Source organism: Anaerocolumna sp. AGMB13025 (assembly GCF_029689925.1).
Classification (GTDB): domain Bacteria; phylum Bacillota; class Clostridia; order Lachnospirales; family Lachnospiraceae; genus Anaerocolumna.
This window is the reverse complement of sequence record NZ_CP121445.1, coordinates 6,166,200-6,223,870: the sequence shown is the minus strand read 5'-3', so window position 1 is coordinate 6,223,870 and position 57,671 is coordinate 6,166,200. Positions and strand designations below refer to the sequence as shown.

General features: G+C 34.7%; 64 protein-coding genes, 1 pseudogene and 1 riboswitch (2 of these 66 cut by a window edge). Of the genes and pseudogenes, 51 read left to right on the top strand and 14 right to left on the bottom strand.

Going from position 1 to position 57,671, the window contains the following annotated elements; translation table 11 throughout:
• The 11 genes from QA584_RS26045 to QA584_RS25995 form a co-directional block, all read left to right on the top strand.
• Window positions 1–1,001, top strand: the 3' portion of a protein-coding gene (locus tag QA584_RS26045) for an acyl-CoA thioesterase/bile acid-CoA:amino acid N-acyltransferase family protein (protein ID WP_278272016.1). It extends 253 nt beyond the left edge of the window; 1,001 of the gene's 1,254 nt are visible here — the last part of the coding sequence; its start codon lies off the left edge, out of view; the stop codon is at window positions 999–1,001.
• Window positions 1,002–1,730: 729 nt separating this feature from the next.
• Window positions 1,731–3,233 (top strand): hypothetical protein, encoded by a 1,503-nt coding sequence (locus QA584_RS26040; RefSeq protein ID WP_278272015.1) that lies wholly within the window; start codon window positions 1,731–1,733, stop codon window positions 3,231–3,233.
• A 13-nt stretch (window positions 3,234–3,246) separates the two neighbouring features.
• Window positions 3,247–3,597, top strand: coding sequence for a hypothetical protein (locus QA584_RS26035; RefSeq protein WP_278272014.1), 351 nt, complete (start codon window positions 3,247–3,249; stop codon window positions 3,595–3,597).
• A gap of 12 nt (window positions 3,598–3,609) precedes the next feature.
• On the top strand, window positions 3,610–4,170 hold the full coding sequence (locus QA584_RS26030; protein WP_278272013.1) for an RNA 2'-phosphotransferase: 561 nt from the start codon (window positions 3,610–3,612) through the stop codon (window positions 4,168–4,170).
• Between the two features lie 305 nt (window positions 4,171–4,475).
• On the top strand, window positions 4,476–5,081 hold the full coding sequence (locus QA584_RS26025) for an abortive phage infection protein (RefSeq protein WP_278272012.1): 606 nt from the start codon (window positions 4,476–4,478) through the stop codon (window positions 5,079–5,081).
• Window positions 5,082–5,116: 35 nt separating this feature from the next.
• Window positions 5,117–5,572 carry a hypothetical protein gene (locus QA584_RS26020; protein WP_278272011.1) on the top strand — a complete coding sequence of 152 codons (456 nt, stop codon included), beginning with the start codon at window positions 5,117–5,119 and terminating at the stop codon, window positions 5,570–5,572.
• Window positions 5,573–5,901: 329 nt separating this feature from the next.
• Window positions 5,902–6,138, top strand: coding sequence for a hypothetical protein (locus QA584_RS26015; protein ID WP_278272010.1), 237 nt, complete (start codon window positions 5,902–5,904; stop codon window positions 6,136–6,138).
• A 330-nt stretch (window positions 6,139–6,468) separates the two neighbouring features.
• Window positions 6,469–7,257, top strand: a complete 789-nt coding sequence (locus QA584_RS26010; protein WP_278272009.1) for a hypothetical protein — start codon at window positions 6,469–6,471, stop codon at window positions 7,255–7,257.
• A gap of 199 nt (window positions 7,258–7,456) precedes the next feature.
• Window positions 7,457–7,843: a hypothetical protein gene (locus tag QA584_RS26005; RefSeq protein WP_278272008.1), complete on the top strand. Its 387-nt coding sequence runs from the start codon at window positions 7,457–7,459 to the stop codon at window positions 7,841–7,843.
• A 438-nt stretch (window positions 7,844–8,281) separates the two neighbouring features.
• Complete coding sequence (locus QA584_RS26000; RefSeq protein WP_278272007.1) at window positions 8,282–9,796, top strand: hypothetical protein; 1,515 nt, start codon at window positions 8,282–8,284, stop codon at window positions 9,794–9,796.
• Entirely contained in the window at window positions 9,793–10,431 is a 639-nt protein-coding gene (locus QA584_RS25995; protein ID WP_278272006.1) for a hypothetical protein, read from the top strand. Before QA584_RS26000 ends, QA584_RS25995 begins: the two co-directional genes overlap by 4 nt.
• A gap of 964 nt (window positions 10,432–11,395) precedes the next feature.
• Here QA584_RS25995 and QA584_RS25990 read toward each other — a convergent pair.
• Both QA584_RS25990 and QA584_RS25985 read right to left on the bottom strand, forming a co-directional pair.
• Complete coding sequence (locus QA584_RS25990) at window positions 11,396–11,710, bottom strand: helix-turn-helix domain-containing protein (protein WP_278272005.1); 315 nt, start codon at window positions 11,708–11,710, stop codon at window positions 11,396–11,398.
• Complete coding sequence (locus tag QA584_RS25985; protein ID WP_278272004.1) at window positions 11,707–12,072, bottom strand: type II toxin-antitoxin system RelE/ParE family toxin; 366 nt, start codon at window positions 12,070–12,072, stop codon at window positions 11,707–11,709. Before QA584_RS25985 ends, QA584_RS25990 begins: the two co-directional genes overlap by 4 nt.
• Before the next feature lie 665 nt (window positions 12,073–12,737).
• On the opposite strand from QA584_RS25985, the gene QA584_RS25980 reads away from it, so the two are divergent.
• From QA584_RS25980 to QA584_RS25930, 11 genes are all read left to right on the top strand, one after another.
• Window positions 12,738–14,297, top strand: a complete 1,560-nt coding sequence (locus QA584_RS25980; protein WP_278272003.1) for an EndoU domain-containing protein — start codon at window positions 12,738–12,740, stop codon at window positions 14,295–14,297.
• 14 nt (window positions 14,298–14,311) lie between these two features.
• Window positions 14,312–14,614 carry a hypothetical protein gene (locus tag QA584_RS25975; RefSeq protein ID WP_278272002.1) on the top strand — a complete coding sequence of 101 codons (303 nt, stop codon included), beginning with the start codon at window positions 14,312–14,314 and terminating at the stop codon, window positions 14,612–14,614.
• A 13-nt stretch (window positions 14,615–14,627) separates the two neighbouring features.
• The gene (locus QA584_RS25970) at window positions 14,628–14,840 is read left to right on the top strand and encodes a hypothetical protein (protein ID WP_278272001.1); all 213 of its coding nucleotides are present in this window, start codon (window positions 14,628–14,630) and stop codon (window positions 14,838–14,840) included.
• A gap of 339 nt (window positions 14,841–15,179) precedes the next feature.
• The gene (locus QA584_RS25965) at window positions 15,180–15,329 is read left to right on the top strand and encodes a hypothetical protein (protein ID WP_278272000.1); all 150 of its coding nucleotides are present in this window, start codon (window positions 15,180–15,182) and stop codon (window positions 15,327–15,329) included.
• A gap of 1 nt (window position 15,330) precedes the next feature.
• Window positions 15,331–15,870 carry an RNA 2'-phosphotransferase gene (locus tag QA584_RS25960; protein WP_278271999.1) on the top strand — a complete coding sequence of 180 codons (540 nt, stop codon included), beginning with the start codon at window positions 15,331–15,333 and terminating at the stop codon, window positions 15,868–15,870.
• 367 nt (window positions 15,871–16,237) lie between these two features.
• On the top strand, window positions 16,238–16,459 hold the full coding sequence (locus QA584_RS25955) for a hypothetical protein (RefSeq protein ID WP_278271998.1): 222 nt from the start codon (window positions 16,238–16,240) through the stop codon (window positions 16,457–16,459).
• A gap of 859 nt (window positions 16,460–17,318) precedes the next feature.
• On the top strand, window positions 17,319–17,555 hold the full coding sequence (locus QA584_RS25950) for a hypothetical protein (protein WP_278271997.1): 237 nt from the start codon (window positions 17,319–17,321) through the stop codon (window positions 17,553–17,555).
• Between the two features lie 14 nt (window positions 17,556–17,569).
• A complete protein-coding gene (locus tag QA584_RS25945; protein WP_278271996.1) occupies window positions 17,570–17,749 on the top strand; it encodes a hypothetical protein in 180 nt (59 codons plus the stop codon).
• 167 nt (window positions 17,750–17,916) lie between these two features.
• Window positions 17,917–19,302, top strand: coding sequence for a radical SAM/SPASM domain-containing protein (locus QA584_RS25940; RefSeq protein WP_278271995.1), 1,386 nt, complete (start codon window positions 17,917–17,919; stop codon window positions 19,300–19,302).
• A complete protein-coding gene (locus QA584_RS25935) occupies window positions 19,283–21,079 on the top strand; it encodes an ABC transporter ATP-binding protein (protein WP_278271994.1) in 1,797 nt (598 codons plus the stop codon). Before QA584_RS25940 ends, QA584_RS25935 begins: the two co-directional genes overlap by 20 nt.
• Before the next feature lie 67 nt (window positions 21,080–21,146).
• The gene (locus tag QA584_RS25930) at window positions 21,147–21,539 is read left to right on the top strand and encodes a DUF3796 domain-containing protein (RefSeq protein ID WP_278271993.1); all 393 of its coding nucleotides are present in this window, start codon (window positions 21,147–21,149) and stop codon (window positions 21,537–21,539) included.
• Between the two features lie 128 nt (window positions 21,540–21,667).
• On the opposite strand, the gene QA584_RS25925 is transcribed toward QA584_RS25930, so the two are convergent.
• The 5 genes from QA584_RS25925 to QA584_RS25905 all read right to left on the bottom strand — a co-directional run bounded on the left by QA584_RS25925 (window position 21,668) and on the right by QA584_RS25905 (window position 25,874).
• Complete coding sequence (locus tag QA584_RS25925; protein ID WP_278271992.1) at window positions 21,668–21,832, bottom strand: hypothetical protein; 165 nt, start codon at window positions 21,830–21,832, stop codon at window positions 21,668–21,670.
• A gap of 42 nt (window positions 21,833–21,874) precedes the next feature.
• Window positions 21,875–22,615, bottom strand: a complete 741-nt coding sequence (locus tag QA584_RS25920) for a helix-turn-helix transcriptional regulator (protein ID WP_278271991.1) — start codon at window positions 22,613–22,615, stop codon at window positions 21,875–21,877.
• A 177-nt stretch (window positions 22,616–22,792) separates the two neighbouring features.
• On the bottom strand, window positions 22,793–23,740 hold the full coding sequence (locus QA584_RS25915; RefSeq protein WP_278271990.1) for a helix-turn-helix domain-containing protein: 948 nt from the start codon (window positions 23,738–23,740) through the stop codon (window positions 22,793–22,795).
• Window positions 23,741–23,804: 64 nt separating this feature from the next.
• On the bottom strand, window positions 23,805–24,743 hold the full coding sequence (locus QA584_RS25910; RefSeq protein WP_278271989.1) for a helix-turn-helix transcriptional regulator: 939 nt from the start codon (window positions 24,741–24,743) through the stop codon (window positions 23,805–23,807).
• A 180-nt stretch (window positions 24,744–24,923) separates the two neighbouring features.
• Window positions 24,924–25,874: a helix-turn-helix domain-containing protein gene (locus QA584_RS25905; RefSeq protein WP_278271988.1), complete on the bottom strand. Its 951-nt coding sequence runs from the start codon at window positions 25,872–25,874 to the stop codon at window positions 24,924–24,926.
• A gap of 109 nt (window positions 25,875–25,983) precedes the next feature.
• Here QA584_RS25905 and QA584_RS25900 point away from each other — a divergent pair, with 109 nt between their 5' ends.
• The 6 genes and pseudogenes from QA584_RS25900 (at window position 25,984) to QA584_RS25875 (ending at window position 30,150) form a co-directional block, all read left to right on the top strand.
• Window positions 25,984–26,127 carry a hypothetical protein gene (locus tag QA584_RS25900; protein ID WP_278271987.1) on the top strand — a complete coding sequence of 48 codons (144 nt, stop codon included), beginning with the start codon at window positions 25,984–25,986 and terminating at the stop codon, window positions 26,125–26,127.
• A 281-nt stretch (window positions 26,128–26,408) separates the two neighbouring features.
• Window positions 26,409–26,490: riboswitch (cyclic di-GMP riboswitch) on the top strand.
• A 77-nt stretch (window positions 26,491–26,567) separates the two neighbouring features.
• Window positions 26,568–28,283, top strand: coding sequence for a putative bifunctional diguanylate cyclase/phosphodiesterase (locus QA584_RS25895; RefSeq protein WP_278271986.1), 1,716 nt, complete (start codon window positions 26,568–26,570; stop codon window positions 28,281–28,283).
• 124 nt (window positions 28,284–28,407) lie between these two features.
• On the top strand, window positions 28,408–28,734 hold the full coding sequence (locus QA584_RS25890) for a spore coat associated protein CotJA (RefSeq protein ID WP_278271985.1): 327 nt from the start codon (window positions 28,408–28,410) through the stop codon (window positions 28,732–28,734).
• A complete protein-coding gene (locus QA584_RS25885; RefSeq protein WP_278271984.1) occupies window positions 28,731–28,991 on the top strand; it encodes a spore coat protein CotJB in 261 nt (86 codons plus the stop codon). The genes QA584_RS25890 and QA584_RS25885 overlap by 4 nt, the downstream gene beginning before the upstream one ends.
• Before the next feature lie 3 nt (window positions 28,992–28,994).
• Window positions 28,995–29,180 (top strand): annotated as a pseudogene (locus tag QA584_RS25880) (manganese catalase family protein); the annotation flags it as partial.
• Window positions 29,181–29,286: 106 nt separating this feature from the next.
• A complete protein-coding gene (locus QA584_RS25875; protein ID WP_278271983.1) occupies window positions 29,287–30,150 on the top strand; it encodes a YitT family protein in 864 nt (287 codons plus the stop codon).
• A gap of 150 nt (window positions 30,151–30,300) precedes the next feature.
• Here QA584_RS25875 and QA584_RS25870 read toward each other — a convergent pair whose 3' ends face one another.
• Window positions 30,301–31,059 carry a sulfite exporter TauE/SafE family protein gene (locus tag QA584_RS25870; protein WP_278271982.1) on the bottom strand — a complete coding sequence of 253 codons (759 nt, stop codon included), beginning with the start codon at window positions 31,057–31,059 and terminating at the stop codon, window positions 30,301–30,303.
• Between the two features lie 658 nt (window positions 31,060–31,717).
• Here QA584_RS25870 and QA584_RS25865 point away from each other — a divergent pair.
• The 9 genes from QA584_RS25865 to QA584_RS25825 all read left to right on the top strand — a co-directional run bounded on the left by QA584_RS25865 (window position 31,718) and on the right by QA584_RS25825 (window position 40,157).
• Window positions 31,718–33,211 carry an FAD-dependent oxidoreductase gene (locus QA584_RS25865; RefSeq protein WP_331487760.1) on the top strand — a complete coding sequence of 498 codons (1,494 nt, stop codon included), beginning with the start codon at window positions 31,718–31,720 and terminating at the stop codon, window positions 33,209–33,211.
• Window positions 33,192–34,463, top strand: a complete 1,272-nt coding sequence (locus QA584_RS25860) for a tocopherol cyclase family protein (RefSeq protein WP_278271981.1) — start codon at window positions 33,192–33,194, stop codon at window positions 34,461–34,463. Before QA584_RS25865 ends, QA584_RS25860 begins: the two co-directional genes overlap by 20 nt.
• A gap of 58 nt (window positions 34,464–34,521) precedes the next feature.
• The gene (locus QA584_RS25855; RefSeq protein WP_278271980.1) at window positions 34,522–34,722 is read left to right on the top strand and encodes a hypothetical protein; all 201 of its coding nucleotides are present in this window, start codon (window positions 34,522–34,524) and stop codon (window positions 34,720–34,722) included.
• On the top strand, window positions 34,715–36,469 hold the full coding sequence (locus QA584_RS25850) for a recombinase family protein (RefSeq protein WP_278271979.1): 1,755 nt from the start codon (window positions 34,715–34,717) through the stop codon (window positions 36,467–36,469). Before QA584_RS25855 ends, QA584_RS25850 begins: the two co-directional genes overlap by 8 nt.
• A 126-nt stretch (window positions 36,470–36,595) precedes the next feature.
• Window positions 36,596–37,057, top strand: coding sequence for a manganese catalase family protein (locus tag QA584_RS25845; protein WP_331487954.1), 462 nt, complete (start codon window positions 36,596–36,598; stop codon window positions 37,055–37,057).
• 133 nt (window positions 37,058–37,190) lie between these two features.
• Window positions 37,191–38,534 (top strand): ATP-binding protein, encoded by a 1,344-nt coding sequence (locus QA584_RS25840; protein WP_278271978.1) that lies wholly within the window; start codon window positions 37,191–37,193, stop codon window positions 38,532–38,534.
• Window positions 38,535–38,580: 46 nt separating this feature from the next.
• On the top strand, window positions 38,581–39,180 hold the full coding sequence (locus tag QA584_RS25835; RefSeq protein ID WP_278271977.1) for an accessory gene regulator ArgB-like protein: 600 nt from the start codon (window positions 38,581–38,583) through the stop codon (window positions 39,178–39,180).
• Window positions 39,181–39,327, top strand: a complete 147-nt coding sequence (locus QA584_RS25830) for a cyclic lactone autoinducer peptide (protein ID WP_278271976.1) — start codon at window positions 39,181–39,183, stop codon at window positions 39,325–39,327. It abuts the gene before it with no gap.
• Between the two features lie 119 nt (window positions 39,328–39,446).
• Complete coding sequence (locus QA584_RS25825) at window positions 39,447–40,157, top strand: LytR/AlgR family response regulator transcription factor (RefSeq protein ID WP_278271975.1); 711 nt, start codon at window positions 39,447–39,449, stop codon at window positions 40,155–40,157.
• A gap of 18 nt (window positions 40,158–40,175) precedes the next feature.
• On the opposite strand, the gene QA584_RS25820 is transcribed toward QA584_RS25825, so the two are convergent.
• The gene (locus QA584_RS25820) at window positions 40,176–40,382 is read right to left on the bottom strand and encodes a helix-turn-helix transcriptional regulator (RefSeq protein WP_278271974.1); all 207 of its coding nucleotides are present in this window, start codon (window positions 40,380–40,382) and stop codon (window positions 40,176–40,178) included.
• Window positions 40,383–40,437: 55 nt separating this feature from the next.
• A complete protein-coding gene (locus QA584_RS25815; RefSeq protein ID WP_278271973.1) occupies window positions 40,438–40,800 on the bottom strand; it encodes a DUF3796 domain-containing protein in 363 nt (120 codons plus the stop codon).
• Window positions 40,801–41,043: 243 nt separating this feature from the next.
• Here QA584_RS25815 and QA584_RS25810 point away from each other — a divergent pair, with 243 nt between their 5' ends.
• The 9 genes from QA584_RS25810 (at window position 41,044) to QA584_RS25770 (ending at window position 47,886) form a co-directional block, all read left to right on the top strand.
• Window positions 41,044–41,205, top strand: coding sequence for a hypothetical protein (locus QA584_RS25810; protein WP_278271972.1), 162 nt, complete (start codon window positions 41,044–41,046; stop codon window positions 41,203–41,205).
• A 2-nt stretch (window positions 41,206–41,207) separates the two neighbouring features.
• Window positions 41,208–41,939: an ATP-binding cassette domain-containing protein gene (locus QA584_RS25805; RefSeq protein WP_278271971.1), complete on the top strand. Its 732-nt coding sequence runs from the start codon at window positions 41,208–41,210 to the stop codon at window positions 41,937–41,939.
• On the top strand, window positions 41,899–43,128 hold the full coding sequence (locus QA584_RS25800) for a hypothetical protein (RefSeq protein WP_278271970.1): 1,230 nt from the start codon (window positions 41,899–41,901) through the stop codon (window positions 43,126–43,128). Before QA584_RS25805 ends, QA584_RS25800 begins: the two co-directional genes overlap by 41 nt.
• Window positions 43,129–43,174: 46 nt before the next feature.
• Window positions 43,175–43,396, top strand: a complete 222-nt coding sequence (locus QA584_RS25795; protein WP_278271969.1) for a hypothetical protein — start codon at window positions 43,175–43,177, stop codon at window positions 43,394–43,396.
• Window positions 43,397–43,517: 121 nt separating this feature from the next.
• The gene (locus QA584_RS25790) at window positions 43,518–43,682 is read left to right on the top strand and encodes a subtilosin A family bacteriocin (protein ID WP_331487759.1); all 165 of its coding nucleotides are present in this window, start codon (window positions 43,518–43,520) and stop codon (window positions 43,680–43,682) included.
• Between the two features lie 142 nt (window positions 43,683–43,824).
• Entirely contained in the window at window positions 43,825–45,195 is a 1,371-nt protein-coding gene (locus QA584_RS25785; protein WP_278271968.1) for a radical SAM/SPASM domain-containing protein, read from the top strand.
• On the top strand, window positions 45,188–46,192 hold the full coding sequence (locus tag QA584_RS25780) for a hypothetical protein (protein WP_278271967.1): 1,005 nt from the start codon (window positions 45,188–45,190) through the stop codon (window positions 46,190–46,192). Before QA584_RS25785 ends, QA584_RS25780 begins: the two co-directional genes overlap by 8 nt.
• Window positions 46,193–46,196: 4 nt before the next feature.
• Complete coding sequence (locus QA584_RS25775; RefSeq protein WP_278271966.1) at window positions 46,197–47,165, top strand: insulinase family protein; 969 nt, start codon at window positions 46,197–46,199, stop codon at window positions 47,163–47,165.
• Complete coding sequence (locus tag QA584_RS25770) at window positions 47,146–47,886, top strand: hypothetical protein (RefSeq protein ID WP_278271965.1); 741 nt, start codon at window positions 47,146–47,148, stop codon at window positions 47,884–47,886. Before QA584_RS25775 ends, QA584_RS25770 begins: the two co-directional genes overlap by 20 nt.
• A gap of 84 nt (window positions 47,887–47,970) precedes the next feature.
• On the opposite strand, the gene QA584_RS25765 is transcribed toward QA584_RS25770, so the two are convergent.
• The 4 genes from QA584_RS25765 to QA584_RS25750 all read right to left on the bottom strand — a co-directional run bounded on the left by QA584_RS25765 (window position 47,971) and on the right by QA584_RS25750 (window position 52,880).
• Complete coding sequence (locus QA584_RS25765; protein ID WP_278271964.1) at window positions 47,971–50,361, bottom strand: ABC transporter permease; 2,391 nt, start codon at window positions 50,359–50,361, stop codon at window positions 47,971–47,973.
• A gap of 5 nt (window positions 50,362–50,366) precedes the next feature.
• Window positions 50,367–51,044, bottom strand: coding sequence for an ABC transporter ATP-binding protein (locus tag QA584_RS25760; protein WP_278271963.1), 678 nt, complete (start codon window positions 51,042–51,044; stop codon window positions 50,367–50,369).
• A gap of 113 nt (window positions 51,045–51,157) precedes the next feature.
• A complete protein-coding gene (locus QA584_RS25755) occupies window positions 51,158–52,195 on the bottom strand; it encodes a sensor histidine kinase (RefSeq protein ID WP_278271962.1) in 1,038 nt (345 codons plus the stop codon).
• Window positions 52,188–52,880, bottom strand: coding sequence for a response regulator transcription factor (locus tag QA584_RS25750; RefSeq protein ID WP_278271961.1), 693 nt, complete (start codon window positions 52,878–52,880; stop codon window positions 52,188–52,190). Before QA584_RS25750 ends, QA584_RS25755 begins: the two co-directional genes overlap by 8 nt.
• Before the next feature lie 282 nt (window positions 52,881–53,162).
• Here QA584_RS25750 and QA584_RS25745 point away from each other — a divergent pair, with 282 nt between their 5' ends.
• The 5 genes from QA584_RS25745 to QA584_RS25725 form a co-directional block, all read left to right on the top strand.
• Complete coding sequence (locus tag QA584_RS25745) at window positions 53,163–53,309, top strand: hypothetical protein (RefSeq protein WP_278271960.1); 147 nt, start codon at window positions 53,163–53,165, stop codon at window positions 53,307–53,309.
• A 144-nt stretch (window positions 53,310–53,453) separates the two neighbouring features.
• Window positions 53,454–54,608: a radical SAM/SPASM domain-containing protein gene (locus tag QA584_RS25740; RefSeq protein ID WP_278271959.1), complete on the top strand. Its 1,155-nt coding sequence runs from the start codon at window positions 53,454–53,456 to the stop codon at window positions 54,606–54,608.
• A 23-nt stretch (window positions 54,609–54,631) separates the two neighbouring features.
• Window positions 54,632–55,711 (top strand): radical SAM/SPASM domain-containing protein, encoded by a 1,080-nt coding sequence (locus QA584_RS25735; protein WP_278271958.1) that lies wholly within the window; start codon window positions 54,632–54,634, stop codon window positions 55,709–55,711.
• A 2-nt stretch (window positions 55,712–55,713) separates the two neighbouring features.
• A complete protein-coding gene (locus tag QA584_RS25730) occupies window positions 55,714–56,997 on the top strand; it encodes a radical SAM/SPASM domain-containing protein (protein ID WP_278271957.1) in 1,284 nt (427 codons plus the stop codon).
• Window positions 56,994–57,671: the 5' end (the start) of an ABC transporter ATP-binding protein gene (locus QA584_RS25725; RefSeq protein WP_278271956.1), read on the top strand. Its footprint extends 996 nt past the window's final position; the window shows 678 of its 1,674 coding nt (coding positions 1–678); it begins with the start codon at window positions 56,994–56,996; the stop codon falls past the right edge of the window. The genes QA584_RS25730 and QA584_RS25725 overlap by 4 nt, the downstream gene beginning before the upstream one ends.

The window sequence follows — 57,671 nt, the reverse complement described above, 5'->3', positions numbered from 1 at the left end:
CCAGGGGCTCCTTTAACAAAAGAAAGGAAAGAGACTTTACAAAAGAGTTTATAGAATGTAAATTTACTGTTACATATAAAAATCAAACCTTAAATAAAACCATCATAAGAAGTTTTCTATCATCTGAAATTGAATGTATCCATTTGAATCAGTTATTCCGTGGGGTCTATTTTTACCATAAGAAAGTTATATGCTATCATAAAGTAGTATTACTAGGTGGCTCAGAAGGCGTTATTAATCCAATTTTACCAATTGCGGCCTGTTTGGCCAATAAAGGTTTTAATGTACTTGCTCTTCAATATTTTGATCCTGATCAGAATTTGTCTATCGAACCCCTAGTATTTCCCAGAGTCTTGGAAACTATACCTGTAGATTATGTAGAATCAGCGATTGATTGGTTAAAGGGGACAGATTTAAGGAATAAAGTATACCTTTTGGGGGTTTCCAAAGGAGCAGAATTAGCTTTATTAACTGCTTCGTTAAATCGTTCCGTAAGTAAAGTTATTGCTATTTCACCATCAGCATATGTTAATCAGGGTCTATCCTTAACTCATTCTTCTTGGAGTTATCAAAATAAACCTTTGCCATATATTCATTATATCCCACTTATCCCTATTATTGACTGGATTAAGAATGTAATTCTTCAATGGATGAATATAGAAGGCGGGTATTTTATGACCTACGAAATAAGCAGAATGTTATCATTTCATAAAGAACTAAAGCGTATCAAAGTAGAAAACATCCAAGGAGATGTCTGTTTAATTGCAGGTAAAAGGGATTCGATGTGGAATAGTGTTTATGCTTTAAAGTTAATTAAAAAGATTATGGATACTAAAAATAAGGAGCATATATTTTGGGGATTGGTATATGAAGAATGTGGACACGAGTTTTATACTCCATTTATATTTCCTATTGATAGTGGCTTTAGAGGCAAAAAACCGGCTATTATGAAGGAGTATGAAGATTTCTGGCAGAAGGTAATTGAATTCTTAAAAGACTGATAAAGCCAGAGGTATAGTTATATTTATTTCAAATACTATCTAAATAACCTGACAATATATAACGAATAAATACGGAAACGATGATGAATATTCAGTAGTGTTTTATCAAATCTAAAAGGTTAGTTTATTAACTCATTATGTCTGATTTACAATGAGAGCATTGTAAATTTCCCTGCTCCAAGCTCATATATAAAAGAGATTACCGTAAGACTCCCAGATTAAGTGAATTTGTAACTTATAATTCTGTTTATTGATTATGATTTTTTTGAGTCTTTTCATGGCTCAATGTTTATACAAAAAATTGTTATATGTAAAATTGATATATAAAATTGATGTACATAACTTAGGGATACTGTTTATTTAACAATATCCTTTTTTATATGTCCTAAAGTATATAAGACGCCATAAAACAGGGGTTGAAAACCATTATACATTGTAACTATGGATAAACAAGAGAAAACAAACAGTTAGTATATGGTAGTTTGCTTTGATTAAGTAAGCATTTTACCCCTCGAATCCATATGTTTTTAGCTTTTTCTAGTGATATTATCGTCTTTTTATAAGTTTTGTTCGGAAAATACCCCAAATACCCCAAAATATAAAATTATATATCATATTGTATGTAAAAGTATAAAATCACATAACAAATTATTAACAACTGAGTATGCAGCAAAAAAACAGGAAAGTCGTTAAAGGAATAAACTGAAAAAAAGGCTGGAAGCGAGGAGTATGATGTCAGATTTTATCTTGTATTATGATAGATTAGAGGCGGTTGCAAATCATTCCAAGTCTCTGGGAAAACGGGCTGATGAATATGCTGCTGACTTAGAAAGAAAAATAATAAGCGGAATTGGGACTGTTACCGGACCGTCCTCTGGATACTTATTAAGTGCAAGTGATTCGGTAAGGGATAAAATTACTGCTTTGAAACAAAAATCCCAAGCATTCTATCAGTTTGCAGAACAGATTATGAAACTCCTTGAAGTTGCGGAACAAATGGATCAGGAAGTAGCAGATGCCATTACAGGCAGGAGAGGGGAGCTAGAGCACCGCAAGTCCCTGGGGTTAGAGAACTGGAAGGCAAAATTAATTGAGTTATTGGTGGACATCAAAAATGGGTCTCCGCCATTATCAACCATTGCAGATTTGTTAGGAGGTATGGCTGCCATCCACGAATCTCTGGAAGATTCCATAAAGCATTGGTATGAGACCGAAGCTGGAAAACGAAAAGGTAAGGAAGCAGCAGGTAAAATAGAAACTCATAATAATATAGCCGGAGTAGCAGCTACAGGGGCAGGTGTTGCCAGTTTGTTTCATGGGAAGGAATTTGATTTATTTAAAAATGGTCCCTTGAGCTTTTCTAACTTGAATAATTGGAAAGGAAATGGTAAGGTAGAGTTAAAGGATAACAACAAAAAAGTACATTCAAATGATTCTGTGGCTGATGGGTTAGGCAATACAGTTGCAGGCTTTCGACAACTTGAAATGCAGGACAATAGGAGCGTAAGCGAGCCTGAAGTTATATTTATAGCTAAAATGGAGTCCATTGGCATGACTTTTGATGAGGCTTATGACTTAACCGTTGCATTAAGAGTAAATAAAGGGATATTGACCAAAAAGCAGTATCGTGATTTTGGTTTTGCAGATGAATTTGGTATGGCATATGCAGAATTACAATATAAATTAGTCCAAGAAGGTATGACGGTGGAACAGATCGATTACTTGAATTCCAGTGAAAGGCTGGCTCAGGCAGTAACGATGTCCATAGGAATGCTGGTAACTGCCGGGGTTAGTATCCGGGGATCAGGAAGTATTGCGAGAAGCGTTAAGAGGACGAGTAATGTTCCTAAGGGAGCGGGTAAGAGTATTAATCCAAATGAAATTAGGTTTAGCCAGAGTTCTGTAAATGGTGCAGATGATATTATTACAAGTATGAAGAAAGATGGCTGGGTTGGAGATCCAATTGATGTAGTTAAAATGCCTGATGGAAGTTATACCACCATTGACAATACAAGGGTTGCAGCAGCAAGAGAAGCTGGGATTAATGTTCAGGCTAACGTACATAATTATAACGATCCATTGCCAAGTAATTTTGTCAACCGTTTTACAACTCCAAAGGGAGTCCCATCTACGTGGGGTGAAGCTACAAACTTAAGAATACTTAAACAAAATTCAGCATTTAGAGAAAATTATCCATCGGGATCATTTGATATGCCTAAAATGAAAAATTAAAGGAGTATTAAAAATGTTAGAAAAATTAAAAGAATATGAGAATTTACTTGGTTATAAATACTCTGATGCATATCTAAAGGTTGTTGAACTTAAATTACTTGATTTTGACAACTGGTTTTTAATGAGCTTTGAGCAATTGGTGGATCGAAGGGAGGAACTAATTAAAAGATACCCCAATAGAAATCTGGTTCCTTTTGCCGGAAGATACGATAGCGATGACATTGCATGTTTTGAAATAGATTTTGGCGAAAAAGTATTTATTGTTCACGATTATGCGACTGAAGGATTTGAAAGAAGGCAAGAATTTGATGACTTTTGGTCGTGGTTTATTAGCGCTATTAAAGAACTCATTGGAATAGAGTAAGGAAGTGAAATCATGAATTATTCTGAATTAAGTAAGGAAGTATCTTATGCTTTACGTCATGCACCATGGGAGTATGAACTGGAGATGGATGAAAACGGTGGTGTACCACTAGAGCAATTATTAGCTTCTTTACGCCTAATTTCAAAATGGGAACATCTTACTGAGAAAGATTTAGTGGAAATGATTGAAATATCAGAAAAGAAGCGACATGAAATTTATGATGGTAAAATCAAAGCAGTTTATGGACATTCTATACCTATGAAAATTATTAAAGAAGAAAAGATGCCCCCAGAATTTTTATACCATGGAACAGCAAGAAGATTTCTAAATTCTATTAAGGAAAATGGTTTATTACCCCAAAGTAGGCAGTATGTCCATTTATCACAAAACATTGAAACGGCTGAGACAGTAGGGAAAAGGCATGATAATAAGCCATGTATTTTAATGATTGATTCCTTAAAAGCTTGGAATGATGGGATAAAGTTTTATTATGGTAATGAAAAGGTGTGGTTAGCAGATATGGTGCCTTACAAGTACGTTTTAGAAAATAACAATAAAGCTTCCAATCTGTAAATTTACCAAGAGAGCACAGGAAAGGAGCTTAGAATACGGCTGGTTTCAGTTTTAATCTAAGCTCTTTTCCAGTTTATAATTTGTATCTGGTGGTATTTTATGCAGTGTACCCATACAGACACCTTAGAAAGCCAATGGAGCGAGATAAGAAGTGAAAATGTTTTACTTTATATCTCGCTATTTTTAATTTGTGACAATTTTTTGAACACAAAAATGAAATATTGTTATTGAATTATTATAGGAAGTAATATATACTATAAAATAAACACAATTATAAAAAAATGTATTTGAAAAATGGTGAAACTATGGAAAAAATTGATATAGCAAAAAAAGTTATAAAACAATCTGGTGGTATTGCGAAAACATCGACTTTGAATAAAGTTGGATTACAAAATTTTGAAATTGTTAAATTGTGCGAAAAAGGCGAATTGGAGAGAGTTAAACACGGATATTATCAGGTTGCAAATAATGAAGATGTGTCTGAAGAACAGATGATTGCCTCTTTTTTTAAGGAAGGTATCATTTGTATGGAATCGGCATTGTTTCATTATGGATATAGCGATAAAACGCCATTGGTTTGGACGATTGCTGTGCCAAGAACTATTACACGGTCAAAAACAAAAATAGATAATTTTGCGTATAAAGTATACTTTGTACAGAATGAGAAGCTTATGATAGGCAAAACAGAGGGTATATTTAATGGAATTAAGCTGCCGGTGTATGACAGAGAACGTACAATTTGTGATTGTTTTAAATATCGAACAAAAATGGATAGTGAATTATTTAATAAAGCAATTAATGCATATGTTGCTGATGAAAAGAAAAATCTTGCAAACTTATCAAAATACGCAAAAGAAATGCGATTATATAAAAAAGTAAATGATTTAATGGGAGTGTTATTGAATGGGTGATATTGTAGCTTCAGTTAATTAATGGAGGTTGTTGTATGGAAGATGAATTAGAATATATCAAAAGATTGGAGACAAGTAAGTTAATTGAAATAATACAAGATATTTTTGGATTTGAGGAAACTAGTGCAGCATTGCTTGAGTTATATAATAGAGATATTAATAAAACCCTTGAATTAGGTATAGATATTCTTGAAAATAATAAGGGTGATGATTATTTGCAAGCTACCGTTTTTGATATTATATATGATATTAATCCGATGAAAACATTGGATTGCATCTATAAACGAAAAGCTGATATTGGAGTAGTACTATTAGGAGATATAATGTCTGAAGTATCTATTGAAATTAAAAAGACAAATATTCAAATACCAGATGAGTTATTAAATTTATTATTGGAAAGATATCATAATCTAGATGAATATGAACAAAATAAAATAATTGATGATTTTAGAAAATTTGAAGAGAACATTAATGCTAGGAGTCGTTCGTGACTCCATAAATCTTCCGCACTAATGGGAATTTCTTGCGCTTACGAACACGCTTACGACCCCAATGCCAGAATTTCGACCCCATGGTTCATCCCTGCTTTTGGAGTAAAATAGGGCGAGAAATTTTCAATTCAGGATTATATGAATAGTTGCAATTATGCAACTTGAATATGAAAAACTAAACTAGCTTATATGCGACATTTTTTGTAAAAGCAACCGGAAGACGAACAGTGTTTACGGAATGATGAAAAATAAGACAGAAACTAGATTGGGATGATGGAGCAGGTGAAGAGTGGGCTAGATTAAGCCATAAGGAGCATGGTATTGTTTATATGATCAATTCCAATATAGGTATAATATTTGCTAGAAAAAGTTATGAAAGTAAGATCCATCAAGCTCTTTTTTTAAAGTATGAGGTATTTATTACTGAAAATTATGATAAAGATGATTGGTTTATTGATTTGGGTAAATTAAAAACAGATGTAAGTCAGATTAGCTGGCATGCTACCGAAGAAGCTGTTAATCCTAATAAATTTAGCCTAAACGATTTATATTTTGCAACAGTTTAAAAGACTTAATTAAATAAATTCATTCCATGAACCCTAGCGAAAATTATGTTCTAATAGTGAACAAATAAGCTGCTGGTAACTCAATATCATATAAGGGTTGTAAGATAGTCAAAAGTAAATGAACCTAACACCTGGGAAACCTTTGAAGAGGCTATAGCCACGGTAGGCATACAGTCTCAGACGGTACTCTGACAATTATACAGGCAACAGAAAAGCCGCTGGTAGCCCATTAAGACCGAAGCGGCTTGTTGTGTTAAGAGGTTCGCAGACTGCCTACGGCTGCCGTGGGGTTTTTTCAACAGGGACTACTGCCAAGGAAGAGGAAAAAGTATGGAAAAATTAAGAGAAATGAATCGGGATATTTTCAAAAACAATTTACTAAAAACAGTTGAAGAAATAAAAAAAATAATGATTTTAAATATTAATGAGGTGAAATTTAAAATAGTTGCTGTTTCAGAGCCAGATAAACCTTTAAATGCTAGAGATGATTCTATGAGACTTGTAGCATTAAGTGAAAAAAATGTTGGTTCAAGATTATTATCCCTGGATGAAGCTACAAGGCTTTTATCATGTAAAGCCCCATTCGTTCCAATTTGGATAAATGTTTCATTTTTAGAATCAACAGAAAAAGAAGCAGTTTTCAAATTAGAAACTAGTTTACGTTTCAGAAAACCATCATTGTTAAGAAATGTTGAAACGGGTCATGCCCCGTTTAAAGCAATTATAAATAGTTGGTTAAATATGGAAAAAATTTTTAATAATGTGATGCTAAATAGAATGACTTTTGTAGAATTTAAGAACGATATTAAATTTGAATTCTATGATTCTTCAAATGGAAATGATGTGGGTGAAATTTACTGTAAAAATATATTTGCTTTTAATTATCATACAGTATTAGAGCCAAATGAAGAAGCTATGCCATGTTTAGTTTTAGAGGTTAGTTCTACTAAACTTGAAAAAGACGAAATTAGCTTGGGATTTGAAAAACTGAATTATGCATTTTCCTTTTCAGATGGACCAGCTATTCCTATTAGTAATGAGTATTACTTAATAAAAATTCAAGGTGGTCCAATTGATGTTTCTGTAGTTTGTCATCAAGTGGAGGTGAAAAAAATATAGATTTGTAAAGTATAGGAATGTTAGTTGAGAGCAGAAGAATATAATGTAACCATAAAAAATACGACACACTCATCATTAGGTGTACAGATCATGAAAAGTGATTTTATAAAAACAGAATTCTTTCCCATCTTAGCATTAAATTTGTGCTATGTAAATTATTGCAAATTTTAGTTTTAAAGAAAATAAAATGTGGTGAAAAATGAGAGTAACAATAGAAAAGATAATAAAGAATATAGAAAATGGATATAAAGTTTATTTTAGCAATCAATACGGAAATGCTACAGCTATTTGGAATGGTGATAAACCATTAATTAGCAAAGAGTATTATGCTGAAATAGAAGTGACTGGAGTATTAATTTGGGAAAAGGATATATTTAAATCAGATAAAATTAATAGAATTGAAGAATTGGAAAATGGTAAAGTAGGTTTATATGGTGTTTTAGAATCTATTGAAGATGATGGATATGCAGTAGTAAGAATAGGTGATAGTATTCTTGCTATTGAAACACAAGACATACCACTTAAGATTAATAGCTGCGTAATGGTTAGTGCAGAAAATATATTACTTTATAAAGTAGATTATTAAGACATATCATTTAGGTCACACAGTTTCGGCTGGTGTGACCTTTTTCTTTACAGTTTATTATTCAGAAAAGATAAAGCGGAAATGATTCTGGACTGCATCCAGCATGATGGAACTACCTTTCGGGTACCAGGACTCCAGAGATTTTATTGTGACAATGGATAAACAAGCAGTTAGTATATGGCAGGTAGTTTGTTTTAATTAAGTAAGCGTTCTACCCCTCGTATCCATATGATTTTAGCTTTTTCTAGTAATATTATCGTCTTTTTTTATAAGTTCTGTTCGGAAAATGCCCCAAATACCTCAAAATATAAAATGATATGTCATATTATATGTGAAAATATAAAATCACATAACAAATTATTAACAACTGAGTATGCGGAAAAAAAACAGGAAAGTCGTTAAAGGAATAAACTGAAAAAAAGGCTGGAAGCGAGGAGTATGATGTCAGATTTTATCTTATATTATGATAGGTTAGAGGCGGTTGCAAATCATTCCAAGTCTCTGGGAAAACGGGCTGATGAATATGCTGCTGACTTGGAAAGAAAAATAATAAGCGGAATTGGGACTGTTACCGGACCGTCCTCAGGATATTTATTAAGTGCAAGTGATTCGGTAAGGGATAAAATTACTGCTTTGAAACAAAAATCCCAAGCATTCTATCAGTTTGCAGAACAGATTATGAAACTCCTTGAAGTTGCGGAACAAATGGATCAGGAAGTAGCAGATGCCATTACAGGCAGGAGAGGGGAGCTAGAGCACCGCAAGTCCCTGGGGTTAGAGGACTGGAAGGCAAAATTAATTGAGTTATTGGTGGACATCAAAAATGGGTCCCCAGCATTATCAACCATAGCAGATTTGCTAGGAGGTATGGCTGCCATCCACGAATCTCTGGAAGATTCCATAAAGCATTGGTATGAGACCGAAGCTGGAAAACGAAAAGGTAAGGAAGCAGCAGGTAAAATAGAAACTCATAATAATATAGCTGGAGTAGCAGCTACAGGGGTAGGTGTTGCCAGTTTGTTTCATGGGAAGGAATTTGATTTATTTAAAAATGGTCCCTTGAGCTTTTCTAACTTGAATAATTGGAAAGGAAATGGTAAGGTAGAGTTAAAGGATAACAACAAAAAAGTACATTCAAATGATTCTGTGGCTGACGGAATAGGTAATACAGTTGCAGGCTTTCGACAACTTGAAATGCAGGACAATAGAAGCGTAAGCGAGCCTGAAGTTATATTTATAGCTAAAATGGAGTCCATTGGCATGACTTTTGATGAGGCTTATGACTTAACCGTTGCATTAAGAGTAAATAAAGGGATATTGACCAAAAAGCAGTATCGTGATTTTGGTTTTGCAGATGAATTTGGTATGGCATATGCAGAATTACAATATAAATTAGTCCAAGAAGGTATGACGGTTGAACAGATCGATTACTTGAATTCCAGCGAAAGGCTGGCTCAGGCAGTAACGATGTCCATAGGAATGCTGGTAACTGCCGGGGTTAGTATCAGGGGTTCGGGAAGCATTGCGAGAAGTGTTAAGAAGCCAAGTAATGTTCCTAAGGGGACAGGATATAATGCCAAAGATGCTTCAGCATATCAAAAATATAAACAATCATTGGTAAAAGGTGATGTACTTGAAAACTCAGAAGTAATTATTACTGGAGATAAGTTTGGTGATCAAAAGTTAATCTCTGAGTTAACAAAAGATGGAAGTACAATTAAAGATTGGGCAAAAATGGAATCTACATATTCATATACCACTGAATTTGGAAGTGGTAAAATACATTACTATAAAAATGTAAAAACAGGTAAAATTAGTTTTTATGACGCCAAAATGAAAGTACCAGTACCAAAAAGTTTAAGAGGCAATTTATTTAATACAGTAACTGACAAAGATGGATTTTGGATTATTGATTTGGATGAAGATTTAATAACTAAAGGGGTGAGGCAATGATATTACAGAGCAAACGGAATGTGAGCAGTGAGGGTTTAACTATCAATAGGCTATACCCTGTCATTGCATATGAAATTAACTTAGATAATGACATTAGTGCATGTAAAATAATGGATGATAATAGGAGCTTATCGTGGCGGCAGATTGATAGATTTGATGTGGTTAGTTACACCAAGGAAGGATATATTAAAGCTGGGGATGATAATAGAGTCCTAAAATATTTATATGAAAATTTATCTGATAAAGACTTTTTTGTAGACTATTATTCAGAGAATGAAAAATCTATAATTGCTAGTGAAAAATTAGAAAATGCTTTTATATCAATTTTATCAAATGAACTTGATTCAAAAGAATTATTGTCCTATTTAGAAATCTTGGGTTATCAAGACGAAAATGCAGACTTATTAGTAAAAGCTTTTTTTATTAAAGCAAAGGAAAATGATATTAATATTTTTGCAAAGATGCTGTATGATAAAATTTATATGCTTAATAATTACTTATTTGAAATAATAATAAAAAGTTTAAGCTATTATAAAACAACGGAAATAGAAAGTATATTTATGGAACTTTATATTAACAGTTCTTCATATAGTGAAGAGATAATGAAAATAGTGAGTAATTACTTAAATATATAATAGTACGCCAACCATAAATTCATGCTAATGACATAAAACCTTCTTCCCAAAAGGGATGCTTTGATTTTGGTAAATAGACCAAAAGGATTTATGGACTGTTTATTCTTTGTTTTGCTGGTAATGTTTTAACGGAGTCATTTTATAACCCAGTAACTCAAGTCTGGTACGGGAATTGGAACACCAAAAATAAGAATTGGCAGGACTTGATAAAGAAATCGAGAAAATCCTGCTTAGTTTTGATTATAAATTGACCAGTATGCCTGAAATTGTAATTTCCATAAAATTAAAGTTTCAATACCTAAAGACTTAAGGACTCCAGGAGGCTATGATTTTTGGAATTATAGGAATGCTAGAAGTAATAATACTGAGGCACTAAAACAAACGTTTAAAGGGAAAACAACAAACGAAATAGCTGATATGTTGAGAGCAGAAGGATATGATGTAACTATAAAAAATTCGACACGCTAATCATCAGGTGCACAGAGTATTACAGTTAACAATAAAAGAGAAGGCAGAAATATAATGCAGGTTCAAGTGTCACCAGGCGGTGGTCGTCATGGAGAATCGCCATATATCAAGATTAGCACAGACAGTGGTAAATTTCATCCAAGTACATATAAAACAGATGGCGGATTCAAGTATTGCTGGACAGGTAGTTATAGGAGCCGTTCCCGACCCCATAGATTATCTGCGTAAATGGGATTTTCCCACAAGTGCGATCCCGAAGACGAACAGGAGGCAATAGCAATCCAAACAATTACACTGTACAAAGGGAAAATTCTATATTTTTCAAATTTGCCCAACAAAGTGTTTTACTGCCTGAATGGGAACCTTTGAAGAGGCTATAGCCACGGTAGGCATACAGTCTTGGACGGTACCCTGACAATTTTACAGGCAACAGAAAAGCCGCTGGTAGCCTATTAAGACCTAAGCGGCTTGTTGTGTTATGAGGTTCGCAGAGCGCCTACGGCTGCTGTGGGGGTTTTTCAACAGGGACTACTGCCAAGGTATATCCCAAAGGCTGTAGGATTTTAAAGAGGGTATCAATTTGCGGCGTAGCCTTCATGCTTTCTAACCTGGCTATAGCGGGTTGTTTCAATCCGGCCAGGTCTGCCAGCTGCTTTTGTGATAAGCCTTTTGTTTCCCGGGCTTCTATCAGCTTTCCGATTAATGCTACTTCGAAATCAATTTTAGCACGTTCAGCGGGGGGAACGATATTAGGGTCGTTATACAGGTCATCGAATTCTGTAAAATTGGTGTTTCCTACTTTAATGCTCATTTATGATCAATCCTTTCTAAAAAGTCCTTTAGATTGGCTCGGGCTTGCTCTATTTCCTTCGTCGGCGTTTTCTGGCTTTTTTTGATGAAATGGTGCAGTAATACAAAAGTATTGTCACGCCAGTAGAAGAAAAATATACGATTTTCGAGTGGTCGTAGTTCCCACAAATCGCCGTCTATATGCTTAACAGTGGGCTTACCAATGCGGGTGCCATAGGTCTGTAATGCCTTAATATAGGCACTTATCTTATTAAACTGTATGCGGTCGTTTTTGTTGGCTTGGGCTTTTTGACTCAGTTCTAACAAAAAATCCTTTATCGGTTCATTTCCGCTTTTGTCTTTATAAAAAATGACTTTGAACATTCTTTATGCTTCCCCCAATCCGTAATATTATAATAACATATTCGTTATAATAAGTCTATAACAAATTTGTTATAGGTCATTTGACAGATATTAAGTATAAGTGAAACTTGATTCAGAAAGAAAAGTGATGCTATAATCGAACCGCCTTAACACAAGATATACCACTTATGATTAATAGTTGCATAATGGTTAGTACAGAAAATATATTACTTTATAAAGTAGATTATTAAGACATATCATATAGGTCACACAGTTTCGGCTGTTGTGACCTTTTTCTTTACAGCTTATTATTCAGAAAAGATAAAGCAGAAATGATTTTGGACTGTATCCAGCATGATGGAACTACCTTTTGGGTACCAGGACTCCAGAGATTTTATTGTGACAATGGATAAACAAGCAGTTAGTATATGGCAGGTAGTTTGTTTTAATAAGTAAGCGTTCTACCCCTCGTATCCACATGATTTTAGCTTTTTCTAGTAATATTATCGTCTTTTTATAAGTTCTGTTCGGAAAATACCCCAAATACCTCAAAATATAAAATGATATGTCATATTGTATGTGAAAGTATAAAATCACATAACAAATTATTAACAACTGAGTATGCGGCAAAAAAACAGGAAAGTCGTTAAAGGAATAAACTGAAAAAAAGGCTGGAAGCGAGGATTATGATGTCAGATTTTATCTTATATTATGATAGGTTAGAGGCGGTTGCAAATCATTCCAAGTTTCTGGGAAAACGGGCTGATGAATATGCCGCTGACTTGGAAAGAAAAATGATAAGCGGGATTGGAACTGTTACCGGACCGTCCTCTGGATACTTATTAAGTGCAAGTGATTCGGTAAGGGATAAAATTACTGCTTTGAAACAAAAATCCCAAGCATTCTATCAGTTTGCAGAACAGATTATGAAACTCCTTGAAGTTGCGGAACAAATGGATCAGGAAGTAGCAGATGCCATTACAGGCAGGAGAGGGGAGCTAGAGCACCACAAGTCCCTGGGGTTAGAGGACTGGAAGGCAAAATTAATTGAGTTATTGGTAGACATCAAAAATGGGTCTCCGCCATTATCAACCATTGCAGATTTGTTAGGAGGTATGGCTGCCATCCACGAATCTCTGAATGATTCTATAAAGCATTGGTATGAGACCGAAGCTGGAAAACGAAAAGGTAAGGAAGCAATTGGTAGGATAGAAACTCATATTAATATAGCCGGAGTAGCAGCTACAGGGGTAGGTGTTGCCAGTTTGTTTCATGGGATGGAATTTGATTTATTTAAAAATGGTCCTATGAGCTTTTCTAACTTGAATAATTGGAAAGGAAATGGTAAGGTAGAGTTAAAGGATAAGAGCAAAAAAGTACATTCAAATGATTCTGTGGCTGATGGGTTAGGCAATACAGTTGCAGGCTTTCGACAACTTGAAATGCAGGACAATAGAAGCGTAAGCGAGGCAGAAGTTATATTTATAGCTGAAATGGAGTCTATTGGAATGACTTTTGACAAGGCTTATGACTTAACCGTTGCATTAAGAGTAAATAAGGGGACGTTGACCCAAAAGCAGTATCGTGAATTTGGTTTTGTAGATATATATGTTATGGGATTAGCAGAACTACAATATAGATTGGTTCAAGAAGGTATGACGGTTGAACAAATCGATTACATGAATTCCAGTGAAAGGCTGGCTCAGGCAGTAACGATGTCCATAGGAATGCTGGTAACTGCCGGGGTTAGTATCCGGGGTTCGGGAAGCATTGCGAGAAGTGTTAAGAAGCCAAGTAATGTTCCTAAGGGGACGGGTAAAACTGTAAGTAGTATAAGCCAAGATACAATAAAACATTCAACAATAGGAGATTTTACATACAATCCTAAAACAGGTGCAGTATCAAAAGTAAAAGGTGGAGGGCATGGTCAAGCTAATATTGACTTCCTGGAGGAAAATGGAATTCCATATAATATTGAAAAAACTTATGATAACGGTGTTAGAATTGGAAATATTCCAGATCACAAAAATCCTCTAAAAAGAATTGGAACAGGTCAGTCATGGTTTCCAGAAACTTGGGATACGACAAAAATTAATAAAGCAGGGGAATACGTAGTTGAGTTACATAAGGGGGAAACCATTACTAACGGTGTTCCGATATATGGAATATACGATGGTGTTGAAGTTGGAGTAATATACACTAATGATAAGCCTGCAACCATATTCCCTAATGCGATTCAACCATAGAAAGGAAAGAATTTATGCTAAATGAAAAAGTAACAGATTTAATTTGTGAAGGTATGCTGTTGGATATAAACGATCCATCAATTAGTGATATTTGGGATGAATTAACACAGTTACTTAGTGTTGATTCAGAAAATACAACTAATTATTTATGTGGATGTAATGAAAAGGAAATTGATTTTTTATCTGCTGTGTTTGAAGATGTTGCATATAACCTAAAAAGTGATAGATACATAATGGAACTTGAAAATCTTAAGAATAAATTTCCAAATCTAAATTTAGATTCAATAATTAGTTTAGCTAAGGAATATTCAGAATAGAGGAGTTTATAATATGTTTAATGACTTCTATGAATTTCGTACAGAAGTGCGCAAGAAACTTGGACGTTCTCAGCTTTATCCTGAAAAATCCAATATTTATAAAGTGGAATTAATAAGTATTTTTAAAGAAAATAAAGTATTAACAGAAACATATTTTAATAACCTTACTTACAATGAAAAACAGGCTCTAGAAGTACTTTTCGGAAATTTAGATCGGATTAAATAGATTACTAATTTTAATGGATTTGTGTCATTATTAGATATAAGTCCATTAGTTTTAGTTAATGAATAAATTTTGAAGCTCATTTCAAATTGTAAAGGCTATTCAGTATCCGATACTAGAAGGCGTTGAAAAGATTGTATAGAAAATATAAAGTTTATACGGAGTCGTTCATAACCCAGTAACTCTTTCACATAAATGGGCATTCTATGCAAGTGCGACCCAAGTTACGACTCCAATGCCAGAAATCCAACCCTATAAAAAATCTTCTCTGCCCGCATTGTGGGCTGAGATAATCCTAAGCTTTATAAAATAGTAAATGAGCCCAAATATAAATTAGGAGAAATGGTAGAAATAATTGAAAAATCATCAATAGGTCAAATTAGGGATGTTGAATGGCATCTAAAAGAGGATGCTCCCTTTTATCTTCTTGAAATAGAGGGGAAAAGGAGTGGAAAAAGATATAAAGATTATGATGTGAAAGAAGAGGGATAAAATGAATTATACAGAACTAAGTAAAGAAATTTCATATGCTTTGCGACATGCTCCTTGGGAATATGAACTTGAGATGGACGAAGAGGGGAGAGTTCTAATAAAGCAATTATTATCTGCTTTGCATCAAAATCCTAAATGGGAAAATGTTATTGAAGATGATCTAATTGAAATAGTTCAAAAATCAGAAAAGAAACGGCATGAAATTAGCGATGGGAAAATCCGAGCATTTTATGGACATTCTATACCAATGAAGATTTTGAAAGAAGAAAAAATGCCGCCCAATTATTTATACCATGGAACAGCAAGAAGATTTATGGATTCAATTGCAGAAAAGGGGCTGTTACCACGGAGCAGACAGTATGTTCACTTGTCACAGGATATTGAAACCGCAGAGAACGTAGGAAAAAGACATGATAATAATCCACGAATATTAGTAATTGATTCTTTAAGCGCTTGGAAGGATGGCATAAAATTTTACTATGGTAATGAGAAAGTATGGCTGGCAGATATGGTACCTAGTAAGTATATTTTAGAAAAATAATAACATATTTCAATACTTAAAGTTTGCCCAATGAGGTTCTTTATTGCCTTAATGGCATAATGTTTATTTCACTATCGGTTTTAAAGGGCACACAAGGGCAATATTTTGCGACATAGGGCGAACTGTATAATAATCATAGAAATGACATGCTGGATCCATGTGCAAAGAAGTGAAAGCCATTAATAAATTTCTAGGGATGGATTAATTGTTGACTAAAAATCCAAAAGTAAGAAAGAGAAAAATTAGTAGTATACTAGGATTTTGCGGTTTACTGGGTTTAATCGGACCAATAGCATGGAAGCAGTAGCAGTCATATATTTTTTGCTGTTCCTGTATATTTCTAATTTGACCGTTAGAAGGGTATTTTATGATTAATTTAGAATTAAAGTATTTAAATGATTTATGTATACAATTACTGGTACTGGATAAAATATTTGCTGAAAAATTTGAGAATTTTCCTAATAAACATTATTTTGATGAGGATTCAGATTTTGATTATAGAAATAAACATCTCGATAAATATATAGAAGAAAGAGTACAAAAATTAAGTTCACATTGTTCATTAATTGAGGAAAAGATATATTTTTAATTGATGACAGTCAATTACAAGAGTTATTACAGTATGTTAATACTATACGTTTTTTAGCTGACAAACAAGAAAAGGCTAGCAAACAAAGATACTGTGATTTATCAGTATTTAACGGTTATAATTTTTGTGATGGACGTTTAACAAATTTTGAACTCAATAATCAGGAACATTATTGTAAAATTACAATTCATGAGATCTTATGCTATGATGATAAAAGACCTCGCAGGTATGAAGATGTAGAAACAGCGAATATAATTGTCCAATTTAAGAATGTGATAGGAGTAGAAATAAAAGGAACAATCCGACTAGATGAGGTAAATATAAATAAAATTTTATACTGGGATAAATATAATATATTGGATACACATTATTGCTTTAGTTTGTTCTGCGTAACAGGCTATGAAAAATGTAAAATTGATATTGTTTTTTCAGAAGTAATAACGTCAAATATATAGTCATCAAATAACAAACGCCTTTAAGAATGCTAATTCTAAAGGCGTTTTTATTTGAAATACATCTTTCTAATAATCATTGTATCTTTATATATTATAAATCGAATCAACAACATAATCTACATATTTTACTAAATTGTAATTGTGAAAAATTTAGATGCAGAATGAAAAAATAAAAATATTAAGTTACAAATAAAGTACTATAATGACCAGCACAATACTTGGACATAAGAGTCCATTTATTTCCAATAAGTAAAATGGTAGTATATAAATACGATCGAAGTGGATAAAACGTTTTATTCAAAAAGATATCAATTTATAAGTAGTAAATGGTATCTGGTATTCTAATACATCATTCATTAATGGCGAATAATAAAATTCGTCCATAAGAGAAAGGGGATAACAAAATGGTAGATAGTATAAAAATAGTAGAAGTAAAATTACCATCAGATTCAAATGAATATACCCCACAAGTAGGTGCAGGGTTAGGATGTGGTGCTATATGCGCAGGAGCTGGTTGTGGAGGCGGAAGTCTTGGACTTGCATGTGGAGGCGGTTCCGCTGGCGCTGTCTGTGCTGGTGGTGGAGCAGGAGCTGGTTGCGGTATTATGTGTGGTGGAGCAGCCTGTGGTGCTTTTTGTTAACAAGGAGGTAAAGTATGATTTCTAGTATTAAAATAGAAGAAGTTAAACTTCCTTCTAATCCCGGAAATGCTAATTCTACTGAATATCAAACAAATGGTGGATATTTATGCGGTGTATTCTGTACAGTTGGTGCTAATTGCGGCATTTTTTGTGTAGGTACAGGTGTTGATTGTGGAATGGGATGCGGTAAGTAGACGTAATAGTCTAACAATGCAAGCTTATTAAAATATATATTAAGCAAACCATACTACATTATTTGTGTGGTTTGCTTAATATTGTTTGAATGTTGAATGGTATAAGAAGGTTAGGTAAAAACACTTTAAAGAATGTTTATATTAATTGCAGTAGAGGAGAGTATCATATGAATATACAATTTATTAAAGATGAAGAAATAAGTGTAGCATTCTTTCCTGATAGTAAAAGATTTTTTGTAATAAATGATGGTGGATATGAATTAATTAAAGCGATTTCTACAAATGAAAATAGCGATTTAATTATGAACAAATTCAAATTGGATAATCTTCAATATGATGAATATCGAAGAAAAATAGAGGAATATTGTACCCCAGTAACATGGTGCCAAGAGCATTTTGAGGTGCCAGATGGAGAGGTCCTTAATCGATTAGTAATAAATTTAACAAATTGCTGTAATTTAAGATGTAAATATTGTTATGCGAATGGTGGACATTATCATTCTGATGAGGCTATAATGTCAAAAAAAATGATTGACGATATTTTTATTAAATTCTATGGTAAATTTAATATTATCAGGAGTATACAGCTTTTTGGCGGAGAACCTTTAATGAATATTGATATTATCGAATATATCTGTCAATATGTTAAAATTAGGGATTTGGAAAAAGGTCATAGTACACATATTGGAATCGTTACGAATGGGACACTTATTAGTGACAGATTTATTGAGTTAGTAAAAAACTATAATATATCAGTCACTATCAGTTACGATGGACATCCGCTAGTCAATGATTTACTTAGAATAGATGCATATGGTAATGGAACTTCTAGCAAAATACTGGAAAATGCAAAGCGATTGAAAAATATTACAGGGCAACCTAATACGATTGAAGTAACTTATACTCAATTTCATATTGATAATAATATTACTATAATGGATGTTCTGAAACATTTAAATACAGAACTGCCAGAAACTTATATTCATCTTGTTCCGGCCGGTGGAAACATTGATTGTGAATATGCCCTGACAGATCTATCACAATTTACTCAATCAGTTAATGATATTTTTGATACTGCCTCTGATAAAGGGGATATAAAGCATATTTATTCGCTTGTTCAACGTATTATAGCCTCCTTGGTAAACAAATATCCTGGAAGTGAATCTATATGTGATGCAGGAAGCGGAACTTTATCAGTTAGTGTAAATGGCGATATATATCCGTGTTTTATGTTTACAGATTTTGATGATATATGTTTAGGAAATATTTATGATGATAATATATTTTCATCTCAATTGTATGAAAATAACTTAAATAAAATCCATAATTTTAATCTTAAGGCAAGTAATGAAAAGTGCATTAATTGCTCAATAAAAACCCTTTGTAGTGGATGCCTTGGTTTAAATTTTTTAAATACAGGAGATATATTCACTATGGATGATAAAAATTGTGATATGTCAAGAAAAATGGCTGAAAATGTGATTTTAAGGCTGGCTAAATTTACGGATATCGCCAAAAAGGAAAATGAAGAGTATGATAAAGCAAGAGAATAAGAAAATATTACTAGCTTTTGATGGAATCAAGTATTTTTTTGAATATTGCTGGAAGTGTGATAAGAAATACATAATTTATTTATTTTTAGGGCAAATATTAACAAGTTTTACAACCATTATAGGAATAATATTACCTAAATATATCATTAATGCGATATTCATACAGAAAAATTATATTAATTCAATTAAATTTATTGTTTTCCAGATTATAATAACCTTTATAACCATGATTATAATTAATATTATAACGAATAAATGCATGGTTAGGCGTATGTTAATATTTAAAAAATTTCAAATTTACTTAAATGAGTTAATGATGAAAGTAGAGTATAATAAGTTAGAGAGTAATGATTTTTTAGAAATTAGAAATAAAGCATATAAGTATCTTTATAGTGATGGTAACGGTTTTGCACAATTATTAGAAGAAAGTATTAAAATTTTAGGGAGCTTTATAATTTTAATAAGCATTATAGGAATTATTGGACATTTAAAATTATATTTTATTCTTGTATTGTTGGTTACAATTGTTTTTAATATTTTTTGTGATTCATATTATAAAAAAAAGAATATAGATTTGGCTTTAAAAAAGTCAATTTATGAAAGGAGAAGTTCGTATTTTACAAATATTTCTTCTGATTTCAGATATGGTAAAGAAATAAGAACTTTTAATTTATCAAAATGGTTGTTAAATAAATATGATACTGTTCTTGAAGAAATGCAGGGAATATATAAAGAAGTAGCTAAAAATAATATTACATATTCTTCCACAAGTGTTATAATTAATGTTATACAGCAAGGCATAATGTATGCATACATTTTATTTTATGTTATATATAAAAACATAACAGTGGGTGATTTTTCAATGTATTTAAATGCAATCACTCAGTTTATATCCATTGTTCGCTCAATTCTCAAAAGTCTTGTTGATTTGCAGCAATATACAATTTATTACAATTCGTTTGAAGAGTTTATAAATCTAACAGAAGCTACTAATAACGAAGGTAAATTAAAACCCGATATAAATAATGGATTTATGTTCGAATTTAGAAATGTTTCATATCGTTATACACAACAGAATGAGTTCGCCTTAAAAAATGTCTCTATCTCGTTCAAAAGTACAGATAAAGTTGCAATTGTTGGTGAAAATGGTTCTGGTAAATCGACATTTATTAAATTGCTTTTGCGTATTTATACGCCAACAGATGGTATTATTTTATTGAATGGTATAAATATTAATGACATAGATTATGATTTTTATTTATCCATGATATCCGCAGTATTTCAAGATTATAAATTGTATTCAATGCCTTTTATGGACAATATTATTTTAAATAGTGAACCGGTTGATATGGATAAATTATATAGTATTCTCACGGAATGTAAATTGGATAAAAAAATAAGTGTATTGCCTGATGGAATAAATACTTATATTTATAATGAATTTAGCTCAACGGGGTTTGAACCATCAGGTGGTGAAGCACAAAAAATAGCAATAGCGCGCACCTTATACAGAGATTCCAGGATAGTGATATTGGATGAGCCAACATCAGCACTGGACGCAAAAACAGAATATGAAATATATTCTCAGTTTAACAGGTTTTATAATAATAAATTATTTATATTTATATCCCATAGAATGGCAGTTACTCGATTTTCAGATATAATATTGACTTTTTATAATGGAACTATTGTTGAATCAGGTACACATGAAGATTTAATAAAATTAAAAGGAGTTTATTCAGATTTATATGATAAACAAGCTGATTTATATCAATAACATTCAAGGTTGGAAATTAATAATATGAAAATTATTAATCAATAAATTTAAAAAAGGGGGACTTATAATGATTAAAAGTACAGATGTGCGAAAGAAGAAAGTAAATACTATACTAGGTTTTTGTGGTTTACTGGGTTTAATCGGACCAATAGCATATTACTATACGAAAGAGCCATTTATGATTTGTTTTATTGCCTTTATCGGTTTCTTCGGATTTTTCTTTGAGAATAAAATACCGTATGATCGGAAAAATGAGAAGTTTATAGTTAATGAAAATAAGGCAAGAATATTCAGTACAAGATTTGCACTGATGGCAATTATTTTCTGCATGATTATTTCTTTTAATATTAGTAATGTAAAATCAGCATATACATTTTTAATTGGTGCGATATCTGTAATTTGGGGTTTAGTCATACTTGTTAATCAGTACTTGCTATATCGTTTTATGAAACAGGAATAATATACCGGTATTCATTATTATAAGGTTTAGACACAAGAGTAAATAAACAACCTTGCTCTTGTGTTTATGACCGGTCTCGAATCTTTTGGAATTATCTATACCTATCTATGTAGCCTGAATAGGTTAGTCTAATTCATTCTAATCAATAATTCAGGAAAATCATTTTTAACACAGTCTTCTAATTCATTTAAAGCAGATTCATTATTCGTTATTTTAAAAAAAGAGAGCGTCTGTTTATAGTATTCCAAGGCTTCATCATATTTTTCATCATGATAGAGTAATTTGAACTTCATAAAAACTAAATCAGGAAGATGACGGATATTTTGTTCTTTTAATTAAAATGCAATACCTTTTTTCACATAATCTAAAGCTTGTTTATATTCGCCATACTCAAATAACTGAACCCCGATATTATATAATAATACCTGATACATTTTCAGTGAAAATTGAGAGTGGTGGAAAAGAGGATAAATTGAATCGATTGCATAAGACTCCAATACTGTAAGAATCTGGGTAAGTACCTTCATGCCATTATCAGCCTGTTCTAAAACAAAATAATTTTGACTCATACAATTGATTAATGCAAAACCAACATTTGAATACATGTTTTCGGTAATTTTATTAATGTTAAATCCAGGACATTCAATTTTGATTCCTTCATAACAATATTCTAAGGATGTATTGTAATCAGTATCTGACAAAGCGGAGCAAAGAGCCTTACAATAATATATGTGTTGTAGATTTTCACCCTTTTTAAAATCTTCTAAATTTTCGTATTTCACAATGATAGACCGTAATAAAGGTATATTACCAGCTTCTAATGCGGCATTAATAGCATTAACCCCTTCTAACCCTACAAGGGTGTTAGTGGTAAAATACATTTTGTAATATTCATTTAAATCCAGATTAAATTTATATGAGAGCTGATGTAATAAGTAGATGGAAGGTTCAGATTCTCCCTTCTCGATACGATATATTTGTTTTGGGGTACAAATATTTTCCGCCAGCGTTTCTCTGGACATATTATAGTTCAATCTTAATTCCTGTAGTAAATTACCAAAATGCTCATATTTCATTGTAATCACCTAAAATCCTTTATATGTAATTGGGGGTTACTAAAATGATAACTATATTATGTATTGATAAATGGTCATAAGGTCTAGTTTAAGATTATAAAGTAGTTAATGAAAAATGACCTAGGGTGGATACGCTATTTTTCATTATAACGATTTAGAAAGCTGGAAAAAGGTAAGCTAATTCATTCTTTTAAATATTTCGGGAAAATCATTTTTAGCAGTACTGTCTAATTCATTTAAAACAGATTCATTATTCGTTATTTTATATAGTGAGAGAGCCTGCTTATAGTATTCCAAAGCTTCGTCATACTTTTCATCATGATAGAGTAATTTGAATTTCATAAAGAGTAAGCCGGGAAGATACCGGAAATTATTTTCTTTTAGGGAAAAGGTAATGCCTTTTTCCACATTAATTATAGCGTCTTTATATTCACCATGTTCATATAAATAGAATCCCATATTATATAATAATCCCTGATATATCTTCTGGGTAAATTGTAAGGAATTAAAAAGTGGATAAATAGAATTTATTGCATAAGTCTCTAATACGGAAAGAAGTCCAGCAAGAACTTTCAAGCCAATATCAAACTGATCTAAGGCAAAATAATTATTACTTATACAACTAATAAGTGTGATACCAACATTTGAATACATATTTTCCGTGATTTTATCAATGCTAAATCCGGGACATTCAATTTTGATTCCTTCATAGCAGTATTCTAGTGATAACGTATAATCAGTATCTAATAAAGCAGTGCAAAGAGCTTTGCAATAATAGATATGCTGGAGGTTTTCACCCTTTTTAAAATCTTCTAATATTTCATAGGTTTCAATCATAGATTTTAATAAAGGCATATCACGGGCTTCCAATGCAGCGTTAATAGATTTAACCCCTTCAAATCCTGTAATGGTGTTAGTGGTAAAATACATTTTATAATATTCACTTAAATCCAGATTAAATTTAAAGGATAACTGATGCAGTAAGGAAATGGAGGGTTCAGACTCACCTTTTTCAATGCGGTATATTTGTTTTGCGGTGCAAATATTTTCTGCCAGCGTTTCTCTGGACATATTATATTTCAATCTTAATTCTTGTAGTAAATTACCAAAATGCTCATATCTCATATTTATCACCTGTAATTATATGTATATAAATAAAAGTTTAATATTACCAATCTGCAAAACTAATTTATTTAAATATCTCAGGGTAATCTATCTTTGCTGAGCTATCTAATTCGTTCAAAATAGATTCTTTATTAGTAATTTTACAAAGTGAAATAACTTGATTATAATATTCCCTGGCTTCTGCATAGTTTTGCTTATGATAAAGTAGCTTAAATTTAAAAAAGAGTAACTCGGAAAGATGCCGAAAATTCGATTCTTGTAAGGAAAATTTGATGCCTCTTTCTATAAATATTAAGGATTTTTTATATTCTCCCTGTTCAAATAAGTGGACACCCATATTATATAATATTGCCTGATAGAATTTCTTGAAAAATTGGGTATCACGAAATAAGGGGTAAGGGGAATTTATTACATAGGACTCTAAGACCATAAGAAGACCATTTAATACAAGCATCCCTGCATCGTAATTATCCATAGCAAAAAAATTCTGGCTTGTGCAATTTAATAGAGCTAGTCCAACATTGGAAAACATATATTTAGAAATGCTGGTTATGTTAAATTCGGGGCATTCTACTCGTAAGCCTTGATAGCAGTAATCTAAGGACTTCTTATAATCTTCATCTAATAAGGCGGAGCAAAGAGCTTTGCCATAGTATATGTGTTGTAGATTTTCTCCGGTTTTAAAGGCTTCCATTGGTTCATAATTATCAATTAAAGATTTCAATAAGTGATTATCACGAACTATTATAGCATGATTAATGGATTTAATTCCTTCTAATCCTTCTAGTGTATGGTTGGTAAAATACATTTTGTAATATTCATTTAAATCCAATCTAAATTTAAGTGAAAGTTGATGTAATAAGTAGATGGAGGGTTCGGATTCCCCTTTTTCAATTCGGTAGATCTGTTTTGGGGTACATATGTTATGAGCAAGCTCTTCTCTTGACATATTATACTTCAATCTTAATTCTTCAAGCAAATTACCAAAATGTTCATATTTCATAATAATCACCATTTATAAAACTTTCTAAGTTTATAATGATAGTTTCTAATAATTATTATAACCATTTTATGTAAAAAATAAATGGACATAAGTGTCCATTTATTATAGAAGAGAATATTGATATAATAACTAAAATAAAAGGAACTTGATTCCCTATGTATAAGGTAAGAAAAATAATATTTATGTATACTTCTTCTTAAATATTTCGGGATAATCTATATGTGCAGTATTTTCTAAATCTTTTAAGATATCATCCTTATTAGTTATTTTATAGAGATATATAGCACGGTTATAGTATTCCATGGCTTCCTCATATTTTTTTTCAGAATAAAGAAGTTTAAATTTCATAAATATCAGGTTGGGAAGATGCCGTAAATTATATTCTTTTAAAGAAAACTCAATACCCTTTTCCACATATTTTAATGCTTTTTTTATTTCACCATGTTCAAACAAACGAGCCCCTAGATTATATAATATAGCCTGATATGTTTTCCTCGAATATTGTGAAGATTTAAACAGCGGATAAGGGGAATTAATAGCATAAACTTCCAATATTGTCAGAAGCTGAGTAAGAACTTGCATACCCTTATTATACTGTTCCATTGCAAAAAAATTTTGAGCCATACAGTTGAGCAGCGATATGCCCACATTGGAATACATGTTATTAGAAATCTTATCTAAATAAAAAGCGGGACATTCCACCTGAATACCTTTATAACAGTATTCAAGAGAGGTTTTATAATCATTATCTAATAAAGCACAGCAGAGTGCTTTACCAAAGTAAATATGTTGAAGGTTTTCACCTTTCTTAAAGTCTTCCAGGTCTTCATATTTATTAATTATTAATCTTAATAAGGACATATCATTGTTTTCTATAGCTGCATTAATATTGTTAATACCTTCTAAGCCAGCGATAGTAATATTGGTAAAATACATTTTGAAATAATCGTTCAAATCCAAATTAAACTTAATAGATAATTGATTTATTAGATATAAAGAGGGTTCATAAACCCCTTTCTCAATTCGATAGATCTGTTTCGGGGTGCAGATATCCTGAGCCAGTTGTTCTCTGGTCATATTTCTTGACAGTCTTAATTCTTGTAGAAACTCTCCAAAATGCTTATAATTCATCGACATTCACCTGACTTTTAGTGGACGCAAGCGTCCATTTATTCGTTTATAAAATAATGTTATAATTTAATCAAATTTGAAAGAAGAGGATAAAAATTTGAGGAAACTTGTGGCTAAAATTCGTTATTATCTTGCATTAATTGTTATCGTCTTAGCAATTTCAAATGTAACTGTATCATTTAACCAGTCAAATCAGTCCATCGACATACATTCTTTAGGGAATAGTATCGTATGGGGAATTGAGACTTCTTAATACCATATTATAACATATCCTGCATAAAGATTCAAATGTGTTATGAAAAATATTTACAATTTTTCTAAACTGATACTGGTTACCAAAATTAATCCGTACGGAGAAAGGGGATATCGGAAAAAGGAATCATACTAAAATTGCTCACTTAGAATTCAAAATCTAATAGCAAGTACATATCATAGCTCTTAACTTTTAATTTAAGGTAAAAAGAAATGAATCTAAAAATTTTATTATCAAAACTTTGAGGGGAGTTTTAACTATAAAATTTTTACCATAAGTATTAAAAATACTAGCAAACCTGCCGAAAGGCAGAGACGCAAAACTAGAGGGCCTAAACAATAGGTATGGCAGCCAGTTGCGATATGGTCAATGTATTTTGATTGAATTAAAATGACAAAGCAAATGTATTTTGGCTTGTGTTAACGCAAAGTGAGGTTTTTATGGACAAAAGAAAAGGTAGTTCACGATTAAAAGTGAGTGAGAATGAAACACTTAGCAAAATACGTGACCGTTATGGAGTAATAATAGAGCAGACCAATGTATATATCTTTGATTTGAACCTTATTAACCGTGAAATTTACGTATCGGATAATTTCATTGAACAAACCGGAATCGAAAATCGCACGCAAGCCATATTAAGACAGATGATATCCTTAAAAGATATCCATCCGGATGATTTGGACAAGTTTAAAAGTTATGTGAAACGCAGCAGAGAAGGCATGATGACGGATTCCATCACCTATCGGAGAAAGAATCAAACGGGTCAATATATCTGGATTCGGAGTAACAAAAAGAATATATTTAATGAGTACGGAAAGTTAATACGCATTCTGGGAACGGCACAGGATGTTAGTGCGGAGATGGAACTTTTTGAAAAGATTAAAAGTCGGGCAGATGAGGATGTCCTAACGGATATTCCAAGCCTATCAAAATTTAACGTCGATGCCGGTAACTTAATAAAAAATAACAGGAACAAAAATTATGCAATCGTCGTTTTCGACATTGATAAATTTCGAATCGTGAATGATTTACACGGTTCGAAAGCAGGGGACGGAGTATTGAAATATATTGGCTACATATTAAAAACTAAAATTAGTCAATCTTTATTATATTGCCGCATGTATGCAGATAATTTTGCGATTCTGATGGAGTATGACAAGGATTCTGATTTTGGCTATGTAGCAGATTTGTTGGGTGAAGAAATTAATCAATATCCCGGGAATTTCGGGCTTATGCTGTCTTTTGGAGTGTGCAAGGCAAATGGGGAAGCGGATATCATAACCCTTTGCGACCGCGCAAGTCTGGCCAAAAAAACCATAAAAGGGAACGTCTTAAAATTGGTCGCCTATTATGACGAAACATTAAGACAGCGGGGAATCGAAGATAAGGATATTGAGAATGAAATGAATTTTGCTCTGGAAAACGGGGAGTTTGAAATGTATTTGCAGCCTAAGGTTTCTATTGCCTCTACGGAGGTGGTGGGAGCGGAGGCCCTGGTCAGATGGGTTCATCCCATAAAGGGGATCATTTCACCGGAGCGGTTCATTCCATTATTTGAGAAGAATGGTTTTATTGTAAAATTGGATTATTATATTTGGGAAAAAGCATTTGCTACCTTAAGAAGCTGGATTGACGAAGGGTATCCTCCGATACCAATCTCCATTAATGTATCCAGAATCCATCTGTATAATGACAATGTTGTTCAGAAGCTCATTTCATTGGCAGATAAGTATAAGGTAGCGAGAAACCTGATTGAATTGGAACTTACGGAAACCGTGTTCTTAAATAATCTATCTGAGCTGTCCCACTTATTGCATTCCTTAAAATCAGAAGGCTTTGTCCTATCCATGGATGATTTCGGGACAGGCTATTCTTCTTTAAATATGCTGGGAGACATGCCGATTGATATTATTAAAATTGATCGGGGATTTTTAAGTGAAATCGTTGAAACAGAAAGAGGCAAAACCGTAATCCAATATACCATAGCAATGGCCAAGAAGTTAAATATCGAGGTAATTGCGGAAGGGGTCGAAAATTTTGTACAGGCAGAGTTCCTATACGAAGCCGGTTGTGAAACGGCACAGGGTTATTTCTATTCCAAACCGATACCAGTTAAAAAGTTTGAACAGTATACTTTTGGTTATTTTAATGAATAATAGTATTTAAAGGACACATACCTATGCGGGGAACCGATAGAATATGTGTCTTTTTTTCTTTTACAGTAACCGAATAGGAGATAAGTCATAAAATAGAGTATAAATATTAAAGGAGATTTACTCAATGGATAACTACAGACGTCCAATGAATACCCGTTATAACAGAAACATGGGCAATATGGGTAATATGGGTTCCTATCAAAATCCTCAGTGTGGCTGCGGTGTGACTCCGGTTATGGAAGCCGGCGCTGACAGGTGCTGTGATAAAGAGGCTGATATTGATAGATGTGTTGATAAATTACCATTAGCAATGGCGTATGTGCCTTTCCAGAAATGGAGAAAGGTATGGGATGCTTCCACAGGTTTGGCAGCAGGAACTATTTTCGAGGAATTATACAAGCCCTGGTATGGCGATAAAAAAATGTGTGGAATGAGAGGTGATAGGCCATGACGACGAATAAAAGCCGTGATCAATTAATGTGCGTTATCACTGAATCAAGTTTTGCACTTGATGATGTCAAATTATTTCTGGATACCCATCCTTGTGACAAGGAAGCGTTAGAGTATTATCAAAACTACAGAATGATCCGGAAAGAAGCAATGAAAGAATATAGAGACTGCTATGGACCAATCTCTGCTTATGATGTGGCAGAGGCTGATGTATGGACATGGATTAATCAACCTTGGCCATGGGAAGGAGAGTGCTGATTTATGTGGAATTATGAAAAAAGATTACAGTATCCGGTAAACATTAAAAATCCCAATGCGAAGGCAGCCATGATTATAATTACCCAGTTTGGCGGTCCAGACGGTGAGTTAGCAGCCTCCATGCGCTATTTATCTCAAAGATATACCATGCCTTACAAGGAAGTTATTGGGGTATTAACCGATATAGGTATCTCGGTTTCAAAATGATACTAAATGTACTTGACTTTTCAATTTCTTCCTATCATACTATGGGATAGCATTACATAAATATTTGTTATGGCACAAGGAGGATTCAGTGGAAAAGCAAAATACAATATGGACAAAGGTAAGGGAATACCTGTTAATAACCCTTGGTGTTGAGTTGGTTGTTATGGGAGTTTATTTTTTCAAATTTCCCAATAATTTTTCCATAGGAGGGGTTACTGGTTTAGCAATTCTTTTAAGCAAGGTACTAGGTCCCGCAATAAGTTCCGGAACTATCGTATTAATTATTAATCTTATACTTTTGGTAGTGGGTTATATCTTCTTAGGCAAAAGCTTTGGTAACCGGACTGCTTATGGAAGTATTTTAATGTCGTTATCCTTAAGCCTTTTAGAAGTCATTGTACCAATGAAGGGACCATTGACCCAGGAACCTATGCTGGAACTGGCCTTTGCGGTTATACTGCCGGCAGTGGGAGCGGCTACGTTGTTTAATATCGGTGCATCTACAGGCGGAACTGACGTAATTGCCGTGTTGTTAAAGAAATATACCAATACGGATATCGGACGTTCTTTATTATATTCAGATCTTATACTTACCATGTTTTCGTTCCTGGTTTTCGATGTTCAGACCGGATTATTGTCAATGTTAGGTCTTTTGCTAAAGACAACGTTAGTAGATACCGTAATTGAAAGTCTGAATTTAAATAAATATTTTACCATTATATGTGAGACTCCAAAACCAATCTGTAATTATATTACGAATAACTTACACCGCAGTGCGACTATTCTTGACGGTAAAGGTGCCTTTTCTGACAGAGAGAGAAAGATTATATTAACAGTCATGAACCGGAGCCAGGCGGTACAGTTAAGAAGATTTATTAAACAGGCCGAACCGGAGGCTTTTATTCTAATCACCAATACCAGTGAAATTGTGGGACGAGGATTCCGCGCATAAAATTAAGCTGCAGATATATAGTAATTTTCTTTTGAATAAGAAAATTAATTCATATATCTGCAGCTTTTTTATAATATTGAACATAATTTAGCGAGAGAGTCTAAAGCTATTTCATTTATTAAGCCTTTGAATTCTGTCATTTCATTGTAACTATCCTGCGATTACTTTTACAAATAGCAAGGAAATCACAATTAATATAATTGGACGAATGATTTTAAAACCATTTTTTAAAACCAGCCCCGAACCTATGTAATGCCCTGCAATACTAAAGAGGGCAGCAGTAATACCAAGTATAAATACGATTTTGCCGTTAAATAAAAAGGTTACCAGAGCTGCGATATTACTAGAAAAGTTAACCAGCTTGGTATTGCCGGAAGCAATCCTAATGTCCATTCTGGCGAAACCGGTATAGATAAGAATCAAAAAAGTTCCGGTTCCCGGACCATAAAAACCGTCATATGCCCCTATAATAAAGGAAGCGGTACAGGCTATCAGATAAACTTTTTTTCTAGGCAGGGGTTCTTTCTTCGTTTTCTCCGTAAAATCTTTGTTTCTTAAAACATAAAAACCTACCACAGGCAGAATAATAATCAGAAGGAATTTCAGTATTTTCTCATCTACTAAAAGAGCAAGATTGGCTCCTACGGTTGAACCGATTAATGCCAGAATAATGGAAGGTATTCCAATACCCCAGTCTACCAGCTTGTTTTTACAATAGCGAAAGGTAGAAATTGCAGTACCAATACAGGAGGAGAGTTTATTGGTGGCAATGGCGTAATGAGGCGGAATACCTGCGATAAAATAAGCGGGAAGAGAGATTAAGCCACCTCCTCCGGCAATGGAATCAATAAACCCGGCGAGGAATACCAAAGGACAGACAATGAAAAAAGTATGTATCGTAATATGCATATAAACTCCCATCGATGCGCCACAGCGCATTAAATATCAGTATGTTAAGAGAACTGTTTATTTTTTCAATTTATCCAATCTAAGACTGATGCTTAAATCTAATCTGAGACTGATTCGTAAGGGTACAGTTTTTACTGTGCCTGACTTGATTTAGTATACTCATTCTGTAAAGGTAAGTCAACCGGTTTACTTCAACTAATTAGTAAAATTGCAAGAATTATGTAAAAATATACAGAAAATCAGCAAAGAAAAAGGAAAACAAAATAGGATTACAATAAAGTAAAGCAGTTTATTGAAGTCCGATTATAATAAGAAAAAATGGTAATTCTAATAGCTATAGTGCTTACATGGTAAACATATCAGTAAACTTCAGGATAAAAATGACAAGGCAGGATTAAAACGAAGGATTAAAACGACATGGCAGGATAGAAACGATATGGCAGGATAAAGACGACAAGGCAGGATAAAAACGACAAGGCAGGATAGAAACGACATGGAAGGATAGGAACGACAAGGCAGGATAGAAACGACATGGCAGGATAGAAACTATATGGCAGGATAGAAACAATATAACAGGATAAAAACGATGTAACGGGATAGAAACAATATAACCGGATAGAACGATATAAAAAATAAAAACGATATAACAGAAAGGAAAATGCATAATGAATATAAAAAATTATTATGCTGGTTTTTAAGTATGGAATCCATATGGAAAAAGGAATGTGAACTACCAAAACAGGAGACATTAGATCATGATATTACTACTGACGTTGCAATTATTGGTGCTGGGATGGCCGGTATACTAACAGCCTGTCTTTTAAAGAAGAAAGGAATTGATTCGGTTATTCTGGAGGCCAATGAAACTGCCAGTGGACAGACCTGTAATACCACAGCTAAAATTACTTCCCAGCATGCCCTGACTTATGATACCCTGATTCAGGACTTTGGAAAAGAAAAAGCGCAAATGTATGCAATGGCCAATGAGACTGCAATCGGTATGTATGAGGAGCTGGTTAAGGAATTTAATATTTCCTGCCATTTTGAAGGAATGCCATCTTATGTATATACGACAGAAGAGGTTAATAAGATTGAGAAAGAAGTAAAAGCAGCATTAGAATGCGGTATCAAGGCAGAATTCACTACGGATACGAAATTACCCTTTCCTGTAAAAGGTGCAGTGAAATTTCATGGACAGGCACAGTTTAATCCCCTGGAATTCATAAAAGAAATCATAAAACCTCTTAAAATATATGAACATACCATGGCGGAGGGAATTGAAGACCAGGTAATTATCACAAAAGGAGGTAAGGTAAAGGCAGGTTCTATTGTTGTGGCAACCCACTATCCATTTATTAACAGTCCTGGTTATTATTTTGCAAGAATGCATCAGGAGCGGTCCTATGCCCTCGCAATAAGCAACGTTCCCAAACTGGATGGCATGTATAAGGATGAAAGCCAGTCGGGGTACTCCTTCCGTAACTATAAGGATATGATTATTATTGGGGGAGGTACCCACAGAACAGGAGAAAATTTAGAAGGAGGAAAGTACGAAGCCTTAAGACAAGCAGCAAGCACGTATTACCCGGAAAGCAAGGAAGTATGTAACTGGTCAGCCCAGGACTGCCACAGTGTTGACCATGTTCCCTATATTGGACTGTATTCTGCGAAAACCCCAGAGTTGTACGTTGCCACCGGCTTTAAAAAATGGGGTATGACCAGTTCCATGGTGTCTGCCATGATTTTAAGTGATAAGATAAGTGGACTGAAAAATCCGTACGAAGAAGTGTTTCATCCTCAGAGGTTTGAAGTAACAGCTTCTATGTCTGGTCTTTTGGATGAAGCGAAGCATACTGTCAGAAGCCTGATTCTTAAAAAGCTTAAAGTACCGGATACAAGCCTTGCACAAGTACAGCCTGGACATGGAGCTATTATTGAAGAGGACGGAGAAAAAGTTGGTGTATATAAGGAACTGGATGGTAAGATTCATATGGTATCCACAAAATGCACTCATTTAGGCTGCCAACTGGAATGGAATCCAGATGAGTTAAGCTGGGACTGTCCCTGTCATGGCTCCCGTTTTGATTATACCGGCGTTCTAATTAATAACCCTGCCTTGGAGAGCATAGAATATGAACAATTTCATAAATAATAGTAAAAAAAATGGCTTTTTCGAAGGCTGGTACTTTAAACATCAGGCAGAAAACAGCATAATTGCCTTTATACCTGGCTTTAATACGGACGGGGAGGGGATTTCCCAGGCTTTTCTGCAGATTATCATGAATGAAAATTCTTATCTAATACCATATTCCATTACGGATTTTTCTATTGACCGCAGAAAGTTTATCATCCGGTTAGGAAACAACAGTTTCAGCAGAAGGGGCATAAAGATAAATATAAAGACGGAAGAAATCAGTATGACAGGAAAGCTGCGATATGGGAGGATACTTCCTATACGGAATACGATTATGGGGTTTTTCAAATTTTTACCCGGAATGGAATGTAAGCATGAGATTATCAGTATGTACCACCGAATCTATGGAGAATTTGCCCTAAACGGTGTGAAATATCCCTTTTATCCCGGAATCGGGTATATCGAAAAGGATCTGGGCCATTCCTTTCCGAAGTCTTATCTGTGGGCTCAGTGTAATTGCTTTCCGGGAGAGTCTTGTTCTGTATTTTTATCTATCGCAGACATACCTTATCATGGCATGAAGTTTAAAGGATGTATCTGCTCCATAATCTATCAGGGGAAAGAATACAGGCTGGCAACTTATAAAGGCGTTAAGGTTGTAAGCAGCAGCCCTAAGGAGATCTGCTTGAAACAGGGGCGGTATCTGCTAAAAATTTATCTGAATACGAAACCAGATGGCAATAAAACAAATAGTAAAGTAGAGGGTAATAATACAGCGGGCAGTAGACAAGAGTATAATAATACGGTCAGAGATAAAGCGGAGGGTTATATAGGGGAGGGTTATAAAGCAGAAAATTATCAAGGAGAAAATTATCAAGGAGAAAATTATCAAGGAGAAAGTTACCAAGGAGAAAGTTACCAAGGAGAAAGTTATCAAGGAGAGAGGTATCAAGGAGATAGTTATCAATCAGAGGATTATAAACCAGAGAGTTATAAACCAGAGGATAATCAACCAGGAGATAATAATCCGAAGGGTAATAATATAAAGGAAAATAAACTTACCCGTAATAAACCAAGCAGTGATAAAAAAGAAGAGTCCTTTCGTGGGGGACAGGAATTTTCTCAGGAATTATTTGCTCCGGTGATGGGCGGTATGACTAAGAAAATCAAGGAACAGCATCTGAGTGTCGGTAGATTTGTACTTTATGACAGAAAAAAGCTTATATTTGATTTAAAAAGTCCTTATGTAAGCTATGAATATGTTGAATAAGTCAGGAAGAAATCCAATAAAATATATCAATAATAAAAGTACAGCCGGAGGCTGGTTGTTGAAACGTAATAATATAACTATAGCACGTAAGGATAATAATCTTTCCGATACGGAACTTATGAGAAATAAGGAATTCCTTTCCACGATGGAGGCATCCCTGCTGTCTGCCCTCTTTGAGAAAGAAATGATTACCAGGTGTCAGTTTGATCAATGTCTGAATGAAATAAACGTATCGTTATGGAGTGAGGAACTTGATTAGAGCTGCCGCTTACTGCAGGGTATCTACGGATAAAGAGGATCAGCTGAATTCACTGGAAAGCCAGAAGCGGTATTTTTATGAGTATATTACCCGCAACCCCCTTTGGGAGCTTACAGAAATCTATGCTGATGAAGGAATTACCGGAACGAGTACAAAGAAAAGGCATGCATTTAACCGGATGTTAAACGATGCAAAAAACCACAGGTTCGATCTAATCCTGACCAAGGAAATCAGCCGTTTCGCCCGTAATACCTTAGACAGTATCTATTACACCAGAAGATTAAAAAGTTTTGGCATCGGTATTATATTTGTAAACGATAATATTGATACCCTGGATGCCGATGCAGAACTTCGCCTTACCATATTGGCCTCCATTGCGCAGGAGGAAAGCCGTAAAACCTCAGAACGGGTAAAGTGGGGACAAAAGCGCAGTATGGAACGGGGAGTGGTCTTTGGGCGGGAGCTGTTAGGGTATGACCTGCGGGATGGAAAGCTCTATGTAAACCAAGCGGGTGCAGAGACCGTTAAACTGATATTTCAAAAGTTCATAAATGAAGGAAAAGGTACCCATGTAATAGCCAGGGAGCTTACAGAGGCAGGAATACCGGCTGCGGGCGGAAGCAAGTGGCATGGGAATGTAATCCTTCGTATCCTTAAAAATGAAAAATACTGCGGAGATCTCATACAGAAAAAAACCTATACACCGGATTATCTAAAACATGAAAAGAGATATAATAAGGGGCAGGAGGAACTCGTCTGCATCTCCAATCACCATGAACCCATTATAAACAGAGAACTCTTTAACAAAACCCAGGCAGAGATAAAAAAAAGAAGCCCCTCAGAAAATGTAAAGAGTAAATATAGCAGCCGTTACTGCTTTTCCGGCTTAATCCGCTGTAAAGACTGCGGCTGCTCCTATGTATCACGTACCAAAAAGGGAAAGAACGGCAGCAGCTACCGTTACTGGCGCTGCTATGAAGCGGTGCAAAACGGCAGAGTACATCTTGACCCCAAGGGTATAAAAACGGGTTGTAATAATAATACCTTAAAGGAAGAGGAGCTAAAGCAAATATTAAAGCAATTGTTTCAAACCCTTAAACTTGACAAAGAGGAACTTGTCGGAAATCTTGTCGGTATTCTTAAAAAAATTATTAAAGAAGAGAAAAGAGATGATAAGGAACTTGTGAAATTACAAAATAAATTACATACCTATACCATAAAAAAACAAGACTTAATTGAATTGTACCTCTCAAAAGAAATCACAGAAGATGACTTTAAGAGTATTAAACAAAAATATGAAGCTGATATGAAGCGGATAACAAAAACATGTAAAGAACTTGAAGAAAAATGTGAAGATACTAGGGGGACTAATAACGATAAACTTTCTACAGTAAAACATTACCTGTACCAAGTAATAAACGGACAGGAATGGAGTGATGCCTTTTACCGAGGTATCATTGACCGTATTACTGTTACCTGTGATATCACACATTCACATAGTAAAGAGCATTTGGAGCGGAGTATGGACCAGGATAGGAAGCTAAAACGGGATCTGTATCAGAATATTGACCAGAGTAAGGAGCATAGCTTAGCCCATAGTCAGGAACATATCTTAGCCTATCATATAGAGGATAGCATACAGTATGTTAGGGACTATTGTATAAATCAGTATAATCCGTATATGGAAGTTACAATATATTTAAAAAATTCAGATATAGAATATAATTATATTTTCTCAAAAAATTAGGTTCAGAGCTGATTCTATTTAATCAATAAATCACAACTTGCGTAGTCGTATACGACAACTATCAATCGCTGAACCGCCATACCGCTGAACCGTCATATCGCTGAACCGCCATACCGCTGAACCGCCATACCGCTGATTCGTCATACCGCTACCAAGCCAGGTACAGAAGAACTGGCCCATATGGAAATCGTAAGTGCAATTGTTCATCAATTAACCAGAAACTTAAGTATTGAGGAAATCAAGGCCTCCGGATTTGACACTTACTTTGTAGACCACACAGTAGGATTATGGCCTCAGGCAGCCAGCGGTATGCCTTTTAGCTCAACCTTCTTCCAATCAAAGGGCGATGCAATAACAGACCTGCATGAAGATATGGCAGCAGAACAAAAGGCAAGAACTACCTATGACAATATTCTTCGTATGGTGAAAGACCCTGATATCATTGACCCAATCCGTTTCTTAAGGGAAAGAGAAATCGTTCATTATCAGAGATTTGGTGAAGCGAATCGGGCAATGTCAAGTATAGTATATGCCGTTTACATTGAAAGTGTAGTCTTCTCAGTTGATGAATTTTTACAGTCCCTATAAATCAGATGGAATCAGGCAGGGTATAATTTACACGAAATTAGCGAAAAATTTACAAGTAAACTTGAAATATATGGAAAAATATGATATAATTTGCTAAAATAAAAAACAATAATCGTTGGGGAGAATAGAAAATATGCTAAAGGTATTTGATATTATGATTATTGTAATCGAGACTTTATATTTATATTATTATCTGGATGATGATATTAAATGTAACAGGATTACTTTGGCTGCTGCTTATACCACCTATACTATACTAATCATCTTACTAAATGGGATCGGAGTTGAGGGTAATTTAAAAACCTCAATTGGGATTATCTTTATTGGAGTTATGATAAAATTATGCTATTATAGTTCATATTTAAAACTTTTTATTAACTTATTTATTTATGTTGTAATTCTTGGTATTTCTGAATTGATGTCAATCGGTATAATAATGCTTGCGAATAACGAATACAGAACCCAGTTTATTTTTAATATGGGTCAATACCAATGGGATGCCGTTATTCTGGCGAAAACCATGACGATCCTGCTACTAATTCTGTTTAAAAAATATCAGGTGAAGGTAGTACAGTCTTACACCAAAAAAGAATTTCTATTTATTCTTTTACCCATGCTGCTAAGGCTAATAATCATTCTGATTTACATGTCGGTATTATCTGATGTAGATATTAAATTAAATAAATATTCCTCCTATATGTTAATTCTGATTCCGATTCTTATTCTGCTTGAAACCACTTGCAATGCCATACTTACAGATGCTTATATCAATGAGAAATACCATGTATTACAATTAGAAACTATTAGGTACCGGAAAGAGTATCGAGTACATTATTATCAGGCAAAGAAAGAAAATGAAGCAGAAATACTAAAAATACATCACAATTTAAAAAATTACCTGATGTATTTTAAGGATCACCGGAGGGAGGAGACCCTTGACATGGACAAGCTTCTGGAACCTTTAAGAAAGTATGAGACTTATGTATCGACAAATAATGAAATATTGGATACTTTAATTAACGAAAAATATTTGGAAGCGAACCGTAAAAAAATAGAGGTCACTTGTTCCGTTGATTTCTTAAATGGAGATTTTATAGAGCCCCTTGATATCTGTGACATTTATGGAAATCTACTAAATAATGCCATTGAAGCATGTGAAAAAATTGAAGACGATAAGAAGCGTTATATTGATATCCGGACGAAAGCAATGGGTAATCTTATGGTTATTAAAGTTGTGAACAGTGTTGCAGAGCAGGTTAAAGTATTTGATAATTATATTAAGACTGCTAAAGTTAATAAAAAATTTCATGGTATGGGACTGCTGAGTATAAAAGAATCCGTTAGAAAGTATGGGGGAAATGTAACAGTAACTTCGGCTAACGGAGAATTTGCCGTCAATATCATTATACCGATAAACCAATTTGATTATAAGGACAAATACGCAATTACAAAGCCCAATTATTCGTTTAAACTTTAATTCGGTAAATAAAAATGTTAGATTTTAGTACAAGGGGGAAGTTAAAATGATTCATAGATATTCAAAAAAATTAGCTGGAATCTATGCAGACAGGGGTATTATACCAGAAGAGGATGAGGAGATTTACAGCTACGGTCTTGAGATACTAATAGCAACAGTGTTCACAATAACAGTTCTGCTACTATCCGGTTTATGTTTACATAAAGGTGCAGAAACTTTGATTTTATTGATGGTTTATTGCCCGATACGAACCTTTGCAGGTGGATATCATACAGATTCCAATCTAAAATGCATTTCTGCTTTCATACTCTTGTATTTTCTTATTCTATCCATATATACCGGTCTTAAAGGAACCCAAATGCCAATAGGTTATTTTATATTAGCACTTGTTTATATATGTAATATAATAATACTTATGCTGGCACCTATAGAATCCAGCGAAAACCCTTTACCTTATAAAAGAAAAAAAGGGATGAAACGCAAGGCTTTTTACTTTACTTTTTTTTATACGGCGGTTATCACGTATATCCAATTATTAGACCGGACCTATGCGAATTTTGCTCTTTTAGGTTCAGTAGCTATTATATGGGTTACAACCCTAGTTGTAATAGGTAAAATAAAATATAAAAGCAAAGAGGTGAGATGAATGAATAAGGGAAAAAACATGATGAGCGGCTTAGTGTGCAAGGCAGCACTTACAACTGCTGTTAATTCAGTAAATGTATGGTGCTTAATGTTACTGCATCAACCGGAAGTTCCAAAAAAACTTCTGGAAAAATATCAGGACAAATAAGTATATGGGCTGCTGCTTACCATCATGGCTTAAGATTGTAGGCAGCCCCTGTATTTATGCAGCAAAAATACTTTTGTTTCATAAAAACTATCAGGGTTTTAATCGAAATGAGGTAAATTATGAAAATAGTAATATGCGATGATGATGAATTCTTTTTAACAAAATTGAATGGGTATATAAGTAAGATTTTATCTGAAAAACAGATTAATAAAAAAATACTGTCTTTTAAATCAGGAGAAGAATTCCTCAGGTATTATGAAAAATTCAAGGATATAGACATGGTCTTCCTGGACATATTGATGAAAGATATCACCGGTATACAAGTTGCCAAAAAAATACGGGAACAGGATACTTCCATGCAGATTTTTTTCATCACCTCCATCAGCAGATATATTATGGAAGGTTATAATGTCCGGGCAGCTAATTATTTGATAAAACCGGTTAAATATAATACCTTGTTTCGGGAATTGGATAAGGCCATAAAGCTCCTACAATCCAGATATAAAAAGTATATACTGGAAAAGAATGATTTTGGTATTTTTAAAATAAATCAGGAGGATATCAGGTATATAGAAACCTTTGAGCGCAATACCTTAATCCATACTGCAGCAGGTAATATCCTAAGTTATAAGAATATGAAAAAACATCTGGAATTGCTGGGAGAAGATTTTTACAGGATCCATGAGAGCTATATTGTAAATTTAAACAATATAAAAAGCCTCCTGAAAATGGAGCTTGAATTAGAAAGCGGTGAAATACTTCCGGTAAGTAAGCACAGAAAAAAGGAATTAATGGATCAGATATCTATATATTATGGAAATCAGTTGTAAAATTATTAAGGCTAACGTCTAGTTATCATCAAAGATGAATAATTCCTCAATCGGTGCATGGACAGCCCGAGATATATCAATAGCCAGCTTTAAGGAAGGATTATATTTAGCTGATTCCAGACGAAGGATAGTTTCCCTTCTGACCCCTACTTTCGCAGCCAGTTCTTCCTGCGTTAATTCCGCAAGTTGGCGGTATTTTTTTAAATTACATTTAAAATTTTCCATTTTTACCCCATGCATACTACAGACTGACCTGCGATAATGCAACTTTCTGTCTCAGTTAATGTTTTTCATAATAGTAAAAGGCTATAGAATAGGTTAAGAACGTAGCCGCCCATCCGAACGCACTGATTAACACCATAAAATCTTTTGTTCCAAAAGGAAAAAGAGAGCTTATACCAATTATAAATAAAGCGGTCCCAGGGCTTAACATTGCAACGTTTTTAGCTTTCTGCCGGTTGGAAACATAACGTTCGTCGGGCATTTCCGCTGCCAGCTTTGATACAATGCAGTTAGAAAATAAACCGAAAAAGCTAAAGAAAAATAGCATGGAAGTATTCTGATTTTCAAAATATTTAAAACCCAAGAAGCCAATAAAGCCCAACAGCCAGTTATATTTATAGTATTTTTTATTTTTAAGCATAACCCATGCTCCCTTTATTATTATTCTATTAAGATTATACCTTTTATTTATGATTAATACAAGCAGTTGCTTTTTGAGTCAATCAGGGTCATAAGAAAGTATATGGCAGTAAACCAAATTGTTAAGGTTTTAATTCGGTTAAGATTGACGTAAAGACGATAAGGTGATATATTTGTAATATAATGTGATGTAAATATAACATTTTAATGATTGGCGTGTATTCCACGCGGATAGGAGTGAAGAATGAATAAGACATTGATAAGGATTGTTATCGGATTGGTATGGATTGGAATAGGAGTATTAAACCTAGTTAAAGGCTCTTATGTGAATGCAGCTATTTTTATGGTGGTAGGTATCGTTTTTCTTGTTTTCTCAAAAGGAAACAGTAAGGACAGGGAGAGGTAATCATGGAAGCTTTATTGCAGATTAGCGGTTTAAATGCCTGGTACCAGCAAGGCAAGAAGGTGCTGTCCGATTTATCATTACAATTAAATAAAAAGGAAGTAATAGGTCTGATCGGACTAAATGGAGCAGGTAAGACTACATTGATTAAAACCCTCACAGGTCTGCATGATGGTTATACAGCCGAGTATATAAAGTTAAATGGGAATGACATCCGGTTGCGGGAGAATAGCTTTAAGAAACACCGTTATACCGTATTCTCAGATGATAATTCTTTTCAGTATTTAACCTTTGAGGAATATATTCGACATGTCTTTTTATCTTATAAAAAGTACATGGATATGGAGAAGATCGAACTACTTTGCAGTGGGTTTCAATTTGAAGCGTATAGAAATGTTTTATTGAAAGATTTATCTACCGGGAATAAGAAAAAGGTATTTCTTATTACTGGTTTTTCTTTGGAGCCAGAGCTTTTCATTTTGGATGAACCAGTTAACGGACTGGATTTTCAAAGTACTGAATATCTATATCAGCTTATGCGGAACTATTCTGCCTATGGGACTCTGATTTTCTCTTCGCATATACTGGAAAGCATTTGTTTAACGGCAGATCGGGTGATTATATTGGAAAATGGGTCAATACGGGATATCTTTAACCAGGGTGACATTATTCCGGAAAGAATACGAGGTTCGCTGTATGAAAATATTTCAGGCAGTCCTGTGGAAACTGATAGGTAAAAAGTACGAGCGGTTATGGAAGAATGGAGTATTTTTTGTAATCTTGTATGGGGTACTTCGGTATTGTGATATACAGTTTCCTATATCCTTTCCAATCTTAACTTTAATTATTTTGGTTTATTCGTTTGGAGTTATTCTGCAGGTCTTATATTCGGAGGTCGGTGCTAGTAACCTGACAGGTCAGTTTATACTTCCTTTTTCCAGAGTACGGTTTAATCTGCAGTACTTTGCCGGCATTATAATATATACCCTGGCAACTAAAACTGGTTTGTTTTTTATTTTGTACATTGGGGCTTGTCAATGGAATTTGCTGCAATTTTTATGTCTTTTGCTTAGTTTTGTACAATCTTGTGCAGCCGGTTTTTGCTTTTATTTATTTACAAGACAAAAATATCTGGTAAGGGCCGTTATACTGGTTTTAATACAAGCACTGATGGTACTGTTCAGTAATTTTACAAGTATTGTAATGGCAGCAGAGGCGTTTCTTTTCATTGCTTTATTCCTGTATATAGCATATTCTGATTCGTACCTGTTTTATCATACCGGTCCTGAAGGCAGGGCTAAACAGTATGCGGGAAGAATCAAAAAAATACTACCAGTTTATTTCTATCTTTTTCGGTATATGACAGCTCGAAAAAGTTATCTGTTTAATACGATTATTATGTGGGTTTTTGCCTGTGTATTTGCTGTTATGTTGGGCAAAACCGGGTTTGCCGGGTTTATGCCGCTGGGGTTTGCCATTCTATCCCTGAATACGCCCATAGGTATTTTATTATCTGGAGACAGGGATTTCAGAATGAAGGTGCAAAGCCTTCCGGATCAAAATGTCTTGGTCTTTTTGCCGTATCGAGTTGTGATATGCTTATCTAATATACTTTCTTATCTGATTTATTGTTTGTGCTGGAGAATTACAAACGGACCGTTTCACGGCACCATCTTAATACTTGCCTTATTATTTGCCTGGGAAAGCGCAGCAATCTATGTTTTTCTGGAATGGAAATTCCCGGTTGTAAACTGGAAGGTAGAAAGTGATTTATGGCATCATCCGAGAAAATATATCGTACCGGCAAGTATGACCGGGATAGCTGTATTAATTGTTTCACAGCCATGGACATCATTACTGCTGCTGATTCTTATCATAGTTCAGGAAGCTTTTGTAGTGTCAGCAGTCTTTGGAAAACATAACTAATATAATGTTGTAGAGTAAATTAAATTATTGGTTGGGAGGTTTTTATATGAAAAATACACACACATGCCCCAAATGCGGGTCAAAGGACATTGTAAGAATTCCGGATAATCAGGGCAGGTATTCCAGTGGAAACAACATATATACCAGCAATATAACCTTAATGGGGAAAATACCAGTAATACGCTATGTATGCTGCGGCTGCGGGTATGTAGAAAACTGGGTAGAAGGTGCTGGTGAACTGCAAAAGATTAAAAAAACGTTTGATTAGTCCTTATCCAGTTAAACGATTTCATGAACCGGTTAAGCAATTTGGATTGCGGAATGGAAAGATTCCGTTATAGTAAGAGCTAGAGGGAAGATAAAGTACTTAAGTAAAGGAGCGATGCCATATGAATAAAACAGTTGAAAAAAATGTTAATCAAATTGAAAAAGCTATGATCGTAGAAAATAAATATTGTGCTGCCTGCTCAATCGGTGCTGCTTGCCTGGTTGATGGACCGATACCTGATTTTGAAGTTGCGGCAATTGCCGGTTTATTCGGTATAGCCAGCTAAAATAACCATACATAGAATTTGTTAATGTAAACCCATTCATACTTTATCTTCCCTATTAAGTATAAGGATTAATGGATATCCAGAATATAATTGTTTTGACACTGATAATGAAATTGTATAAAAGGATGGGAGAAACGGATCCATGGAAGAAGTAATGGATAAATATGTTGGTATTTTCGAAGGTACTCTTATGTATCTAACCAATAAAAAGTGCAATATTCTTATGGAAAAGGAAGAAAACGGAGAGAACAGCTACCGGTTTTTTACCATAAACCAGACCGGCAGAAATATTATGGAATGTATAACAGGTAATACCAGTACCGGAAATCTGATAAAAAAATTCTGCAATATCAATGCCATACCCATGGAAGAAAATCAGGATTGGATACTGGAATTTATTTATTCCTTAAAAGAAAAAGGAGCTGTGTATCTGGCAGATGAGCCTATTGCGGAACATTGTATTAAGGTAATCGGGGAAGAAAAACTGATATCTCCGATGCATGCAACAGTAGAGATAACAGAAACCTGCAATTTAAGATGCAGACATTGCTATTTGGATGCTTCTGTGCTTAAAGATAAGTGTATTAGCTTTAAGCAGTTTGAAGAGATTGTTAATCAGTTAAAAGAAAATAAGGTAGTAAACATAGAATTAACCGGCGGAGAACTGTTTATGAACCCAGAGGCTTATGAAATTGTCCAGCTCGCACTAAAACAGTTTGCTATGGTTGGTATATTAACAAATGGAACCATCTTAACGGAGGCTATGCTTGCCTTGCTTAGTAATTTTAAGGAAAAGGTGTTGTTAAACGTTTCTCTGGACAGTGTAAATCCCCAATTACATGATGATTTTAGAGGGCAGAAGGGTGCTTTTGATAAAACCTGTGAAACGATCAAACGGCTTACCGGCAAGGGATTAAATGTAAGGGTCGCTTCCAGTATATTTCGAGATAATATGTGGGAAATCGATAAACTGGCTGATTTGGCAGTTTCACTGGGGGCCAGGGTTTTTACCTATAATTTTGTGGAAGATTTCGGAAGAGGAAATCAGGTCTCTTCCGCTAAGACAGATAAATCCACTGAGGTTAAAAATTATACGGATTATATTAATGGAGTAATACGGAAATACCGGAACATTATACCGGTTATTCAAAGTGATGATTTTATATCCGGATCAAGCAATTGCGGTGCAGGAACAGTTTCCATACTGATTGGGGCAGATGGCAATTTAAGACCCTGCGCTCTGTTTCCCAAAATTCAAGGACTGGGTAATATAAATAAAGAGAAATTTTCAGATATTTTTCAGAAAGAAATATATAAACTGATTGCTGATATTAAACCGCCGAGTGAAGCGAACGGATGTCCGAATTCCTGTAAATACTTATACCATTGCAGGGGCTGTTACTTAAAGGGACTTGAAAAAAATAAAGACTCCGTTCAGCCCTGCAGTTGGATAAACTTCAACCGGCTCGAACCAGTATTAGAGTTTTATAAAGGGAATTTAAATTATGTTTAATATGTCAGAAGGTATACATACAGGTTTATTTACAAGGGAAAAAGATAGAGGGATTAATGAATATCTTCTCCGTTTATTTTTTATTAAAAATAAACGAAAAATTGAATTTGCTTTTTTTAGAGAAAATCTGGTATGTTCCTGGAATTTTAATAATGAGAATGGAGCCTGTGTGGAAGTTCTCTGCCTTATGTCAAAAGCATTGGATATACCGGAAGAAAAGAAAGTACAGGAAATTTTTAATACCGGTATTAGTATAAGTGATTTTCCATCTTATGATGAATATCTGAGTTACTGGGACAAGCTGTCTTACAGCTTAGATATAATATCAAAAATTTTGGAGGCTATGGGAGAAAGAAGACAGCAGCTTATAAAAAAAGAAGAATTTTATAAGCAGTTAAATTTAATAAAGGAATCTTTTTCGGTCGAATTTCAATATGGTCGGAGGCATATCAATGGTCAAACTGAAGAAGGAGGCAGCGCAGTAACAAAATCGATTCAAGGGAATATCACAAACAGCCAGCTGTCATTTATGGGTAGTTATTTTTATACAGGGAGAGTGTCTTTTGATGAGATACTCCAGTATAAATTATTGGAAAAGATATATGGTACGAATGAGACAGAAAGTATTTACTTTAAATTTCGGGAAAGCGGGAGAATATATACAGCCCTTACTTCTTATGTCAGAGAAAAGGGCATATTCGTTACTGGAGTATTGGGTACTTATCAGGAGGCGTTATATGAAGAGGTACTATCCTCCATTTCTTCTGTAACGATTACCCCAACTCAGATAGATCGTGCCAAAAGATGGCTGAAAGAGGAGTTGGCATATATCAAATTTTATTATGGAGAAATCTTTGCTTTGTATCCTTTTCAGAGCGGCAGGGAACCGATTACAAAAATGGGAGACATTTATAACGCAATAGACCGGATTCGAGAAGAACAGGTATACGCACTATTAATAAAGGATAGAGGTACAATTAAGGTGGGAGTGGAATAACTATATGGATTTTTTTAAAAGCCTGTATAAAATTTCAGAATATGATTATTGGTTTGATCTGGACTCAAAAACTGCTGTTATAAAGTTTATGATTCCCTATGGATACTTATCAGACGGTGAAAATAAAGGATATGCCCACCTGATGGAGCATATGATTATTCAGGAAAATAAAGAATATTTTAAAGAATTAGAACAACAAGGTATACAATTTAACGCACTTACCTCCGAGTATATGACAGAGTTTGTTTTTCTGGATGCAGAAGGTCATCAGCTAACGCAGCAATTAAAAAGTGGGTCACTGAAGTTGGCCTTTTTAAAGTTCTTTCGTAAGGAGTCACTTGAGCTGGAACAAAAAACAATATTGGAAGAGCATGCACTGCTGTCCAACCGGACAGGCAGAGTAGAAGCAGATACTATGATAGGTACCACAGAGGAGATCAAAAACTTTAATTTAGCTGTTTTAAACAGGTTAAAGAGAGAAATATACCAGAATTACCATACTATTCTCTTTGGACCAGCTGTTTTTTTTAATCCGGAAAAAACGCATTATGAGCGTTATAAAGAAAATAGGAAACTCAAGAGGTGGTCAGAACGGATAGACATAATTGAGGCAGTAAAAAAGCCGGATGGTTCTGGTATTAACCTCTTATTGCAGGCAGATTTGTACGGGGAACTGTTTGCATATTGTATGCATATCCTTTTTAGCGATTTAATTGGAGGTTATACATTGGAGATAAAAAAGAAACCGAAATTGATAGTACTTGAAATAAGAGGTGCAATGGATGAACTGGGAGAAGTACTAAAGTATAAGGTTAACTCCTTTTACCGGTACGATATCTTATTCAGTTCTTTCCAGTTTTTGTGTAAGGAAATAACATATCTGCTATATTGTATGTCGGAACGGGTTGATTTAGAGAAAGCTTATTTAGAGGAGAATTGGGAGGATAAACTATATGAGATTTGCAGTCCTTAAAAATAAAATAGTAGTTCAGATACTGATTTGTTTTATATTTTGCTGCCTGCTCTATGCCTCTTCCTTTGTTTTTAAAGAGCAGCTCGATCTGATTTTTTATAAAAATTTTAAATTTGGGCTAATTCTTTTTGGAATAATCACTTATGTCTCTGTAATTAATGGGTATCTTTTTCACACGATTCAAAGGAATCTAATGGAACAGCCCAGGAATATAATTCCTATGATGAAGCTTTTAAATTATCAGTTATTTCTATTTTCTTTCATCCTTTTTCTAATTAGTGCAGTATTTCATAACCGGTATATCAGACTGCCTTATTTTTTAGGAAAAACATATATTCTTCTGAATGTACTAATCTTTACCGGTTTTCTTGTTGTTTTTATCTACAAGAAGAAAGGAAATTACAAGCCCTATTTTAGCACCCTGTTTCCTCCTGTGCTGATTGGGGCTGTAATCTTTCAGCTGAATAATATGGAGATTTTTTTCTTTGGTGTATATTTTGCAGCTATCTGGCTGTTAAGCAAAATAAAGTCAGCTTTTTTTAAGAATATTTTAGGAAAATACGCCGGTATTGAGATTCTGTCAGCGGTGTTCTTAATTGCTACTTTTATATATATATTCATCTCTGGTCAGGAACTTATTATCTTTCTTTCGTACCTTATTCTGGCAGGAGTATTGATTAGAATATTATATGAGGATAGAAAAAATCTGAATCTATTATAAGAAAATTCCGAGACATACTTTTGACCAGGGTGCTCTTAAGCCAGCGATCTGACTTATTGAGCACCCACTGTTATGTCAATACTGTTATCCCACAACCTGCAGCCGGTGAAGTACCGTCTGCTTTTTCAGGCTAAGGGATATGCTTTTGGTAAGCAGAAATTGGAGGAATAGCATGATAAGGAAATAGAGGAATGTAATTCCAGTAGGGAAATGATACTGTACAAAGGAAAAACCAGCCATATTCTTTACAAATTTACAGATAAAGTAGCCGGACAGGCTTCCTAAACCTACCGATGCAAGAAAGCTTCCCAGAGTTAAAAAGAGGCACTCTGCTCCCAGCATGGTATTTAACTGGCGGCTGTCAAGTCCTACAGCCTGTAAAATTCCGATTTCATTCTTTCTTGAAAGAATGCTCATTATTATGGTATTAACCAGATTAACAACAGCAAAACATGCAATAAAAGCTACAAAGGTGTAGATGGCCGCTGCCATGGTGTGAAAGGCACTTTTGTAAAGTGCGGCCCGCTGCTGTAAAGTTTTAAGCGTAAGTCTGTCTTCTGTAGAAATAAGTTTTTTCAGTTCCGCAGCAATTTTGACAGAATAGCCCTGCTTTGAGAGGATTTCAAACACCTTGTTACAGTTTTGGGTTATTATAGTATCCATAGCACGATCTGGAAGATAGAACGTATTACCATCGGATTTATCGTCAATGATACCAGTCACAGTAAAGGTTTTTGAAACCTTATTGTTTCCGTCATATAAAAGCATGGTTACCATATCTCCCAAAACGAAATCCATACCGAGAAATTCAAGTTCTCCGTTTCCGGTATTAACAATCAGGGAGCCGGTATCGTCAGAACCTGGTTCCGGCAGAGTACCACTTACCAGCCTTCCTTTAAAATGGTTTAAATCCTTATCCCTTAGGTTACTTAAGCTGGATAACTGTGAGTTCTCTGAATCGTTTAGCTGAACCAGGATATATTTTTGGATCTCGACACCATCCACGCCCTTAAGGGATAATATGCTGCTTTTTAATTTCTCTGTCAATGGATTATTAACCTGCAAGTCATTGTAACCGGTGGAAGGAGATAAAAGTTCACTGTTTAGGGAAATACTGTATTCACCGCCGTAAGGAAAACTCTGTCTGGCACGCTCCACAGGATTTAGAGAAGACAGTAAGGACGCGGTACCAAGAAATAAAATTCCGCTAAAGGTTAAAGATAAGAAAGTCAGGAAGGATTTTTTCCTATTTCTCGTAAGGTATAAAAAGCCCAGATAGAAGGGTGTCAGTCTGCCCGCCGAGGGTTTATTCAGCCGGTAATCTGTTTTATAGAACTGGTAAACGGTAGCCTCTACGGGGGTTACATAAGCTGCTATTTTTGAAGGCTTTCTGACCGATATCATAACGGTTCCATAGGTAATAAAGCCCATACAGAGTGCAAGGAGAAGATCTGCGCCTGTATTCCAGGAGGATGGATTGATAAAAAAGCTTAACAGGCATCCAAGAATGAGCCCAATGGGAATATATTGAAGAGATAAGCTGCGCCCTTCATATGTTACAATTTTTTTAATTTGCCGGGATGTAGTGCCAAGTGTACGCAGTTGTCCATATTCCTTGACCTTTCCAAGGACTGAGATATAAAAGATGTTATAGATAACCAGGGAACAGGCGGTGAGGATAACTAAGGATACAGCAATTACGGCGGTGACAGTATCTGAGGATATGTTATTACTGTTTATATATAAATTGTTGATTAAGATGTCATCCTTTGCAATACCGCAGGCCTCTCCAACTGCTTTGATTTTTTCTTTTAGCTTTTCACCTGAGTACCGGTCAGAATTAGCAATCCGGATTACGACAGAAGGATTCTGAGCGGATAAATCCTTATCGCTTTTCATGAAATCTTCTGAAACAATAGCATTATAAGTGGTCCGGTCGGTATCATTTTCTGCTGTTGTACCAAGAAAACCTACCAGAAGGAATTTCTTTTTCTGCATTTGTCTACTGGCGTTATTGCGGTAATCCAATTCTATGGTATCCCCCAGAGCAGCATCCTTATTTAGAGATTCAAGATATCCTTTTTCAATTGCCAATTCATTGCTTTTCTGCGGCATAATGCCTTCCTTGATACGTACATTGGATAATTCCATAGTTTCCAGATCCGAATAGAGCAAAGCGAGACTGTAAGCATCGTCTTTGACTAGTCCTGCGGGCTGGTTAATGCCTGCGGCTTCAATGTCTGGATTTGACTTTAACTTTTCCAGGGAGGCAGTACTAACGTTATTGTATAATGCATGATATAAGGTTTCATTTTTTACCTCCAGAGACACATTGTATCCATAGGTTGCGGAAAAGGTAAGGAGTACAGCAGCCAGGATAATTACAATGCCGATAAAACGGTTCCTAATCTTATTATGAGCAAGCCCGGCTTTTGCTAAATGCCTGATTACGCCTGCATTATTATTATGAAGCATATAGCTTACCCCCTTTCGTTCACGATTTTACCGTCTTCAATCCGGATGATCCGATTGGCCAGCTGGGCAATATCCATATTATGAGTAATCATAACCAGCGTTTGATGGAATTTCTGGCTGCTCATTTTTAACAGACCAAGAACTTCCTGGCCGGTATGGCTGTCTAAGTTACCGGTGGGTTCATCAGCAAGGATAATAGCCGGTTTTGTTACCAATGCCCTTGCAATGGCGACTCGTTGCTGCTGACCACCGGACAGGTTAAAGGAAAGGCTGTTTATCTTGCTTTCCAGATGTAAGGTCTCTATTACCTCATCTACAAATTCCTTATCCGGTCTGTTGCCGTCTAGTTCGATGGGAAGAATAATATTTTCATAGACATTTAATATAGGTACCAGGTTGTAATTCTGGAAGATGAAGCCGATTTGTCTTCTTCGAAATAAAGTCAATTGGTCATTATCCATACCGGATAATTCCATATCATTGATTTTAATGCTTCCCGAAGTGGGATTATCCAGTCCGCCCATCATATGAAGGAGTGTGGACTTGCCGCTTCCGCTGGTTCCGATTACAGCGACGAATTCCCCCTGATCAATGGACATAGACACACCGTCAAGGGCCTTTACCACAGTAGGCTCATTCCCGTAATATTTCTTAAGATCAATTGCCTGTAATACAGTTTTCATAATAGTTCCCCTTATTTTTAGATTACTCAGATTCCCCGAGCTTATATCAAGTATAAGCCTTAAATATTACAGAAACCTCACAGAAATATCTCAATTTAGAGACAATTACCGGTTTATTTAACAGATAACTGAGTGTTCGGAAGGTATACAAAAAAGGAGGCCCCTTTACCAGGTTCGGACCGGACTTCGATATATCCTAGCTCCAGACTGATAATCTCTCTGGCAAGATATAATCCGATCCCAACACCTTCCTGGTCATGTACCTCCGGTTCTCTGTAGAACCGTTTAAAGATTGCGGCCTGGTTTTTTTCCGGGATTCCTTTTCCATTATCTTGTATCATAATTCTGGTGTAAAACTCCTGCTTTATAACAGCGATTGTTATCTTTCCCAGAAAGGGCGTATATTTAACAGCATTGTCCAGTAAATTAAACAGGGCTTCTTGTGTCCACTTCTCATCATGGCAGGTTAACAATTTATCGGGACAGTCAACCTGTATTTCAATTTGTTTTTGTTCTGCCTTTAACTGTATCTGACCAAGAGTCTGGGCGAGGGTTTGAACGATATCTGCCTTTTTCGGACAGACCTCTAAGATCCCCGTTTCTAGGCGTGACATTTTAACCAAAGACTGCATTAGAAAATCAAGTTTATCCACCTGAAGGTTTGCAGCCTGCAAAAACTCCCGCCGCTTTTGTATATCAACGTCCCGTTCCAGTAATATGGAGAGGTACATTTTGATATTGGAGATAGGGGTTTTGACCTGATGGCTGATATCAGAAACCAGGCTTTGTACGGCAGCTTTTTCCTCGTTGCTTATCTCGCTTTCATGCTCCAGGATTTCATAAAGCCGTTTTAACTTAAGCTCTAATTTGCCAAGGAGTGTCTCGGATACCAGGTCAAATTTCAAATCCTTTTTTCTGTCTATTAGATCCTCCAGTATAGAACTTAAAGAATCAGAAAAAGAACAGATATCCCTTCGAAGCAGAGAATAAAACAGTACGTTGACCGATAAAATTATGAGGACTGACAAAATAAGCAAGACCTGTTTAACAAAACTATCCTTTAAGAACAATACAATAAGAAGAAAAATGCCAAAGAGCAGTATATATAAAGAAGTAAAACACGGAATAAGAAAATTCTTTTTTCTAGACATATGCCTGTTCCCTTTCCCCTATCCATTGATAGCCCATTCCATATATTGTGCGTATATACTTATGGTTATGGTCTTCAATTTTGGATCTGAGCCGGTTTATATTAACGGTCAAAGTATGTTCATCCACAAAGTTGTTATCCTTATCCCAGAGCCGTTCCAGAATAATCTGTCTGGTCAGTACATTCCCGGAGTTGTTTATAAATAATTTCAGTAATTTATATTCCGTAGGAGTTAAAATAAGAGGAGTATTCTCTTTTAATGCAGACATAGTATCAAAGTTAAACATAAGAAATCCGTCGTTATAGATATGCCTCCCTTTATTTCCGGAATAACGCTTTAAAACTGCACTTATTCTTTTTCGCAGCAAAGGCATGCTGAAAGGTTTTGTAATATAATCATCGGCCCCCAGTTCAAAGCCTTTGATTTCATCCTTTTCCAAATCACAGGCGGTCAGAAAAATGATGGGAATATCTTTTAGCTGCTTGATTCTCTGACAAAGGACAAACCCATTTTCATCAGGAAGATTCACATCCAGCAGGATCAGATCAAACTCCTTCTGATTTACTAACTGGTATGCTTCCTGTGCAGAGCCGGTGGCAGTAACCATATATTTTTCCTCCTCCAGGTCAAAACGAAGACCGGCTAAGAGTGCTTCATTATCTTCAATTATTAATATCCATTTCATAAGCGATCCTATCTTAATCAAATTTTTGCTGGACCCGCAATCATTGCTGGGCTCCCATCACGGAAATCCATTTCCTCTTTTAAATTGTATAATAACTGGGTAAATATTACAATACATATTCATAAATATACCAAAACCAGTCAGAAAATAACGGCATATTGCCAATTATTCAATGACAGATTCCAGTTACCCAAAATTAGTTCTAAAATTTTTCATTTATGGTATTTTAAGCTTGCCTGAAACAAAAGGCGCTAAAAAAATCATAATAAAGGAGGGTTGTATATGAATAAGGATGAACGAGTATTTTCAGTTGAACTGGCTGAAGATGAAATTGAAGGGTATGCTTACTGCGAAACCCGTAAAGACGTTTGCATGAACGATTGTTTAGGACCATGGCATGGCACACCTACACTTAGTGATGTGGAATAATGTAGAATGGATACCTGCAGTAAATGCAGAACGATTCGTGTGAATTCACAGGGATATGGTACATAATGGAGCTGTTGTAAAAGTAATATCTTATGGATTAAGGCTCTTTTATAACAGCTCTGTTTCCAGAAAGGTAAAAAGTTTATGGAATGTATTTTATATTTAACAGACAGTTGTAATCTAAAATGCACCTATTGTTATGAGGGAAATACTAAGAATAGAAGCTTCCTCTCCAGTGAGAATTTAAATAAAGCTTTGGAATTCATCGTTAACAATAATATACCAGGTGAGTATATCTATCTGACTTTTTTAGGCGGAGAACCACTTCTGAATAAAGACCGTATTTATGAAGCAATGGATTTGATTCATACAAAATACCGGCAGTGGAAGGATTTGTTTCGATATTCCATAACAACCAATGGAATACTACTGGATGATGGGCTCATTGAACTTATGACAAAGAATCAATTTAATCTATCTGTCAGTGTGGACGGGGATCAAATGACCCATAACCTGAATCGGGTAAGCGTTAGTGGGGCGGATGTTTACCCAGTTATTATGAGCAAAGTTAAAAAGCTAGTGGAGAACAATATCAAATTCCATATTCGTATGACGGTAACCGCCAATAATGTTCACCTGTTCTATAAAAATATTTTATATTTTTATAATCTGGGGATTAAATCGTATCATATTGCATTTGATTCCTTTGGAGCCTGGGAGGATAGAACCTTAAAGGAAATGGATGAACAACTGAATAGTCTGGATGAATTTTATCTAAAGAAGATAGTAGATTATGAGGATATGCTTATTGATTTATATGATTACAAGTATACCACCATACTTTTTAAGAAAGACAGCAAATACTGCTGTGCTGGAACAAAATCCCATATAACCATAACCGGTAAGGGTGAGATTTATCCCTGTGGGTATGTGGCAAATCAAGAGAATTGGAAGCTTGGTACTGTAACAGATGGGATGGACCCGGCAGCCTTCCTTAGAAATGTTAAAAAATCTGTGAATAATATTTCTAAATGCAGAGACTGTGACATTGCATTTACCTGCAAAGGAACCAAATGCGGTTTTCAAAATTACAGTCTGTCCGGTTATCTGAATACGCCACTTGACTGTATATGCAGATTGGAGCGGATTTTATACAAGCATGACAGGAAGGTAATTAAGGAACTTTTTCAGAACAAGCATAAAAGAATAATGAAATTATATACGGAAGCAATAAGTTATGGATTAGAGATCAATCATCAGTCAGCGGAACTTCTAAAAGATTCCTCTGTTCTGGTTTGACTCCGGTAAAGTAAGGGGGAGTTATGTACACTATAATATTGGAAATTAATCAGAAATGCAATCTTTCCTGTAAATATTGCTATCTTGGGGAGATAAGCGGCAGTACCATGGCGTATGAAACTGCCGTAAAAAGTATTGATATGGCATACCGGAATGTAAAACACCATCGAGATAATAAATTGTGGTTTCATTTTGTAGGCGGGGAAGCGCTCCTGGATTTTAAGCAATTGCAGAAAATGGTCTCTTATATCAGAGACAAAAATAAGTCGGAACAAAAGGAATTGATTTTTTCCCTTACGACCAATGCTACGTTATTGAACAAAGAAATAGTAGACTGGCTTGTTAACAATGACTTTATATTAAAGATAAGCATTGACGGAGACAAGGAAACGAATGACAGAAACCGGATATCGAAAAACAGTACCAGTGTTTATGACAATATAATAAAGAACTGGCCTTACATAAAAGAATATGAGGAAAAAAGTAATAAGTATGTTCAGGTAACAAATGTAGTTACTAAAAATAACTATCAGGATTATTTTAAGAGTTTAAAATATTTAGTTGAGGAACTGGGGGTAAAGGTCCTTGACACAGCCCTTGACCTCACTGCATCCTGGGAGGAAGAGGAACTGGACAGCATTATGGAGGGAATCAGACAGTCTTATGTTTTTTATTTGGATTCCTTAAAGAATCACCGGGAATTTTACTGGAATTTTATAAATGAATTAAAGCAGGCAGCACAGAAAAAGAAACAGTTTTATACCTGCGGCGCAGGGCTAATAACTCATTATGTCCGAACAGACGGGAGCTTTTTTGCTTGCAGCGCCTGCTTAGATAAGGAGTTTTCCCTGGGAGATACTGATCAGGGCTTGTATCCGGATAAAATAAAATTCTTAAAAGAAATCAGTGGAATTCAAAATGAATCCTGCAGGAGTTGTTCCATATATGAGTATTGCGGTGCCAGGGCCTGTCTTATGTCCAGCTTAGCCAGTAACCAGGATATAAATAAACCCGATAAAATCTTGTGCAGGCTGGAACAGTTTAAGTATGGATTTTATAACGATGTAAAAGAAGATCTGTCAGTATCCGAAAGGAGGCAGTAAAGGTGGACAGAAAATCGGTTCTTAAGGTTTATGAAGAGAATAACAAAGTGATTCTTCTTAACACGGATAATTGTAGGTGGGTACGCCTAAGCAAAGCTTTGTATCAGAAAAGAATGCAGGAGGCAGAACTATTTTATGAGGAACTTAATATGAAATATGAGCTGTTTTTGAATACCCCCTTATTAAACGAAAACATGAAATCCGTCTATTTTGCCCTGACAAAAAACTGTAATTTAAACTGCGCATTTTGTTCCATGAATTCAGAACCTGGCTTGGATAACAAGACGGATATGCAAGCGGATGAGATTATTGAAGTTGTAATACCTAAATTAAAAAAGCTTGCCTTAAAAAAGATCATATTAACCGGCGGTGAACCTATGATAAGAAAGGATATCCTGCCGATTATCCGGGAATTTTCAAAAGCTTTTGGAAGAGATAAACTAATTCTGCAAAGCAATGGCTTATTATTGAAGGAAGATATGATACCGGAATTATCGGATTATATTGGAAATATTGAAATCAGTATAGAAAATCTGTTCTCAAATCCCGTACTTATGAAACAAATGGAGAAAGTTTTTGCTGCCATACGGGATGCCAGGATACGCCTTGCTTTTTCCTTTGTAGTAGACCGGAATAGCTGTAGTTTTATAAAAGAGGCAGTGGAATTATGTTATCGTTATCAGGCAGTGTTTGAAATTCGTTTTGTAGCGCCTTTAGGCAGAGCCTTTCTGGAAGAGAAAATATTTACTGACATGGAAATTCTTACGTTATACCTTGAAGTGATTGGTTACATTCTGGAAAAAAAGTATTATACAGAGGAGCTATCCGGTGTCTTTATGCCAAGATTACAGGCAGCGAAAGGCTGTGGGGGGTACGGCAAATTGTTATCCATTCAACCGGACGGTAACTTATATATGTGTTCCAACATAAGAGAGGACGTATGTGAGCTTGGTAATATTATTAATGATTGTTTAGAGACGGTCCTATGTAAATGGGAGGAGAAGCTTAAAGAGGTACGTATTAAGGACATGTTTTTAGTAAAAGAAAAAAGCATGTGCAGTAAGTGTAGGGTCAAATACTTTTGTACCGGACCCTGTGCGGCAGAAGGGTTGTTAGATCCAGCCTACTTAAAGAGAAATTGCAGACTGAATCTAATATTTCTTAAGTTTATGATGTTTTATTATGAAAGAAAAAGGTCCTTAGAGGAGAATCTTAATTTATTCTACCAGTACTTAAACAGCTGTACGGATGTTGATTCTTTGACAGCGGAATCGAGGGAAGCATGAAGAAGGTTTATTTATCTTTTGTCAAAAACTATGTTTTTAAACAAAAAGCTGTTTTTATCTTAGTATGTATCGTGACCATACTGCAAAGTATTATTACGATAATTATTCCCTGGACCTATAAAGTTATGATAGATGATGCTTTTCCGGACAGGAATATGAAATTATTCCTAATTATGATAAGTGCTATGATGGTTTGTTTTGTAATAAATATGTGCTTTAATGTCGTAAAGGATTATCTGTTGGCAAAATTATCGGAGCAATTATGTTTTCGACTCAGAAAAGAATTAAATGATAAATTAGGAACCCTGCCTTATTCCTATTTTGATAATCATAGCTTAAGCGATGTATTATCAAAATATAATAAAGAAGTTGAGATTGTTAAAGACAATTGCGGTTATTTGCTGATTAAAACAGTAAGCAATGCTGCAACGTTGATTTTTGCCTGTGTAATGATATGTTTAATGGATTGGCGGGTATTGGTGATTTCTTTTGCTATCATAGGAGGCTATATCTACTGTAACAGATTTTTCGGTACCAGAATCAAGGCCATTTCGGAGACCTGTATGTCAAGCAATGAAGCAGCCACGGAGCGGATTACGGAAAATTATAATAATGTAATTATCACGAAATTATACGCAGCTTATAAGCAGGTAAATGAAAAATTCTGGGAAGCC

What these genes read in the sequence shown, in the direction of transcription:
- QA584_RS25960 (WP_278271999.1), top strand. Translation starts at nt 15,331, where the DNA reads ATGAATTATACAGAACTAAGTAAAGAAATTTCATATGCTTTGCGACAT.
- QA584_RS25760 (WP_278271963.1), bottom strand. Translation starts at nt 51,044, where the DNA reads ATGAAAACTGTATTACAGGCAATTGATCTTAAGAAATATTACGGGAAT.
- QA584_RS25775 (WP_278271966.1), top strand. Translation starts at nt 46,197, where the DNA reads ATGGATTTTTTTAAAAGCCTGTATAAAATTTCAGAATATGATTATTGG.
- QA584_RS25735 (WP_278271958.1), top strand. Translation starts at nt 54,632, where the DNA reads ATGTACACTATAATATTGGAAATTAATCAGAAATGCAATCTTTCCTGT.
- QA584_RS25970 (WP_278272001.1), top strand. Translation starts at nt 14,628, where the DNA reads ATGTTTAATGACTTCTATGAATTTCGTACAGAAGTGCGCAAGAAACTT.
- QA584_RS25755 (WP_278271962.1), bottom strand. Translation starts at nt 52,195, where the DNA reads ATGTCTAGAAAAAAGAATTTTCTTATTCCGTGTTTTACTTCTTTATAT.
- QA584_RS25790 (WP_331487759.1), top strand. Translation starts at nt 43,518, where the DNA reads ATGAATAAAACAGTTGAAAAAAATGTTAATCAAATTGAAAAAGCTATG.
- QA584_RS25895 (WP_278271986.1), top strand. Translation starts at nt 26,568, where the DNA reads ATGGACAAAAGAAAAGGTAGTTCACGATTAAAAGTGAGTGAGAATGAA.
- QA584_RS25915 (WP_278271990.1), bottom strand. Translation starts at nt 23,740, where the DNA reads ATGAGATATGAGCATTTTGGTAATTTACTACAAGAATTAAGATTGAAA.
- QA584_RS26020 (WP_278272011.1), top strand. Translation starts at nt 5,117, where the DNA reads ATGGAAGATGAATTAGAATATATCAAAAGATTGGAGACAAGTAAGTTA.
- QA584_RS25985 (WP_278272004.1), bottom strand. Translation starts at nt 12,072, where the DNA reads ATGTTCAAAGTCATTTTTTATAAAGACAAAAGCGGAAATGAACCGATA.
- QA584_RS25935 (WP_278271994.1), top strand. Translation starts at nt 19,283, where the DNA reads ATGATAAAGCAAGAGAATAAGAAAATATTACTAGCTTTTGATGGAATC.
- QA584_RS25825 (WP_278271975.1), top strand. Translation starts at nt 39,447, where the DNA reads ATGAAAATAGTAATATGCGATGATGATGAATTCTTTTTAACAAAATTG.
- QA584_RS25980 (WP_278272003.1), top strand. Translation starts at nt 12,738, where the DNA reads ATGATGTCAGATTTTATCTTATATTATGATAGGTTAGAGGCGGTTGCA.
- QA584_RS25750 (WP_278271961.1), bottom strand. Translation starts at nt 52,880, where the DNA reads ATGAAATGGATATTAATAATTGAAGATAATGAAGCACTCTTAGCCGGT.
- QA584_RS25945 (WP_278271996.1), top strand. Translation starts at nt 17,570, where the DNA reads ATGATTTCTAGTATTAAAATAGAAGAAGTTAAACTTCCTTCTAATCCC.
- QA584_RS25905 (WP_278271988.1), bottom strand. Translation starts at nt 25,874, where the DNA reads ATGAATTATAAGCATTTTGGAGAGTTTCTACAAGAATTAAGACTGTCA.
- QA584_RS25920 (WP_278271991.1), bottom strand. Translation starts at nt 22,615, where the DNA reads ATGAAATATGAGCATTTTGGTAATTTACTACAGGAATTAAGATTGAAC.
- QA584_RS25930 (WP_278271993.1), top strand. Translation starts at nt 21,147, where the DNA reads ATGATTAAAAGTACAGATGTGCGAAAGAAGAAAGTAAATACTATACTA.
- QA584_RS25975 (WP_278272002.1), top strand. Translation starts at nt 14,312, where the DNA reads ATGCTAAATGAAAAAGTAACAGATTTAATTTGTGAAGGTATGCTGTTG.
- QA584_RS25740 (WP_278271959.1), top strand. Translation starts at nt 53,454, where the DNA reads ATGGAATGTATTTTATATTTAACAGACAGTTGTAATCTAAAATGCACC.
- QA584_RS25820 (WP_278271974.1), bottom strand. Translation starts at nt 40,382, where the DNA reads ATGGAAAATTTTAAATGTAATTTAAAAAAATACCGCCAACTTGCGGAA.
- QA584_RS26000 (WP_278272007.1), top strand. Translation starts at nt 8,282, where the DNA reads ATGATGTCAGATTTTATCTTATATTATGATAGGTTAGAGGCGGTTGCA.
- QA584_RS25830 (WP_278271976.1), top strand. Translation starts at nt 39,181, where the DNA reads ATGAATAAGGGAAAAAACATGATGAGCGGCTTAGTGTGCAAGGCAGCA.
- QA584_RS25865 (WP_331487760.1), top strand. Translation starts at nt 31,718, where the DNA reads ATGCATAATGAATATAAAAAATTATTATGCTGGTTTTTAAGTATGGAA.
- QA584_RS25780 (WP_278271967.1), top strand. Translation starts at nt 45,188, where the DNA reads ATGTTTAATATGTCAGAAGGTATACATACAGGTTTATTTACAAGGGAA.
- QA584_RS25995 (WP_278272006.1), top strand. Translation starts at nt 9,793, where the DNA reads ATGATATTACAGAGCAAACGGAATGTGAGCAGTGAGGGTTTAACTATC.
- QA584_RS25815 (WP_278271973.1), bottom strand. Translation starts at nt 40,800, where the DNA reads ATGCTTAAAAATAAAAAATACTATAAATATAACTGGCTGTTGGGCTTT.
- QA584_RS26015 (WP_278272010.1), top strand. Translation starts at nt 5,902, where the DNA reads ATGATCAATTCCAATATAGGTATAATATTTGCTAGAAAAAGTTATGAA.
- QA584_RS25885 (WP_278271984.1), top strand. Translation starts at nt 28,731, where the DNA reads ATGACGACGAATAAAAGCCGTGATCAATTAATGTGCGTTATCACTGAA.
- QA584_RS25965 (WP_278272000.1), top strand. Translation starts at nt 15,180, where the DNA reads ATGGTAGAAATAATTGAAAAATCATCAATAGGTCAAATTAGGGATGTT.
- QA584_RS25810 (WP_278271972.1), top strand. Translation starts at nt 41,044, where the DNA reads ATGAATAAGACATTGATAAGGATTGTTATCGGATTGGTATGGATTGGA.
- QA584_RS25890 (WP_278271985.1), top strand. Translation starts at nt 28,408, where the DNA reads ATGGATAACTACAGACGTCCAATGAATACCCGTTATAACAGAAACATG.
- QA584_RS25940 (WP_278271995.1), top strand. Translation starts at nt 17,917, where the DNA reads ATGAATATACAATTTATTAAAGATGAAGAAATAAGTGTAGCATTCTTT.
- QA584_RS25840 (WP_278271978.1), top strand. Translation starts at nt 37,191, where the DNA reads ATGCTAAAGGTATTTGATATTATGATTATTGTAATCGAGACTTTATAT.
- QA584_RS25835 (WP_278271977.1), top strand. Translation starts at nt 38,581, where the DNA reads ATGATTCATAGATATTCAAAAAAATTAGCTGGAATCTATGCAGACAGG.
- QA584_RS25990 (WP_278272005.1), bottom strand. Translation starts at nt 11,710, where the DNA reads ATGAGCATTAAAGTAGGAAACACCAATTTTACAGAATTCGATGACCTG.
- QA584_RS25800 (WP_278271970.1), top strand. Translation starts at nt 41,899, where the DNA reads ATGAAAATATTTCAGGCAGTCCTGTGGAAACTGATAGGTAAAAAGTAC.
- QA584_RS25870 (WP_278271982.1), bottom strand. Translation starts at nt 31,059, where the DNA reads ATGCATATTACGATACATACTTTTTTCATTGTCTGTCCTTTGGTATTC.
- QA584_RS25955 (WP_278271998.1), top strand. Translation starts at nt 16,238, where the DNA reads ATGATTAATTTAGAATTAAAGTATTTAAATGATTTATGTATACAATTA.
- QA584_RS25785 (WP_278271968.1), top strand. Translation starts at nt 43,825, where the DNA reads ATGGAAGAAGTAATGGATAAATATGTTGGTATTTTCGAAGGTACTCTT.
- QA584_RS25770 (WP_278271965.1), top strand. Translation starts at nt 47,146, where the DNA reads ATGAGATTTGCAGTCCTTAAAAATAAAATAGTAGTTCAGATACTGATT.
- QA584_RS26035 (WP_278272014.1), top strand. Translation starts at nt 3,247, where the DNA reads ATGTTAGAAAAATTAAAAGAATATGAGAATTTACTTGGTTATAAATAC.
- QA584_RS26005 (WP_278272008.1), top strand. Translation starts at nt 7,457, where the DNA reads ATGAGAGTAACAATAGAAAAGATAATAAAGAATATAGAAAATGGATAT.
- QA584_RS25765 (WP_278271964.1), bottom strand. Translation starts at nt 50,361, where the DNA reads ATGCTTCATAATAATAATGCAGGCGTAATCAGGCATTTAGCAAAAGCC.
- QA584_RS25910 (WP_278271989.1), bottom strand. Translation starts at nt 24,743, where the DNA reads ATGAAATATGAACATTTTGGTAATTTGCTTGAAGAATTAAGATTGAAG.
- QA584_RS25860 (WP_278271981.1), top strand. Translation starts at nt 33,192, where the DNA reads ATGAACAATTTCATAAATAATAGTAAAAAAAATGGCTTTTTCGAAGGC.
- QA584_RS26025 (WP_278272012.1), top strand. Translation starts at nt 4,476, where the DNA reads ATGGAAAAAATTGATATAGCAAAAAAAGTTATAAAACAATCTGGTGGT.
- QA584_RS25745 (WP_278271960.1), top strand. Translation starts at nt 53,163, where the DNA reads ATGAATAAGGATGAACGAGTATTTTCAGTTGAACTGGCTGAAGATGAA.
- QA584_RS26010 (WP_278272009.1), top strand. Translation starts at nt 6,469, where the DNA reads ATGGAAAAATTAAGAGAAATGAATCGGGATATTTTCAAAAACAATTTA.
- QA584_RS26030 (WP_278272013.1), top strand. Translation starts at nt 3,610, where the DNA reads ATGAATTATTCTGAATTAAGTAAGGAAGTATCTTATGCTTTACGTCAT.
- QA584_RS26040 (WP_278272015.1), top strand. Translation starts at nt 1,731, where the DNA reads ATGATGTCAGATTTTATCTTGTATTATGATAGATTAGAGGCGGTTGCA.
- QA584_RS25805 (WP_278271971.1), top strand. Translation starts at nt 41,208, where the DNA reads ATGGAAGCTTTATTGCAGATTAGCGGTTTAAATGCCTGGTACCAGCAA.
- QA584_RS25795 (WP_278271969.1), top strand. Translation starts at nt 43,175, where the DNA reads ATGAAAAATACACACACATGCCCCAAATGCGGGTCAAAGGACATTGTA.
- QA584_RS25925 (WP_278271992.1), bottom strand. Translation starts at nt 21,832, where the DNA reads ATGAAGTTCAAATTACTCTATCATGATGAAAAATATGATGAAGCCTTG.
- QA584_RS25950 (WP_278271997.1), top strand. Translation starts at nt 17,319, where the DNA reads ATGGTAGATAGTATAAAAATAGTAGAAGTAAAATTACCATCAGATTCA.